This is a genomic window from Luteolibacter sp. (assembly GCF_039920825.1).
Taxonomy (GTDB): domain Bacteria; phylum Verrucomicrobiota; class Verrucomicrobiia; order Verrucomicrobiales; family Akkermansiaceae; genus Luteolibacter.
The window spans coordinates 1-57671 of the sequence record NZ_JBDSCX010000064.1 but is presented as its reverse complement, the minus strand read 5'-3'; the positions used below and the strand labels follow the sequence as shown (position 1 = coordinate 57671).

General features: G+C 58.6%; 35 protein-coding genes (1 of these 35 running past the window's edge). 22 read left to right on the top strand and 13 right to left on the bottom strand.

Annotation, left to right across the window (positions count from 1 at the left end; genetic code table 11):
- The 4 genes from ABIQ96_RS19020 to ABIQ96_RS19005 all read right to left on the bottom strand — a co-directional run.
- Positions 1-853 carry the 5' portion of a hypothetical protein gene (locus ABIQ96_RS19020; RefSeq protein WP_348216215.1) on the bottom strand. 350 nt of this gene lie to the left of the window's left edge, so the window shows 853 of its 1203 coding nt (coding positions 1-853); it begins with the start codon at positions 851-853; its stop codon lies beyond the left edge, outside the window.
- A 34-nt stretch (positions 854-887) separates the two neighbouring features.
- Entirely contained in the window at positions 888-1832 is a 945-nt protein-coding gene (locus ABIQ96_RS19015) for a glycosyltransferase family 2 protein (protein ID WP_348216214.1), read from the bottom strand.
- On the bottom strand, positions 1829-2368 hold the full coding sequence (locus tag ABIQ96_RS19010) for an acyltransferase (RefSeq protein ID WP_348216213.1): 540 nt from the start codon (positions 2366-2368) through the stop codon (positions 1829-1831). The genes ABIQ96_RS19015 and ABIQ96_RS19010 overlap by 4 nt, the downstream gene beginning before the upstream one ends.
- An 85-nt stretch (positions 2369-2453) precedes the next feature.
- Positions 2454-5186 carry a glucosidase gene (locus tag ABIQ96_RS19005; RefSeq protein WP_348216212.1) on the bottom strand — a complete coding sequence of 911 codons (2733 nt, stop codon included), beginning with the start codon at positions 5184-5186 and terminating at the stop codon, positions 2454-2456.
- 187 nt (positions 5187-5373) lie between these two features.
- Between ABIQ96_RS19005 and ABIQ96_RS19000 the strand changes: the two genes are divergently transcribed.
- From ABIQ96_RS19000 to ABIQ96_RS18990, 3 genes are all read left to right on the top strand, one after another.
- Positions 5374-7158 (top strand): GMC family oxidoreductase, encoded by a 1785-nt coding sequence (locus tag ABIQ96_RS19000; protein WP_348216211.1) that lies wholly within the window; start codon positions 5374-5376, stop codon positions 7156-7158.
- A gap of 14 nt (positions 7159-7172) precedes the next feature.
- Positions 7173-7817, top strand: coding sequence for a gluconate 2-dehydrogenase subunit 3 family protein (locus ABIQ96_RS18995; protein WP_348216210.1), 645 nt, complete (start codon positions 7173-7175; stop codon positions 7815-7817).
- Positions 7818-7928: 111 nt separating this feature from the next.
- A complete protein-coding gene (locus ABIQ96_RS18990; protein WP_348216209.1) occupies positions 7929-9365 on the top strand; it encodes a hypothetical protein in 1437 nt (478 codons plus the stop codon).
- Positions 9366-9569: 204 nt separating this feature from the next.
- Here the strand turns inward: ABIQ96_RS18990 and panC are convergent, their stop codons facing one another.
- The 3 genes from panC to ABIQ96_RS18975 form a co-directional block, all read right to left on the bottom strand.
- Positions 9570-10403, bottom strand: a complete 834-nt coding sequence (panC, locus tag ABIQ96_RS18985; RefSeq protein ID WP_348216208.1) for a pantoate--beta-alanine ligase — start codon at positions 10401-10403, stop codon at positions 9570-9572.
- Between the two features lie 505 nt (positions 10404-10908).
- Entirely contained in the window at positions 10909-11682 is a 774-nt protein-coding gene (locus ABIQ96_RS18980; protein ID WP_348216207.1) for a TlyA family RNA methyltransferase, read from the bottom strand.
- Positions 11683-11685: 3 nt separating this feature from the next.
- Positions 11686-12690 carry a DUF3500 domain-containing protein gene (locus ABIQ96_RS18975; RefSeq protein WP_348216206.1) on the bottom strand — a complete coding sequence of 335 codons (1005 nt, stop codon included), beginning with the start codon at positions 12688-12690 and terminating at the stop codon, positions 11686-11688.
- Positions 12691-12805: 115 nt separating this feature from the next.
- Between ABIQ96_RS18975 and ABIQ96_RS18970 the strand changes: the two genes are divergently transcribed.
- The 4 genes from ABIQ96_RS18970 (at position 12806) to ABIQ96_RS18955 (ending at position 19295) form a co-directional block, all read left to right on the top strand.
- Positions 12806-13870, top strand: coding sequence for a 3-deoxy-7-phosphoheptulonate synthase (locus ABIQ96_RS18970; protein WP_348216205.1), 1065 nt, complete (start codon positions 12806-12808; stop codon positions 13868-13870).
- A 332-nt stretch (positions 13871-14202) separates the two neighbouring features.
- The gene (locus ABIQ96_RS18965; RefSeq protein ID WP_348216204.1) at positions 14203-15468 is read left to right on the top strand and encodes a class I SAM-dependent methyltransferase; all 1266 of its coding nucleotides are present in this window, start codon (positions 14203-14205) and stop codon (positions 15466-15468) included.
- Positions 15461-18181, top strand: coding sequence for an ATP-binding protein (locus ABIQ96_RS18960; protein ID WP_348216203.1), 2721 nt, complete (start codon positions 15461-15463; stop codon positions 18179-18181). Before ABIQ96_RS18965 ends, ABIQ96_RS18960 begins: the two co-directional genes overlap by 8 nt.
- 52 nt (positions 18182-18233) lie before the next feature.
- Positions 18234-19295, top strand: a complete 1062-nt coding sequence (locus ABIQ96_RS18955) for a response regulator (RefSeq protein ID WP_348216202.1) — start codon at positions 18234-18236, stop codon at positions 19293-19295.
- A 149-nt stretch (positions 19296-19444) separates the two neighbouring features.
- On the opposite strand, the gene cdaA is transcribed toward ABIQ96_RS18955, so the two are convergent.
- Positions 19445-20284, bottom strand: coding sequence for a diadenylate cyclase CdaA (gene cdaA, locus ABIQ96_RS18950; protein WP_348216233.1), 840 nt, complete (start codon positions 20282-20284; stop codon positions 19445-19447).
- A 172-nt stretch (positions 20285-20456) separates the two neighbouring features.
- Between cdaA and ABIQ96_RS18945 the strand changes: the two genes are divergently transcribed.
- From ABIQ96_RS18945 to ABIQ96_RS18920, 6 genes are all read left to right on the top strand, one after another.
- Positions 20457-21005, top strand: coding sequence for a hypothetical protein (locus ABIQ96_RS18945; RefSeq protein ID WP_348216201.1), 549 nt, complete (start codon positions 20457-20459; stop codon positions 21003-21005).
- Between the two features lie 75 nt (positions 21006-21080).
- Positions 21081-22763, top strand: coding sequence for a ShlB/FhaC/HecB family hemolysin secretion/activation protein (locus ABIQ96_RS18940; protein ID WP_348216200.1), 1683 nt, complete (start codon positions 21081-21083; stop codon positions 22761-22763).
- An 842-nt stretch (positions 22764-23605) separates the two neighbouring features.
- Positions 23606-25648: a chitobiase/beta-hexosaminidase C-terminal domain-containing protein gene (locus ABIQ96_RS18935; RefSeq protein WP_348216199.1), complete on the top strand. Its 2043-nt coding sequence runs from the start codon at positions 23606-23608 to the stop codon at positions 25646-25648.
- Between the two features lie 638 nt (positions 25649-26286).
- Complete coding sequence (locus ABIQ96_RS18930) at positions 26287-32067, top strand: RHS repeat-associated core domain-containing protein (RefSeq protein ID WP_348216198.1); 5781 nt, start codon at positions 26287-26289, stop codon at positions 32065-32067.
- Positions 32064-32576, top strand: coding sequence for a hypothetical protein (locus ABIQ96_RS18925; protein ID WP_348216197.1), 513 nt, complete (start codon positions 32064-32066; stop codon positions 32574-32576). The genes ABIQ96_RS18930 and ABIQ96_RS18925 overlap by 4 nt, the downstream gene beginning before the upstream one ends.
- 116 nt (positions 32577-32692) lie before the next feature.
- The gene (locus ABIQ96_RS18920; protein WP_348216196.1) at positions 32693-34717 is read left to right on the top strand and encodes a glycoside hydrolase family 2 TIM barrel-domain containing protein; all 2025 of its coding nucleotides are present in this window, start codon (positions 32693-32695) and stop codon (positions 34715-34717) included.
- A 418-nt stretch (positions 34718-35135) separates the two neighbouring features.
- On the opposite strand, the gene ABIQ96_RS18915 is transcribed toward ABIQ96_RS18920, so the two are convergent.
- A complete protein-coding gene (locus tag ABIQ96_RS18915) occupies positions 35136-36224 on the bottom strand; it encodes a hypothetical protein (RefSeq protein ID WP_348216195.1) in 1089 nt (362 codons plus the stop codon).
- Positions 36214-36837: an RNA polymerase sigma factor gene (locus ABIQ96_RS18910; RefSeq protein WP_348216194.1), complete on the bottom strand. Its 624-nt coding sequence runs from the start codon at positions 36835-36837 to the stop codon at positions 36214-36216. The genes ABIQ96_RS18915 and ABIQ96_RS18910 overlap by 11 nt, the downstream gene beginning before the upstream one ends.
- 119 nt (positions 36838-36956) lie before the next feature.
- Here ABIQ96_RS18910 and sufT point away from each other — a divergent pair, with 119 nt between their 5' ends.
- Positions 36957-37502, top strand: a complete 546-nt coding sequence (sufT, locus tag ABIQ96_RS18905; RefSeq protein ID WP_348216193.1) for a putative Fe-S cluster assembly protein SufT — start codon at positions 36957-36959, stop codon at positions 37500-37502.
- Between the two features lie 4 nt (positions 37503-37506).
- On the opposite strand, the gene ABIQ96_RS18900 is transcribed toward sufT, so the two are convergent.
- A complete protein-coding gene (locus ABIQ96_RS18900) occupies positions 37507-37983 on the bottom strand; it encodes a low molecular weight protein arginine phosphatase (RefSeq protein WP_348216232.1) in 477 nt (158 codons plus the stop codon).
- Between the two features lie 87 nt (positions 37984-38070).
- Between ABIQ96_RS18900 and ABIQ96_RS18895 the strand changes: the two genes are divergently transcribed.
- Together ABIQ96_RS18895 and ABIQ96_RS18890 are read left to right on the top strand one after the other, a co-directional pair.
- Positions 38071-38685, top strand: a complete 615-nt coding sequence (locus tag ABIQ96_RS18895) for a helix-turn-helix domain-containing protein (RefSeq protein WP_348216192.1) — start codon at positions 38071-38073, stop codon at positions 38683-38685.
- Positions 38686-38741: 56 nt separating this feature from the next.
- The gene (locus ABIQ96_RS18890; protein ID WP_348216191.1) at positions 38742-39749 is read left to right on the top strand and encodes a ThuA domain-containing protein; all 1008 of its coding nucleotides are present in this window, start codon (positions 38742-38744) and stop codon (positions 39747-39749) included.
- 14 nt (positions 39750-39763) lie between these two features.
- Here the strand turns inward: ABIQ96_RS18890 and ABIQ96_RS18885 are convergent, their stop codons facing one another.
- Positions 39764-41116 (bottom strand): phosphoenolpyruvate kinase, encoded by a 1353-nt coding sequence (locus ABIQ96_RS18885; protein ID WP_348216190.1) that lies wholly within the window; start codon positions 41114-41116, stop codon positions 39764-39766.
- 161 nt (positions 41117-41277) lie between these two features.
- Between ABIQ96_RS18885 and ABIQ96_RS18880 the strand changes: the two genes are divergently transcribed.
- From ABIQ96_RS18880 to ABIQ96_RS18855, 6 genes are all read left to right on the top strand, one after another.
- Entirely contained in the window at positions 41278-44928 is a 3651-nt protein-coding gene (locus tag ABIQ96_RS18880; protein ID WP_348216189.1) for a hypothetical protein, read from the top strand.
- A gap of 260 nt (positions 44929-45188) precedes the next feature.
- Entirely contained in the window at positions 45189-50642 is a 5454-nt protein-coding gene (locus ABIQ96_RS18875; RefSeq protein WP_348216188.1) for a cadherin-like beta sandwich domain-containing protein, read from the top strand.
- Positions 50643-50876: 234 nt separating this feature from the next.
- Positions 50877-52115: a prepilin peptidase gene (locus ABIQ96_RS18870; protein WP_348216187.1), complete on the top strand. Its 1239-nt coding sequence runs from the start codon at positions 50877-50879 to the stop codon at positions 52113-52115.
- A gap of 12 nt (positions 52116-52127) precedes the next feature.
- Complete coding sequence (locus ABIQ96_RS18865) at positions 52128-52427, top strand: hypothetical protein (RefSeq protein WP_348216186.1); 300 nt, start codon at positions 52128-52130, stop codon at positions 52425-52427.
- Positions 52428-52540: 113 nt separating this feature from the next.
- Entirely contained in the window at positions 52541-53851 is a 1311-nt protein-coding gene (locus tag ABIQ96_RS18860) for an MFS transporter (RefSeq protein ID WP_348216185.1), read from the top strand.
- A 3-nt stretch (positions 53852-53854) separates the two neighbouring features.
- Positions 53855-55714, top strand: coding sequence for an alpha-amylase family glycosyl hydrolase (locus ABIQ96_RS18855; RefSeq protein WP_348216184.1), 1860 nt, complete (start codon positions 53855-53857; stop codon positions 55712-55714).
- An 81-nt stretch (positions 55715-55795) separates the two neighbouring features.
- Here the strand turns inward: ABIQ96_RS18855 and ABIQ96_RS18850 are convergent, their stop codons facing one another.
- The gene (locus ABIQ96_RS18850; protein WP_348216183.1) at positions 55796-56335 is read right to left on the bottom strand and encodes a YbaK/EbsC family protein; all 540 of its coding nucleotides are present in this window, start codon (positions 56333-56335) and stop codon (positions 55796-55798) included.
- Positions 56336-57671 lie beyond the last annotated feature (1336 nt).

Sequence of the window (57671 nt, the reverse complement as noted above, 5' to 3'; positions counted from 1 at the left end):
GGATTTTCTCGTAGGGCTGGAAGCCTAACAGATGAATGTTCGAATGGGCCTTGAGACGGTCGAGCGAGAGAGTGGCGTCGCCGATCAGCACGAGGTTGTAGTTCGGCCGCTCTTTGGCGACGTGTTCCAACAGATCGAAATCCACGACGTAATGTTCCAGTCCGCCGAAGAAGCCGATGATCGGGCGGGCGTGGCCGAGGCTCGTCACCGCGCCGGTCGGCGGACGTGCGGCGAAGTGTTTGATGTCAACGCCGTGATCGAGGAACCGCGCCCGGTCGCCTGCCATTTCGCGTTCGCTCTCCATCAGATTCCGGCAGCAGTAGAGGACGGCGTCGGCGTTTTTGATCAGTTCGTTTTCGAGCCGGACGATCAACGAATTGTCCACCTCGGAGAAACCGGAATGCTTGTCGCTGCGGTTATAGACCAGCGAGCTGCGTTGCATTTTCTTTGCGACATCCCAAGCGGTCGGCAGGGTGACGATGATGTGTGGATTTTTGATCCCGAGCTTGCGCGCCTGGCGCTGCACTTGGAAGCGGATGAACCAGGCGTTGAACGCACGTGCCTTGGCGCTGCCGTAAAACGGAAACAGGATCGGCGTCATCAGATTGTAGTCCGGTCGATCCTCAAGAGGCTTGCATGCGGGGCGGAGCATACTTTTCGCCTTCCTCCACAAGCGGCGGAATAACATCGGGCTTTTTCCCGGTGACGGCATCCGCATGCCGATGCTATTTACCAATAAAACTTTGCGGTGTTTCGCCGCGCGGGTCATCAGTTGGAAATCACTGTGGGCGCGGTTGTGATACCACCAGTCCTGGCCGCAGAAGATGAGGATGTCGGGAGGGGCGGGGGTCATTGGAAATCGTTCGGCAGTTGGAAAACGTGAGAAGTTAGTTAGCAGCTCGGCCGCCATAGCCTTGCAGCCAGTCCTTGCGCTCCCGCCATAGAGTCTGCCAGCGGCCGGCGCTGCCGTTCTCGTTTGGCGAACTTTTGAACTGGCTGAGGGCCGCCCGCAGGCCGGCTCCAGCGGCGAGGAAAAACAGGCCGAGAGATTGGGCCGGGCCATTCCAGTGCATCCTAACCAAGCTCGCCTTGCCTTTGAAGAGCAGCAGCATCTTGTGTACCGGAGTGTCCGAACAGCCGCCGTCTTCGTGAACCAGTCTGGCATCCGGGCAAATCACAGGTCGATAGCCCGCACGATGGGCGCGCATGGCGAGATCGGCATCCTCTCCATACATGAAATAGCGTTCGTCCAGTCCGCCGAGTTCGTTCCAGACAGCAGTCGTCGCTAACAGAAAGCAGCCGGTGATCACTCCGACCTCGCGCACGGTATCGCGTTGCCATTTTCCGAGTGACTCGGGATCCAGCCATGGATTTCCCGAAGCGAATGTCGTTAGGCCGCAGGCGAACATGCCGAGGCTCCACAGCGAAGGCAGCCCCCAACAGGAGGATGGGTCAAGGTCACCTTCCGGAGTCTGGGTGCGACCGCCATACAGTCCGTGGCCGGGATTTTTGCGGGCGAAGTCCACAATGACGTCCACCGCGTTTTCCAACAAAATCGTGTCGGGATTCAATAATAGAACGAACTCCGCGTCCGAGTGCTTGACGCCGAGATTGACGCCCTTGGCGAATCCCAAGTTCGCTCCGGGGACCACGAGTTCGACTTCGGGGAAATTCGCACGGATGAAATCCACCGTGCGCTCGTTGGGGCTGTTATCCACGACGATGACCTGCTGGCTAACGAATTTTCGCTGGGCAAAAACACTCTCCAGACAGGGTGCGATGTGCCCCTCGGAGTTGTAAGTCACGATAACGATGGCGACGTCTGCTTTCATGGGTGAGTTTCTCGGGTTCCGATGACTTTGGCTGGCACTCCGCCGGCGATCGAACCGGCGGGCAGATCTTTTGTCACCACCGCTCCGGCTCCGACGATGCAGCCGTCGCCGATTGTCACTCCGGCAGTGACCACGACGCCGGTGCCGAGCCAGACGTCATTGCCGATGCGGATGTCACGCTCGACTTTCGGTTGGTCGTGAATGGGTTTACCGTCCTCCAGCTTGTAGTTGGAGGCGGTGATGAAAACGCCCGGCGCGAGCGCGACGTGATCTCCTAGAATGATTTTTCCGGAGGAATCGCCGGCCCAGAGAAAGCACCGCTCGCCGAGGTGGCAACCGCGGCCGAGGATGATGCGCTCGCCGTTGCGAAATGAAACATTCGGAGCGATGGAGGTTCCCTCACCGCAGGTCAGCTTGCGGCGCTCGCGGACGTGGCTGTATCCGTAAAAATGAACGAGCCGGAGCACGTGGACGTAACTTCGCGGGTCAAGAAATGATCCCAAGGCGTTCAGGATCTTTGATGGGGGGGAACTCATCACCGAGGGGGTGCGTGATACATGAAGAGGGGGGAGAGGCGGTCCTAGGCTATTGGTCGGGTGGGCGATGTCAATTCCACGGAACCTACGTGATCGCGTTAGAAAGATCGCTAACATAAGGATCGACGGTGGAGGCCGCTCCGGCGATCAACGAGTGGTGGAGTTTTTCCCGGCGTTCGCGGACGAGCCGGACGATGAGCGAGGTCCACCCCGTTTGGTGGGACGCGCCGAGGCCTTCGCCGGTTTCACCGTGGAAGTATTCGTGGAACAACAAGAGATCCTTCCAGTGCGATACGTCGCTGTAGCGCTTGGCGTCACCGAAGCAGGGGCGGTAGCCGTCTTTGTCAGGAAGCAGCAGCGAAATCAGGCGGTCGCACAGATCGATCGCCACCTCGCGGAGAGTGAGCATTTTGCCCGATCCGGTGGGATATTCGATTTTGAAGGTGTCGCCGTAGAAATAATCGTATCGTTCCAGAGCCTCGATGATCAGGAAATTGATCGGAAACCAGATCGGTCCGCGCCAGTTGGAGTTTCCGCCGAACATATCGGTGGTCGCCTCGCCGGGCGTGTAGGGCACCTCGTGGCGCTGGCCGTCGTGATCGAAAACGAAGGGTTTCTCGCCGTGGGCTTTGCTGAGTGAGCGGATGCCAAAATTCGATAGAAACTCCTTCGGGTCGAGCATGTAGGCCAGGCTCTTGCGCAGACGGGCTTCCGAAGGAATGGCTAACAGACAACGGCCGGGATTTTTGTCGCCCTTGACCCGGCGGGTCGTGATGTATTTCAGAAGGTCCGGGCGGTTGACGAGGAACCAGTCCATTCGTTTCCGGAAACTTGGCAGGGCGTCGATGGTTTTCTGTTTGAGAACCGTCACGGCGCACATCGGTAGCAGACCGACGAGCGAGCGGATGCGCAACGGGATCGGATCCTGGTGATCGATGATGAGTTGGTCGTAGTAAAATCCGTCGGTGCTGTCCCAAAGACCCGTGCCGCCGAGCGAGTTGATGGCGTCGCAGATGTTGACGAAGTGCTCGAAAAATTTCGACGCGATGTCCTCGTAAGCCGGCTTTTCCAAAGCCAGTTCAAGCGCCATCGATAGCATTGTTAGGCAGAACGACGCCATCCACGCGGTGCCGTCGGCTTGGTTGAGATGCCCGCCACCGGGAAGCGCGTGGGAGCGGTCGAACACCCCGATGTTATCCAGTCCGAGGAAGCCGCCGCCGAAGACGTGGCGGCCTTCGACGTCCTTGCGGTTGACCCACCAGGTGAAATTGAGCAGCAGTTTCTGGAAGGCGCGTTCGAGGAATAGCAGATCGCGTTCGCCCTTCTTGTCGGCGATTTTATAAACCCGCCAGACCGCCCACGCGTGGACCGGCGGATTCACGTCCGAGAAGTTCCACTCGTAGGCGGGAAGCTGACCGTTAGGGTGCATGTACCACTCGCGCAGCAACAGCAGCAACTGGTGTTTCGTGAACTCCGGATCGATCGCGGAAAACGGGATCATGTGGAACGCGGTGTCCCACGCGGCGAACCAAGGGTATTCCCATTTGTCCGGCATCGAGAGGATGTCGCGGGCGAAGAAGTTAGACCAATCGGAGTTGCGTCCGTGCATTCTGGCATCGGATGGCGGCGCGCCGTTGTCGCCTTTCAGCCAGTCTTCTACGACGTAATGGAAAAACTGTTTGGTCCACAGCAGACCGGCGTAGCCTTGGCGGCAGATCAATCGCTCGTTGCCGGAAATGCTTTTCGGAATGACCTCGTCATAAAACGTATCACTCTCGGCGATGCGTTCCCTGAATACTTCATTGAAGCCTTGGAAGCCGTCGATGCCGTTCGACTCGGAAATCAAGTGCAGCCGGCAGCGGACCGTGATCGATTTTCCGGCCGGGATCATGAATTGCAAATGCGGCGCTGCCTTCGTTCCGGACGGGGTGGGGGAAACGGCTCCTTTTTCGCCTTGGATCAGGTAGCGGTGGAACGCGTCCTTGACGTAGGGCTGCGGGTTTTCGGTGCCTGCTACGGTTTGAAAATTGGTGTCGTTTTCGGTGAACAGCCAGGGAATTGACTTCTTGGTGTTAGGGGAATCGACGATGAACCGATAGTCGCCGAGGGATTCATGGGAAGCAACGACTCCGGTTCCGTCGGAAACGATGTCGGGCTTTTTCGTCGGCGATTCACGGTTTTCAGGACCCCAACTCCAAACATTCCGGAACCAGAGGGTCGGCAAAATGTGGATCGGTGCGGCTTTCTTGCCGTGGTTCGTCACCGTGATCCGCCAGAGGATGTCTTCGGGGGTGCGCTTGGCGACCTCCTGCATCACGTCGAAGTATTTCCCGTCGTCGAAAAGCCCCATATCGGCGAGTTCCAGCTCAGGCCCGGTGCGCCCGAGTTCCTGGTTTTTCTCGCGGATGGCCGTATAGGGATACATGGCCTGTGGGTATTTGTAGAGTGCCTTGGTGTAGGAATGGGTCGGCGTGGAATCGAGGTAGTAGTAGCATTCCTTCACGTCTTCACCGTGATTTCCCTCGTTTCCGCCGAGGCCGAACAGGCGTTCCTTGAGAATAGTGTCCTGCCCGTTCCAGAGCGCCGGAGCGAAGCACATGCGGCACTGGCGGTCGGTCCAACCCTGCAATCCATCTTCGCCCCAGCGGTATGCGCGGCGGCGGGAATGATCGTGCGGAAAACTCGCCCAACTGTTCCCGTGGTCCGAGTAATCCTCCCGGACGGTGCCCCATTGACGCTCGCTGAGGAAGGGTCCCCAACGCCGCCATTTTTTCTCACCCGCCTTATCTTCAGCGAGTCGCTCGTTTTCCCGATGCATCTGCGACGACTAAAGCAGGAACCGTGCACAGCCGCCAGCCAACAAGCCGGATACCCGAAAATCTCCGGAAATATCGAGGTTTTCTCAGCCGTCCTTGATCCGATCCGACACACGGGGTTGGAATTTTTGCTGTCCCCGGAAATGTTTGTTTTTAACTGAAAATTACTCGTTACGATGGAGGAAACCCATGGCTATTCTCACCGACCGGAAGTCCCTTCGCGAATATGATGTGATCGTTGTCGGCTCCGGCGCGGGCGGCGGAATGATGGCGATGTTGCTCAGCCTCGGCGGCGCGAAAGTCCTCATGCTCGAAGCGGGCAGAAACTACGATCCCATCAAGGAAACGCCGATGTTCAACACGCCGGAGCAAGCCCCTCTCCGCGGAAAAGGCACGCCCGACCGCTTCTTCGGCCACTACGATGCGACCGTCGGTGGCGGCTGGCAGGTCCCCGGCGAGCCCTACGGCGACAAGCAGGGGACCGAGGAGGAATTTTGGTGGTGGCGGCCGCGGATGCTGGGCGGTCGGACGAACCACTGGGGCCGCATCTCGCTGCGCTTCGGTGAATACGATTTCAAGCCGAAATCCCGCGACGGACTCGGCTACGATTGGCCGATTTCCTACGCCGACCTCGCGCCTTTCTACGACAAGACCGAGCTGATGGTTGGCATTTACGGCTCGAACGAAGGCTTGGAAAACACTCCGGACTCGCCCGCCGGAATTCTCCAGCCGCCGCCGAAAGCACGGGCTGGCGAACTGCTGGCCAAGAAACATTGCCGCGGGCTCAACATCCCGGTCATCCCGATCCACCGCGCCGTCCTCAGCGAGCCTCTCAACGGTCCGGAACGTGCCGCGAAATTGTTCCCTGACAACCCGCTCGCCCGCAAGCTCGTCGGCGACGATATGACCGCCCGTGCCGCGTGTTTCTGGGCGACTCCCTGTGGCCGCGGTTGCTCGATCCGCGCGAATTTCCAAAGCACCACCGTCCTGCTGCCGCCCGCGCTTGCTAGTGGAAATCTCGACATCATCACCGATGCCATGGTCCGCGAGGTCCTCGTCGATGCGTCCGGCAAGGCGACCGGCGTGCACTACGTGGACAAGTTCACCCGCGTCGATTCCATCGCCAAGGCGAAGATCGTCATTATCAGCGCCAGCACCTGCGAGACGGCCCGCATTCTTCTCAACTCGAAGAGCGCGAAGTTCCCCAACGGCCTCGCCAACAGCAGCGGCCACGTCGGACGAAACCTAACGGACAGCGTCGGTTCTTCCCTGTCCGGCCATATTCCCGCGATGGAGAGCCTGCCGCCTTACAACGAGGACGGTGCCGGCGGCGGACACGTCTACACGCCGTGGTGGAACTACAAGAACCAGGAAAAGCTCGGCTTCGCCCGCGGCTATCACATCGAGATCGGCGGCGGCCGCGGCATGCCCGGTATCGGATCACTCGGCCTCCTCGACACCACCTCGCCCGGCATCTACGGCAGGAAACTCAAGGACGAGGCCCGCCGCTATTACGGCGCGTCCATGGGCTTCGCCGGTCGTGGTGAAATGATCCCCAACGAAAACTGTTACTGCGAGATCGACCCCGACCGAGTCGATCAATGGGGCATCCCGATCCTACGCTTCCACTGGAAATGGTCCGACCACGAGATCAACCAGGCCACCCACATGCAGAACACGTTTGCGGAAATTATTTCCTCCATGGGCGGCAAGGCCACGCCGCGCCCGGGCCGCGAGGCGCTCAACAAACCGGGTGAAATCATCCACGAAGCCGGCACCGCGATCATGGGCGCCGACGCGAAAAGCTCGGTCGTCAATTCCTTCGGCCAGACATGGGATGTGAAAAACCTCTTCCTGATGGACGCCTCCATCCTGCCGTCAAATCCCGACAAAAACCTAACACTAACCGTCCTTGCCCTCGCCTGGCGCTCGTCCGACTACATCCTCGGCGAAATGAAACGCGGCAACATTTGAAAACCCACGCCACCATGCACGAATCCCATATTTCCCGCCGCAGCGTTTTCAAACTCATTGCCGCCGCCAGCGCCGCCGGAACGGTGATGCCCCGCCTCGCGGAAGCCAAATCGCCGCTGCCGCTGACCGTCGGTTACAAAACCGCCCTCAGCGATCCCGACTTCGCCCATCCTTCCATCCCGTGGGAAAAGCCGCTTGATGCGACCGAACTCGCCACCCTCGGCGTGCTTGTCGACCTCATCCTTCCCGCCGACGAGCAATCGCCCGCCGCTTCCGCTATTGGTGTTCCGGACTTCCTCAACGAATGGGTCGGCGCTCCCTATCAGGAAAACAAGGAGGACTGCGAAATCATCCGCGGTGGCGTGGCATGGATCAACACCCACGCCTGGCAACTTCACGGCAAGCCGTTCAACGATCTAGCGAGCGATCAGCAGACATCCATCCTCGACAGCATTTGCGATTGGTCAAAGTCGGCTCCCGAACTCAGCTACGGCGCGCGGTTCTTTCAAAAACTCCGCATGCTCACGCTCGGTGGCTACTACACCCATCCCGCCACTTGGAAAAGCCTCGGCTACGTCGGCAACTCCCCGATCGCCGGACCCTATCCCGGCGTGCCGAATGAAATCATCAAGCAGCTGGGGTTGGAAGGGGAGATCTGAGCCGATTCGCCTGAAAATGGCGGATTCTTTAATTCTAACTGGTTATGATTTCGTAGTCTGGTTTTAAATGCCTTGTTGTCCCAACACTCTTTCGATAGGGCATGGGACCTCATGAAAACCTCATATCTTCCTGCATTGCTTTGTCTCACCTTGGGTAGCCAGGCTCCAGGAAAAGGCGTCCCGTCGAATGCCAGCGCCAACCTGGTGCTCGGTCAGTCGGACTTCGTCACCGGCACCATCCGGCCTCAGAGCTCTTTTTCATCCAACCGGCCTGAAGGAGTCGTCATCGATCCGATCACCGGCAAGGTTTTTGTTAGTGAAAACAATGCCAATCGAGTTCTGCGCTATGCCAATGCGGACGCGCTGGCGAACGGTGCCGGTGCGGAAGCGGTGTTCGGCCAGCAGAATTTCGGAGGCCCTGGCGCTGTTATTCCGCTTGCCAACAGCATGAGCGGCCCGATCGGAATGCATTTCGATCACAAAGGCCGGCTGTGGGTGTGCGATGCGTATAACAACCGCGTGCTCATGTTTGAAGCGGCAAGCTACGCAAGCAACCAACCCTATCCGGACCGTGTTTTCGGTCAACAGGACTTCGACACCAACGGGGCGGGGAGCACCTCACAAAAAATGTCCACACCCATCGGAGTGCATCTGGACAATGATGATCGCCTCTGGGTTGCGGATACGGGGAACAATCGGGTTCTGTATTTCAATCAAATCAGTAGCAAGACCAACGGAGCGGCGGCTGACGGCGTCCTCGGACAGCCAGGGTTCGGCACCTCAAACTTCGGCAACACGAATGCCACGATGAGCGGTCCTTATAGCGTGACAGTTTCATCGAACGGTGCCGTTTTCGTCGCCGATTCAAGTAATAACCGCGTCCTCCGATTCGACAATGCCGTGGGTATTGGCAACGGTGGCGCGGCATCCGGCGTATTGGGGCAGGCGAATTTCGTTGCGAATGCCTCGGCCCTTACCGCCAGCGGGATGTCACGCCCCACCGGCGTCGCACTGGATGCAAACGGAGCGCTCTGGGTTACGGACTATTACAACGAGCGTTTAATCCGCTTCGACAAGGCCGCCTCTGCCGTCTTCGGAGCTGCTGCCAAGGCGGTTGTCGGCCAGCCTGACTTCGTCACCAATACTCCGGCCGTCACGGAGTCGGGCTCTATCTTCTCGTTCTGCAAGCCCTGCTTCGATCCGAAGGGCAATCTATGGATTGCCGACACTGAACACTTTCGCGTGCTCGGTTTCCCGGTGGATGCCACGAAGCCCACTCTCACCGTAACCTCCCTTGGGCCCGTCACCACCACAACGAGCAGTTCCACCAAGATCCGTGGAACTGCCGCCGATGCGAATGGGATTTTCATAGTCTCCTATTCCATCAACGGCGGATCCAAAAAGACCGCGACCGGCACAACGAAATGGAATTTCACGGTCGGTCTATCCAAGGGGCTCAATACGATCAAAATCTATTCCGTGGATTCCGTGAATAACGCCAGCACAACCAAAACGCTCAAGGTGACCCGTTCCGGCGCAGTGAAATAAGCAAGGCTTCAGATCGTCCGTTCTGGTTGGAGAAGTCCGATCTCTCGAAGTTCCGGGGACGGCAAATGGCAATGCTCACACGAAGAGGGGATGGTGGTCAGGTCCGTCCCGTTTCATGCCGGCCGCAACAGAGGTCGAGGAGCCCGCAGGCTGCGGATGAGCAGTCAAGGAACTGGCTGACTGCAGGTCGGTGAAATCGAGAATCTAACGAGCCTTCACCGCGATGTGGTCGATGAGCCGGACCTCCCCATAAAACACGGCGGCGGCGAGGACGGCCGGACGTTCCAGCGCAATCACCGGTTGCAGCGTTTCCGCATCGACCAGGGAAAGATAGTCGATGCGGGTGAGGGGGGAGGCTTCGATCAAAGTCCGCGCCGATCGGAGGATTTCGTCCGCCGTTTCTAACGAGGCGGCTTCCAGCAATGCCTTGCGGATGCGCGGGGCGTCCTCCCGCTGCTCCGGTGTCAGGCGGGTGTTGCGCGACGACATCGCGAGTCCGTCCGGCTCGCGAACGGTGGGACAAGAAATGATTTCCACCGGCACATCGAGATCGCGGACCATGCGGCGGATGATGGCGAGCTGTTGGAAATCCTTCTCGCCGAAGATGGCGGCATCGCATCCTGTTAGCAGGAAGAGCTTGAGCACCACCGTGCAGACGCCGTCGAAATGGCCGGGCCGCGTCGCCCCGCAAAGACCGCGCGACAGCAGGGTTTCCGTCACGGTCACCGAGCGATCCGGAAAATACATCGATCCCGCGTCCGGCGTGAAAACCACATCCACGCCTGCCCCCTCGCATTCGGCGATATCGCTTTCCATCGGCCGCGGATAGGCTGCTAGATCCGATGCGCGGTCGAACTGGATCGGATTGACGAAAATGGAAACGATCATTGTCCCGTTCGGCCCGGCGATTTCACGGGCCCGGTGCATCAGCGAAATGTGCCCCGGATGAAAAGCGCCCATTGTCGGCACCAGCACCCGCGGACCGGGAACGGTCTTCAGGATTTCCCGCAGGGCGCTTCCGCTATCGGCGACTTTCATGCGGGGATGTAGTCCGGGGACCGCCGACGGAGCAAGATTTAGTGTGCGGCTGTAGGGCCGGCGTCTTGAGATGCCGAGGAGGGATCTCGGAGCGTTTCCCCGAGGTGAAAACGTCCATGGGGTTTTCTTTGAAAACGAAGCGGGCGCGGACCGTTTAACCGATCCGCGCCCGAGATTGCACAATTTCCCCCCAAAGTTGCCGGTTGGCTTGGCTCGGTTGTGTGATCGACTTCCCCCCGGAGACCGATCTGAACCAAAAGCTGAGTTGCCCGGAACAGGATATGTTGGAAAGGTTTTCAGTTCACCGTGGTGCGCTGTCGCCTTTCGTTGGATGTAAGATGATCCAAAAATTTAGGTTTTGGAAGGTAATTGGGGTCCCGGATCCGGCCAGGTGGTCCCATTTCCGGCCATAGCAGGCTGATTGAGAGAGGATGGCCGCAAAAAGGCGGAAGGGTTCGCAAAAAAGAAGAGGAGGGAACCACGAATCTGGCGAATCGAGCGAATCCTAAGAAGGCTGAGGCGCGGAGATCTGGGCGATTCCTGCTTCGGGGATGGTGATCCAGGCGAGGAATTCCTGATTTCCGTCCATGCCGGTGATGGGCGAGGGGATGACGCCGTGCCAGTCGCAACTGAATTCCGTGGTGACGAATTCGCGGATTTTCTGGACGGCTCGCTCGTGGAGGAGGGGATCCCGGACGATGCCGCCTTTGGTGATGTCCTCGCGGCGAAGTTCGAACTGCGGCTTGATGAGGCAAACGACGGAGCCGCCGCCTTCGAGCACGGAGAAGATGGCGGGAAGAACTTTAGTTAGAGAAATGAAGGAAAGGTCGGTGACGGCGAGGCGGCACTTTTCGCCGATGTCGGCGGGGACCATGTGGCGGGCGTTGAATTGCTCCTTCACGATGACGCGGGGATCGTTGCGGAGTTTCCATACGAGCTGGTTGGTTCCGACATCTACGGCGTGGACTCTAACTGCACCGCGCTGGAGAAGGCAGTCGGTGAAGCCGCCGGTGGAAGCGCCGACGTCGATGCAGACCCAGCCGTTGGGATCGATCCCGAACGCGTCGAGCGCGCCTTCGAGTTTCAGCCCGCCGCGGCCGACGTAGCGTTGCTTCTCCTTGACTTCTAACGGCGCGTCTTCGGCGAGTTTGGTGGAAGGCTTGTCGATGATGCGGTCGCCGCTGCGGACTTCTCCGGCGAGGATGAGGCGCTTGGCCTGTTCGCGGGAATCGCAAAGGCCGCGAATGACTAACAGCGCGTCGATTCGGTCTTTTTTCATGCGTCAGTTGGAGCCGCCCTTGAAGTGCTCGCCAAGGATGTCGCGGCCGAAGTCTCCGGTGAAATCGCGCCAGGAGGCGTGGACGTGGTTGGCTTCATTCTGGACGTTGCAGGACTCCATCAGGAAGGTGGGGCCCTGAATGCGGTAGTAGTAGGCTTCGCCGGGCTTGGTGCCGCCGGCCCAGCCGAAGCGGATTTTGTCGATGCCGGCTTTTTCGATTTTCGCCATGTCGGCGGCGGCGATTTCGGAGCGGTAGCGGCCGGTGTATTGGGAGATGAGTTTGAGGAGGGCCGCGCGTTGGGTGTCGCTCATGTCGGCGGCGGTGATGCCAACGGCTTCGAGGACGGTGGCGGTGCGGTTTTCGGCTGAGAGGATTTCGGCGGGTGGTTTTTCGCTGAAGACGGCGGCGGATTTTCCGGCGGTGAGGAGCGTGGTGATCAAGGCGCGGGCAAGGTCTTCTTCTTCGGCAAGGACACGGAGGCCCTTGTGCGGACCTTCGCGGACTTCGGCGGGATTGGTGCCAAGGAAAGACGGGGTAACGGAGATGTCTTTGCCTTCGACGAGAGTGATGTTGAACGAGAGGTGGTGTCCTTCAAAACGCCAGCCCCAGCCCTTCGCTGTGCCGGGAGTGCCGAAGATGGTGACGTAGTATTTTCCGGAGTCGCGGTAGGTCGGATTTTTCTCGATTTCGGCCAGCACACCTTCGAGCGTCATGATCTGGGTGATCTTGAGTTTGCCCTTCTCGCTCAACGCGGTATCGAGGAGTTTCATCGCGGCGTCGCGCTGGGCGTCGTTCATTTCCTTGAGGGGAAGTCCGGCGCGTTCGTGCGGGGTGTAATGGAAATTTTCGCGTTCGTCGCCGGTGAAGGGAAGCTCGGCTTTGGTCTTCTGCTCTGGAGTCAGAGTGGCGAGAAATTTCTCCGCGGCTGCGGCCGAGACGACCTCGGCCGGGAGTTCCTTGGCGACAAGGGGGAGGGTGAAAAACGCGCAGATCAGTAGATTTTTCATCGGAAGAACAAGCAATCAGGAACGGCGGGGACCCGCAAGGAGAGTCTCTTCAAAGAACGGACGGGTGAAACTTGTGCCTTGCCTAGCTTGCAATTTGCCGTCCACGATCCGCGCCGTGACGCGCCACCGCACCGACGACCTCAGAATCACAGGCTTGAATCCGCTTATTTCACCAGCGGTTCTGGCCTATTATCTTCCTCTCACCGAGCAGGCTTCCGAGCTCGTTGCCAACACCCGCGCCCAAGCCGATGCGATCCTGCGTGGTGAGGATGACCGCTTGCTGGCGATCGTCGGGCCGTGCTCGATTCACGATCCGGAAGCCGCGTTGGAGTATGCTGGAAAACTAAAGGAAGAGGCGAAGCGCGTGGAGAAGGACGTGCTGGTGATCATGCGCGTTTATTTTGAAAAACCGCGGACAACGGTCGGCTGGAAAGGGTTGATCAACGACCCGAATCTTGATGATTCCTTCGACATCAACCACGGACTCCGCATCGCCCGCGGGCTGCTGCTAGATCTGGCGAACATGGGCGTGCCTGCCGGGACCGAGTTCCTGGATACCATTTCTCCGCAATACATCGCCGATTTGATCGCGTGGGGCGCCATCGGTGCCCGGACCACGGAGTCGCAGATTCATCGAGAACTGGCGTCCGGCCTTTCGATGCCGGTCGGATTCAAAAATGGAACGGGCGGATCGATCCAGATCGCATTGGATGCGATCCAGTCGTCCTCGCGCCCTCATCATTTTCTATCAGTTACGAAGCAGGGTGTTTCGGCGATTGTTTCGACGGCTGGAAACGAGTCGTGCCATCTCATTTTGCGCGGTGGAAAATCCGGACCGAACTATGACAAGGCTGCCGTCGATGAGGCGGCGGCGATGCTCCGTGAACAGGGACTGATCGAGACGGTGATGATCGATTGCTCCCATGGAAATTCGATGAAGGACTTCCGCAATCAACCGTTGGTCGCCCGTGACATCGCCCGCCAGCTTGCCGAGGGATCCAAGGTGATTACTTCGGTGATGATCGAATCCAACCTCGTCGAAGGGAATCAAAAGCTCGTGAAGGATCTTTCCACACTCACCCGTGGCCAATCGGTGACTGATGCCTGCATCGGGTGGGACGACACGGTTACGACGTTGGATTGCCTTGCTGAAGCGGTGCGCAAGCGGCGGGATTTCTGAGCGATTTCCAAGGGAATCACGTAATCTCCCGGGAAATTACAGGGATGGAGCATCGACTTAGCATGCAAATTTTGCCGGATAATTAAGTCATCTGAAAAAATTGTGATGGGTGCTTGCGGACTGAAAAATATCCGGTCAATCTCAGGCGTCGTCGAACTTCGATAATGGATTTAACAAGCGAATCATCCCAGAGCGTCATCACCTGCCGGAATAGCCAAGGCACGGAATTGACGGCTAACCTCCTCAGAATCAAGCGGTATTCCGTGGTGTTCGAGGTCTATAATCCATACAGTATCCTACAGCTGTCGGAGGTGTTGTCGGACTTCCGGATCATGGCGTCCAGACGTCTTCTTTACCACGGCAAGGCCGTGGTTAGCAATCTGCTCAACACCGGTATCGTGCTCGTTTGCGAAGCGATGCTGGACGAGGGGTGGGTGGAAGTCGATTTTCTATCAAGCGTTGCGGGTGGCTCCTCCCCGAGTGGCAGCGGCGATCTGGCCGGCCAGTTCGGGAACTTCATGGGCGAGTGGAAATCCGCCAACAAGGTGCAGGATCCGTTCAAACTGGTGGTGGCCGATCTCTCGAGCATGCTTTCCGGCGTCCAGCACTGGCTGACGGGAGTCGATGTCGGCATCCGGACCACGGTGACCCGCCGGCGGGACGAATTGGAAAACGAGATTTTCTCCGGAATCGAAAACCGGGTTGTCGAAGAGGTCCTGCCTTCGATGGAAAAATTCGAGGAGGTGTCCTTGGAAATCAGCGAGGCGGAAGTCGCGGTCCACAAGGCCTACGTCCGGCGCGAACTGCACCCGATCGTTCTTTGCTCGCCGTTTCTCTATCGGACTTATACCAAGCCGTTAGGTTATGCCGGCGACTATGAAATGGTGAACATGATGCTGCGCAATCCCTACGAGGGATCCTCCGCGTTCGCCAAGCTTTTGAATTTCGCGCTGCTCAATACCGAACCCGTCGTGGCGCACCGCAACCGGATCGATTTCCTCATCGAGAAACTCCGCTCCGAGTGTGCCCGCCGTGTTGGCCGCGGCAGGACCCGGGTATTCAACCTCGCTTGCGGACCGGCGATGGAGGTCCAGCGTTTCCTCCGGGAATGCGAGGAAAGCGATCTCGCGGAAATCGATCTGTTGGACTTCAATCCGGAGACTTTGGAATACACCCGGGAGCGGATGCAGGAGGCAAAGATGGCCGGCGGCCGCGAGACCCAGGTCCGTTATTTCCAACGCTCGGTGCATCAACTTCTGCGGGCCGCCACCCAGGGGGGCGACGACGAGTTTTCCAACTACGACATCGTTTACTGCGCGGGGCTGTTTGATTATCTATCACAACGGGTCTGCAAGCGTCTGGTGGAATTGTTCTGCACCATGATCCGTCCGGGCGGTATCGTCATTGTCACCAACGTCGCGGCCAGCAATCCGCGGAAAGCCTGGATGGAATACGTCATGGAATGGAACCTCATCTATCGTGACGAATCGGAAATGAATGATCTCATTCCCGATGGCTTGAATTTGAAAGGTACCACGGTGAAAGCCGATTCCACGGGAGTGAACCTGTTCCTTGAAATCGAACTCGCCAATGGCTGAAGCCAGCGTCAGCAATTTGCGGGAGAGCGACGCGGAACTTCTGAAGTCCTTCCGTGAATATGAGAATGGCATTGCCCTTGAAAATTCGCGGCGCGCCGCGGTGCTGGCCGCGGTGTTCATGCTGGCCGGGCTGTCGCTGGACTGGGTGATCATTGCCCAGAGTGGCGTGAAGTTTTTCCTGATCCGTGCGACGTGCGCGATTTTGTTAGCAACAATCTTTTGGTATCTTGGGACGGCCGCGAGGTCGAACCTGGTTTCACGGATCGTTTCTCAGGGAATCGCACTTCTGCCTCTCATTTCGATCTGCGCGATGATCGCGATGACCGAGGGCGGGAACTCCGTTTACTACGCCGGATTGAATCTGGTTCTAGTGGGCCTGTCACTGCTGCTGAGATGGACGTTCTGGAACTCGCTGGGGATGATCCTCGCGACGTTTGTCTGTTACACACTGAGTGTGTTGATTTCATCGGTGAAACCCGAGTTCACCACGCTCTTCGGAAACTCGTATTTCCTTTTTGTCACGTCCGTGTTCGTCCTCGCGGGGAGTTATTTTTATGAAAAGCTCCGGTTCAGTGAATTTTCCCTGCGCCGGGAGGTTGAGAAATCGCGCGAAGTGGTGGAGGCGCAGAACCGTCAGCTGAGCGAGCTTGATGAAGCGAAGACCCGCTTTTTCGCCAACATCAGCCACGAACTCCGGACTCCCCTGACCATCATGCTCGGCATTACCGAGCGTTTGCGAACATTGCTCAGCGGTCATTCCGGGGATCCGATCATCCAGGAAATGACGATCATGCTTGAGCAGAATGGACTGCGTCTGCTCAAACTCATCGACGATCTGCTGGATCTCGTGCGGTTCGATACTGGTCATGCCGACGTCAATCGCCAGCCTACTCCGATCGCCGCACACATCGACGGACTTCTCCGATCGCTGCGCCATCTCGCCGAGCAGGACCGGGTGGCGCTCCTCTGGGACTGCGACACGGATAGCGAAGCCATCCAACTCGACCGCGACAAGTTCGATAAAATCCTCCTCAACCTCGTCATCAACGCGATCAAGTTCACCCCTTCGAGCGGAACGATCGAGGTGAAGGTTTTGGCGCATAACGGGGAACTAGCCCTAACAGTTGAAGACTCCGGCGTCGGAATTCCTCCCGACGTGTTGCCGAGAATTTTCGAACGATTCTGGCAGGTGGACACCTCGTCCACCCGCAAATTCCAAGGGGCGGGGATAGGATTGGCACTGGTCAGGAGTTTGACCGAAGCGATGGGCGGTGCCGTGAAAGTTGACAGCCAGCTCGGCCACGGCACCACGTTTACCGTCAATCTTCCGGCCGAAGCGGCGACGATGGCGATTTCCACTGATCCGGTCGTCGAGGATCCGTTGAAGGACGGCGGAAACATCGCAAATCTCCACCGCCGCGCCGCGATGTCCATTCCCGGGAAAATGGCGCCTAAAGCGGCGGCATCCATTCATCCGCCGGTAGCCGTCGCCGGGCCGATGATCGGCACCCGGCCGAGTGGCGCCCGCCCGCTCGTCCTGATCGCGGACGACGAGCCTGACATCCGCCGCTTTCTGCGGATGCAACTTGAGAACGTGGATGTGATCGAAGCGTCGGACGGTGCCGAAGCGCTCGAACTCGCTCGCCTCCGCAGGCCGCAGCTCGCCCTGCTCGACCACATGATGCCCGAGATGGACGGTGTCGAGGTTTGCAAACGCATCCGCGAAAACCACAGCACCCGCGGAATGGCGGTGATTATTCTAACGGCCCGCGCCGACGAACAAACCAAGTTGGGTGCGCTCCAGGCCGGTGCCAATGATTTTCTCACCAAACCGTTTTCCACGGCTGAGCTGGCACTGCGGCTGGAAAACCAGATCGCCATGGCACGGGTCCGTCGTGAAATGGTGGACCTCAATACCGAGCTTCACTCCGCGCTCGAACAGATCAAGGAGAACGAGGTCATGATGGTGCGCAATGAAAAGCTTTCGGCGCTCGGCCGGATGAGCGCCGGCATCATCCACGAGATCAACAATCCGCTGAACTATGCCAGCGCCGGATTGCACGCGCTGGAAACATTCACCCGGTCGATTCCGGAAAAGGATCAGGCGGACTATGTCGATATCCTCACCGACATCCGCGAGGGCGTGGAGCGGGTTTCCCAAATCGTCATCGACCTCCGAAAGTTTACGCGTGACGACAAGGCGACCTCGGGCGACGCCGATCTGGCGGAAATCGTCGGCCGTTCGCGGCGCATGGTAAGCCATCAGGTGGGCAAGGAAATCGAGTTCAATTTGAAGTCCCCGGACAACGCCCTGATCAGCGGCAATCCGAACCAACTGGTGCAGGTTTTCATCAATTTCTTCCAGAACAGCATCGATGCCATCCATCAGCGGATCGAGGTGATCGGCGGCGATCCGGGCAGGATCGATGTCTCCATCGATCCCTCCGGCGAGGGCTGGCAGGTGACCATCCGTGACAACGGAATCGGCATTCCGCCGGAGAATCTGCAGAAAATCTTCGACCCGTTTTTCACCTCGAAGGACGTGGGCAAGGGAATGGGCCTCGGCTTGTCGATCACTCACCAGATTCTTCAGGCACACAAGGCGATCATCGAGGTGGACAGCCGGCCGACCGAGTTCACCCGTTTCCGGATCGCATTCCCGGCCCCTTCTTTCAGCTCGGATTCGGAATCCGTTCTCGACCAACCGGCCTGATTCTATCACTGTCCCGCCATTAGATATCAACCTTCACTTTCCATCGACCACCATGAGCAACGAGATCGACGCCTATGACTACCAACGCTACGCCATCCTTTTCGTGGATGACGAGGCAAACACCCGCAAGTATTTCAAGCGCTTGTTCGGGGAAAAATTCCGGATTCTTGAAGCCGAGGATGGTATCCAGGCGCTTGCCGTTTTCCGCCAGCATGCCAACGAAATCGGCATCATCGTGACCGACCAACGGATGCCGAATGAAACCGGTGTCGGGTTCCTCTCGAAAATCGCGGACGACTATCCGGACATCATCAAGATCCTTTCGACCGCCTATTCGGACATCGACGCCGCCATTGGATCGGTCAACCAAGGTGGAATTTTCCGCTACATGACCAAGCCGTGGGACATTCCGCAACTGGAAGTTACCCTGCGCCGTGCCATGGAGTTTTTCACCGTGAAACGCGAACGGGACGCGCTACTCGGCGCGAAAATGCAAGCCATGGGCAACGTGTTGCTTTCCAGCAGGCTCGCCGCATTCGCCCTCGCTCCGGTGTGTGCCGGGATCAAATGCAACCGCGCCGCCGAGGCCATCGCCGCGTTTGTACAAACCGGCGTTGCGGGCCGCCGCACCGGTTCGGACGGCGACTCCGCCCTTCGTTCTCCGGATTGGGCCCGTCTCCACGCCCGTCAGGTTTCGCTGGCGTCGGCTTTGGAAAAGCAAATCCCAGTCGCCTTGAGTCAAGCCGATCTGGCGGCCCGGACTGCCGCGCTCGCCAAGGCCCTCGAAACTGCTGGATCGATCGGCATCACCTCCATCGTCAATGGGGCCGCCACCCGTCTGGCGGGAACCACTGACCCGATGCCAACACTGCTGGATGCGCTTCTCGGCCGCAACGACGAGGCGGCCGTCGCTGAAAAATCCGTCGCTGTGCTTGCCGCGTTCATGGCCGTCTACGATGCCGGCGGCATCGTCCGGCGGATCCGTGGCGAAGGGCTCACCCTCGATGTTACGGAATCGACTGCTCCCGCTAAAGAGAGCAATCCCGGTGCGGAAGCTGCCAAGTGGTTGATTGACGACGATCTCCTGATCTCGGCAGCGCTCGGATTGTTATAAATCTCCCAATCTACACGGAAAGCGCCGGGACAAACCGTTCCGGCGCTTTTTCGTTTTATCGGCCCTGCTTTTCGGGCCATGGCTCGGGGACGATCCGCGCGCGCGGCGGCTTGCCGGACGGTCCGTCGATGGTTGTGGCGAGATGTTCCTTAATCAGAAACCAGATCGCTATCGCCAGCAGGAGTGAGAGGATCTTTGCGATCCAGTTGTGTGCCAGATTCAGTTTCATTGTTTGGTTTGCCCGAGAAGAAAATCTCCGCGATCTTCTCCCGGAACTGCTTCTCTGTTAGATTGCGCTGGAGGTGTCCGTTTTCAGAAATGGAGATGCCGCCGGTTTCCTCGCTCACCGCAACGGCGATGGCGTCGGTGCGCTCCGTTAGGCCGATCGCCGCGCGATGGCGGAGTCCGGTCGAGCGGTCCTGCATTTCCTTTTCCGTGACAGGAAATACACACGCCGCACCGGCGACCCGGTCATCGGCGATGATCATCCCGCCATCGTGAAGCGGAGCTTTGGGATGGAAGACGGCCATTGCCAGCTCCGGGGAAAACTGCGCGTCCAGTACTACGCCGCTATCGAGGTAATCCTTGAGGCTGATACCCCGCTGGATTGCGAAGAGGGCCCCAACGCGCTTTTTGGAAAGGTTGATCACCGCATCCGCGAAACGTTCGAGGAAGGCAAGGCGGCGCTTGCTGGAGAATGAGAACAGGCGGTTGCTGCCCAGCCGGGCCAGGCCGTTTCGCAACTCGGGTTGGAAAATCACGATCAGCGCGAATGCCAGAACGGTCGCCGCGCTTTTGATGATCCAGGCGATGACCTCGAATTTGAAAACCGTCGAAACGAGCGTCAAAACGACCAGAATGGTTCCCAACCCGACCAGAATCTGGGCACCGCGGGTGGCGCGGAAGGCCCGGTAGATCTGGTAGACACAGGTCGCCAGCAGCAGGATTTCAATGCCGTCGCGCCAGTGATCGTTGATGAATTTCCACATAGCCAAGATTCCGTTGCTCAGGATATACCCTCTCGGGCGAAAGTGGCAATCTTAGAAATCAACTTGGGTTTCGATTCGTCCGGAAATTTCTCAAAAAAGGTGATCCGGAATCGAGATGGGCGGCGGATCAATCAGGAATCCTGATACAACCTCCCCAATCAAAACATACCCTATGAAACTTCATTCGAAACTCACGACCATCAGCTCGGTAGCCGCACTCGCAATGAGTCCAATGGTTCTCCTCGCCGGACCTAAAGCCGATCCTGCCGTTTGCGTGGCTCCCGTGGATGCCGTCCCTGCGGGCGACGAAGTCACGATTGAGCCGGTGAAAGATGCCGGCGGCAAGGCGGATGACAACAAGGGCTCCGATGATGTCATCGTCACCGATGAAAAATCCGATGACGTGGTAGTCGACGACAAGCCGGGCGACGTCAAAGATGGCGACACTGCGGTCGAGGTCACTGAAACTGCCGAAGATGGAGGAACCGTCCCGATCGATTGGGTAAAGCGCGGCGGCGGCGACAATCCTGATGTGATGTTCTATAACATGGCAGGCGGCGAGGCCCCGGTTTTCAAAGGCGAAACCGCTGGCAAGGAACTCGGTCAGGACGAGAAGGCGACCGACATTGAGGCGCATGACGCTCCGGTCGTTCCCCAAATCAATCGCGAGAAAAAAGTGCCGGTGGCATTGATCAAGAAGGGCCGGGTTTTCCTCCGCTGAACTTCCTGATTTGACCATGTGATTTTATCGAAAGCCGCCGGGTGAATCCGGCGGCTTTCTCATGCCTTATTCCCGATGAAAGCCGCAGCTTCCTTGGTATCGTTGTGTACGCTCGCCCCCATCCCTTTGTTCGGTATCGGCGCGGATGAGGCGAGTCGTCCGAGCCCGCCGAGTGAATCCCACGCGCCGGATCGGGCGGTCCGTGAAACTCCGGATACTTCGGACGCCGTGAAAGCGGGCCAAGATCAGGTTCTGTTGCCGGCGTTGCGCGGATTGGCTATCGGCTCCACGGCGGCGACCGCGCTTGAACTTCAACGGCAGGACAAGGATCGGCTGGTGCTGGACGGATTTTCTGATAGGGAAGCCGATGCGATTCGGAAAATTTGCGAGCCGTCGCTGGGACAGCCGGTTTCCCTCCGTTCGCTGGATGAACTGACGAAGAAGCTGGAGATTGCGTTCCGTTCGTTCGGCCGGCCTTTCATGCAGGTATCGTTTCCCGAACAGGAAATCACTTCAGGCGTCATCGCCGTTTTGATCCAACCGGCCCGCGCGGGGCAGGTGCTTCTATCAGGCAAGCCGGCGTTCGGAATGAAATTCGCGGCCGATGCCTTCCGGACCCGTCCGGGCGATGAAATTTCCGGGGATGTCATTGTCGAGGATGTGGAATGGATGAACGAGAATCCGCTGCGGCGCGCATCGATTTCCTATGCCGACGGATCGACGCCCGATTCGCTGGATCTAACACTCAAGCTGGCGGCTCGGAAAGTGTGGCGGGTTTACGCCGGCGTCGATAACCAGCTCAGCAATGATCTCGGCGACGAGCGGCTGTTTCTCGGTTTCCAGTATGGCGATCTGTTCTCACTCGATCACCGGATCACCGCGCAGTACACCTCCGCGCTGAATCCCCGGGATTTGCAGGGTGTCAGCGGGATTTATGAATTGCCGCTGCCGTGGCGTCATCTCCTGCAGATTTCGTCAGGCTACACCGAGTCCGAATCCAACGGCACCGGACCGATCGACCAGAGTGGACAGTTTTCACGGCTTGCGGTTGGTTACCGGGTGCCGCTGCCGCGCTGGCACGCGGTCAGCCACGAGTGGCGGATGGGACTCGAATACAGGAACAACGATTACACCTTCTCCAACAGTCCGTCCGAGACGGTGAAATTCTTCAACATAGAAACCGGATGGAAAGGGCGTCTAACTGACCACTTCGGTATGTCGCGGGTCGATGCGTCGCTTTCCTACAATCCGGGGCAGGGGGTTCTCGGTTCGAATGATGAGGACTACATCGCGCTTGGAGGCTCGGGAGCCGAGTCGCTGGTCGCGCGCCTCGAATTCGAGCGGACTTTGAAACTCGGTGAGAACGCGACCTTGGTCGGCAGAGGCCGCGGTCAATGGGCGGATTCGTCGTTGCTTTCGTCGGACCAACTATCAGCGGGAGGCTACAACCGCGTTCGTGGTTTCGATGAAACCGTCGGTTATGCATCGACCGGAATCGTCGCCACGCTGGAATTGCAATCGCGCTTCTATCAAGTTCCCAGGGCCGGCTCGTTTCAAGGACTCACCTTCATTGATGCGGCCGCACTGCATCGCGATGAAGACACCGACACCGGACAACTCGCTTCGGTCGGCATCGGCGTCCGTTGGAGATTCGAGGAAATGCTGTCGTCACGGATCGACCTTGGAATTCCCATCGATCATCCGGACGACCTCGATGGCGATCCGCGCATCGAGTTCTCCATCAGCACCAGTTGGTGATCTCCAGTGCAATGCCTGCTAAGCCTCGGCAGGGTGCCCGTTCCGGCCGGACGCACATTCATGAACCCCGCGCCGCTGACCGGAGATGAGTCTTTGACAAGAATTCAGCCGGACCAGATTGACCGCTTTCCACCCTCGGATGGAGTTGGTGTCGGTCGCGAGACGGTTAAGGAAGGCCCGAACCCGGATGCGGTCAAGTGAGGCCTGGACTTGATTGCCTCTGTCCCGGACGTGGTTACGAAGTGCCCGTATCTAACTTCCAAAGTGCCGGAGGCGGTTAGGAGCAAGACGGACCCGGTTAAGGAAGAGCCGCGCTGAAACCCAATGAGGACCGGACAGGGTTGCTTCCGGTCTTCCCTTATCTTGTGAGACCCGGACTCGGTATCTTTCGGGTCGCACTGAGTTGAATGCGCCTCGGAGTTACCATCATCAACCTTCGGCTTAACCTCGGGCAACACGGAAATAACCACGTTGCGTCCGAAATTAACTCGGTGCGTCGCGGATATGGCCGGAAAACTGCGATGGGGCACCATCGTGTGAACGGATTTCTTCCGCTTCACAAGTGGAAACCCTTTGCTTGGATTTTACGCCAGAGCGTCCCTCTGAGCGAGGATTTACCATTTCGGCACTCACAGTGGCCTTTTTCGGGATTTAACCTTGATCATTTCGGCGCTGTTAGCGCGATTTTCGCGTGCGATCTCGGGACGATTTGTGACATCGGGAATTTCTCTCGACAATGGTCTATCCGGCGTCTATCCGATTGACCTTCGTATTTCCGCCGACGTTGCTCTCGTTCTGAATCAGCAGCCGATGAAAGAAATCCCAAGTCAAATCAAACCCTCATGAAAAGGAATCTCTCGATGAAGCACGGGCTTGAAGCATTGACACTCTCTTTCCTGGTGATGACCACGGGTGTCGGGTTCGCTGCCGTCGCCGCCCCCGCCTTGAGTCCTTCGGATGGCAATTCCAGCGTGAAATTCACCGTTAAGGTGGACTGCGCGACACCAGGAGCCCGCATCCGCTACACCCTCAATGGTGCCGAGCCAACTTTGTTCGACTTTTCGATCCCGTCGGGCGGGAGCATTCCCCTGGCCCGGAACCTCACCGTCAAGGCCAAGGCTTGGACGGATACTGAATCCAGTGCCACCACATCCGCTTCCTATGCCATTACAGGGGATATTGCCACTGGCGGAATCCATTCGTTGGGATTGAGTTCCGCCATTGGACTCAATGCTTGGGGAGGTCAGGATTTCGGGAAGTTGGGAAATGGCCAGACAAACACCGCTAACATCGCGGTTCCCTTGCAATCGCTCTATCCGGCGGCTCTTTCGATCAATGACGCCTGGTCGTTTGCCGCCGGAAAGGAACACAGCGTCTTCCTCAGGAATGATCGCACGGTTTGGGCCTTCGGACGGAACAGCTTCGGACAATTGGGTGATACAAGTAATGTGGACCAGCCAAACGCCGTGCAGGTGAGGAAGAGCGCCACACCGACGGATATGCTCACCGATTGTGTGGCGGTGGGGGCCGGGGCTAATTTTTCCGCGGCGGTGAGCAGCAGCGGGGCTGTTTACACCTGGGGGCTCAATGTCGCCAGCCGGTTAGGTGATGGAACGACCCCCACTACCCGGAAGTATGCCGGCAAGGTGCAGCGGGGCGATATTGGAAGCTTCCCTGATCTTGGCGGGATCAACCGCGTTGCCCTGTCCATTACAAGTTTAGCATCTCAAGGCTCGACTCTGGCCAAGGAACCCTCCGCACGTGAGCAGGCCGGGGGAGCAGGCAAGGTCTGGGCTTGGGGAACCAATTCCAGCGGCCAACTGGGCCAGGGCAATACGACGGGCCTCACGCGGGCTTGGCCGGTGAAGCTGGATGCCAGCAACTTGCTTACGGATGCCTGGGACATCGCGATTGGTTCGGCACATTCTGTGGTGGTTCGCTGGAAGGATGGTGATTCGGCTCTCCAAGGAAGTGTCTGGTGCTTCGGCGCACAAGCCAACGGCTGCTTGGGAAACAATCTGTTGTCTGCCGCGTCTGTCACCTATCCCGTGACCGTCGTGAAAAGCGGTGGTGCGGCGTTGGCCGGGATCGTCGCTGTCTCCGCAGGGACGGCCCACACCCTTGCTCTCGATGAAAATCGAAATGTCTGGGCCTGGGGAGCAAACACCAAGGGATCTTTGGGCGACAACTCCACCGCTGCCAAAGGATATGCCGTCAAGGTGAAGGACCCGTCAGGGACCGGCGACCTCGCCAATATTGTAAAGATCGCCGCCGGAGGTGACTCCAGTCTCGCGCTCGATGCTGACGGAAAGGTGTACGGTTGGGGAAACAATACCTACGCACAACTGGGCAAAACCGCATCGAGCACTTCCACCCTTCTGCCGGTTCAAATCGCCAGCTTCGATTTAACGCCGAGTCCGCCGGAGGTGACTCTGGCGTGCACCGTGACGGCGAATTCATATCCGGCAGGCACCACGCTCACGGCATCGCCAACGGATTCCGATTCCGGCATCAGCCGGGTGGATTTTTATTGTCAGGGGAATTTTGTCGGCCAGATATCATCCGCTCCTTGGGTGATGACGTTGAGCAATCTGGGAGAGGGCTCGTATCACGCGTTTGCCGTGGTCACCGATTCCACCGGTCTTCCGGGCTACTCGGCGCCCGTGGATTTCACCATCAGTTACGGCTCGGCTTTGGCGAGTCTCGATATGGACGGTGATGGTTGGACAGGAGCTCAGGAGACGGCGGCGGGAACATCGCCCGATGACGCCGATACCGATGGGGACGGCATCCCCGATAGCGTGGATCCCGATCCGACGCATCCGGCGACCATACCCACCGATGCCCTTACCAGCTCGATCATGGTTTGGAATCCAGCCGAGTGAATTCCCCTCTGCTGAAATCTCACATTCCCGTCCCCGAAAAGCTTATGAATCCATTTCCCTTCATTCACCCCACCTTGAAGTTAATGTCGCGCATTCGCGGTAGGACGTTGCCAGCCGTATTGTTGTTAGTCATTCAGGGGAGTGGCTCCGCAGTCGCTGCGGATTGCCTTTGTGGATCAAATCCCGAGCTACAATTTCGCGTCATCGCCGCCAAAATAAAGGGATATGAAGGTTCGGTCAAAATCACCGTGGACAAGGCCAAAATTCCGATAGGACCCCCGCTCTTGCAGCAGATTCAAGATCCCGTCAGCAACATTTCCAAAGACAACCATACGGATGAGACATGGGGCGCGATTGGCAGGGCTCTCACTCAACCGCTCGCCCCGGAGATGTGTAAACTTTCAATCGGGGAACATTGGGTGGTAGTGGATTTTGTCCCAGGTGGGACACAGGATGAATGGGGAGATATTGCGATGTGTGAGGGTTCGTATTTCAGGTGTGATTTCAAACTCTCCAAGGCTTGTGGATTACACCTCGAAATTCTCGAAACGTCAGGTAACACGGAGAATTGGGTCAAGGCCACGACGACAACAAGACATTACGACACGCATGGTAGTGGTTTGGGGCAGGGCTCTCCGATGATCCCCGATTCACGCTGGTTCAAAATCAAATTGGTGAAGGACGACGATAAGGATTCGGCCGACTCGAAAGGCGAATCCGGGGAATCGTCCAGCCAGAATGCGCCAACAATCCCACAAGGTGCGCTTTCAAGCGGACCTGCTTCCAATGGACTTCCATACCAATTCAATCCCGCATCCTTCGAGTCATCCGTCCCCATCGAAGGCATGGGTCCGGATGGGAGCAAAACGCAGGCGGGATCGGTCGGACTTGCGGGAATGATCACTCCGTCACTCGCCGACCTATACAATCTAAAGGTGGAGAACTTTGATGGGATCTTTTTCTCACCCTACAATTCCGGTGTGGATTCGGAGGATTTTGATGTGGTTTACGGTAACTACAACCGCATCAGTCAGATCAAGACCAAGGCAAATCTGCTGATTTTTCAACCCATTAGCGGTGACGGTTTCGAAATTCAATATTACGATGCCAGCCAGTTTAATCCTGTGATCAACGGCTCGGGCCTCTACGATCTCAATTCCGGTGTCACGCCTTTCAATGTGATCCGCTATACCCCGGTATTGGCGGCAGCAGATCACCAAGGCGGAGTCCGCATCACCCGTATCGGAGCGAATGGCACGACAAGGGTGCGCGACGTTCTTTCCACTTCAGCCCAAGGCCTTTCGTGGCGGGTGATCGAGGACAATGTGGAAACCACGGATTATGTCTCGGCATTCAGCTACAGCGGCGGTTCGTCCGAGTATATCTGGTCCAGAACGGATCAGACCACGGTAACCCGCGGCGGAAGTTTGTATTCCAAATCCGCGAAATATTACACTTACCTTGCCGATCATGGCCCCGACTCATCATCCGCACCGATCATCGGGTATAATTTTTTCCTCACCCAGGAGGTGGACTATTCCACTTCCACGGCTGCTCTAATCACCACCTACACGCCGGACTGGCCTCCAACGCGGGTGAAATCCATGACCCGGCCGGATGGCTCATGGGAAGTTTACAATTACTACACCGGTTCCGAGTCCGGGTGTGATCCATCGTGGATCGGGGCATTGAGGGAGACGCTTCGCCCGTGGAATGGTTCGTCAAAGACCGGAGCATCAGCGGCAAACTCCGAATCCACGATCACCACCTATCGCTATCCATCGGCGAGCGACCATGAGGCTTATGGAATTGCGAGCCAGGTAACCACCCTTCCGGGAGGAGGAACGGTAAGCAAATGGACCGATGCATCGAGTTCGGTTCCAACAGGCAGTTTCATCAGCCTGCTCAACGAGGCGGGTTTTGAGGGAAGCTGGTACAATATTCTGAGCGGGATCATACTGAAGGGACAGGCGCGGCACGAGTTCGCCTCCGCGGCGAAGTCGATGACCTCGATGTCGGTTTCCTATGATACCTCTTACACTCCTGGCTCTCTCTGGGACGGAGAATCCTTCGCTTCCCTCGATGAGGAGGGAAACGGGGAAATCACAGGCTACGAGCGTGGCACCTTTGTTGCGGGAGTCTTCACCGCCGACGAGACTCCCGCCACCTCGGATGGCGGGTTCATTCGCAAGACTTCGGTTGCTGTCAGAGGATACTTTTACCTTGCTGCCGTGTTGGAAGGCACCAAGGAAATCGAGATTCAAAATCTTCAAGGGCGGGTGCTCCAACGCGAATTGTGGATCCGTGACAGCACGACGACCTGGGCATTGGCCACGACCACCACCTTTGAGTATGTCAATTGGCCAGATGGATCGATCAAGGAAACCGTTGAGAAAAAAGATGGCCGCATCGTTTCCGAAACCAAGCAGATCTCCGGCGACGAAACCCGTAAGTGGGACGAGCAGGGGATTGAAACGCGCCGGATTTCGGATGCGCTGGGAGACACGCTTGCCTCCACCCGCAAGGGAGTGAGCACCGCTGGTTCCTATGAAGCCCAGCCCGACATCCTGACCACCCATTCCTACAATGTCCGTACCACGACCACCACGGTCTCCGGCGGTGGCCTATCGAGGCAATCCGTGAGCGTGGAGGATCTCATGGGGAGAACCATTTACAACTCCGATGCATCCGGAGCCGTCACCACCACTTCCTATCCAAATGGCGGGCGGGACACGCTCACCATTCTGCCCGGCGGGTTGACGCGACTGGAAACAAGAAATACCGACGGTAACATTGTTTCGGTGACCGGAACCGGAGTGTTGGATGAGATTTATGAATACAGCGTCAACTCATCTGGAAACAAAAGCACCACCCGGCGCTCCGGTGATCTGACCAATTCCCCGCGCTACGTCACCACCGTTTCGGATTGGGCGGGGCGCACAATTGCCGCGGTGTCTCCCAATCCCATGGGAACAGGAACAGTCACCGCCACCAACCTGTTCACGGAAGATCTGGATCCAGGCAACGCCGAGGACTGGAATGCCGGAAACGTCTCCAGTCGGGTTGTCCGCACGGTGTCGGATTCGGGAAATGTGGCTCCCTACGTGCGGGTCCATCCTTATACCGATTCCTCCCTCACCTATCAGGGAAGCGATTCGGACTATGCCAATGGCAATTCGGTTCTGGAGCCAAGCGGCACCGACCGGATCACGGAATCCGGCAGCACCTATTCTTTCGAAGGCGGCTACTGGTGGCAGGTTTCCACCAGCAAGACTTACGACGGTTCCGGATCGTCATCCGCCATCACCAGCATTTCCAAGCAATGCCTTTACGGCGCACCCAGCGGCTTTGCCTCCCAGTCCGTTTCCATCTCGCCCACCGGAGAAGCCACCACTGCCTCCACTTCCATCAACCGCGCAAGCAAGATCGTCACCCAAACTTTCACGAGCAACGCCTGGGCCATCAGCGCCGTGGCAGTGAACTTCAACGGCCTCCTGATGTCCCGATCCGGCCACGACACCGCCACTCCGACCACCTGGAACTACGATGGACTCGGCCAACCCCTGAAGGAAATTTCACCGCGCGGAGCCGTCACCCGGAAAGGCTATTACGCCGATGGAAAATTGGCCTCCGCCCTCGACAACGCCGGCAAAGTCACCTCTTACCTCTATTACGGCCCGGATCATCCCTCCGCCGGAATACTCTCCGTCGTCACCAATCCTCAGGGCAAGACCACCACTTACGCCTATTCCGCGCTTGGCCAAGTCACCGAGGAGGCGGGAACGGCGGCTTACAAGGTCACCTACGAATACGATGCCTATGGCGCGAAGACAAAGATGTTCACTTGGCGGACCGCTTCGGCGTCCGATTGCACCGAGTGGGTCTATCAGGCGGGTACCGGGCTGCTTTTATCCAAGATCGATGCCGGAGCTGAACACACCGACTATACCTACCACGCTTCCGGGAAAATGGCCACGCGGACCTGGGCGAGGGGAGCCGTCACCACCTGGTCCTACAACGCCTATGGAGACATCACCGGCATCGTCTATTCGGGCGGCACGACGGAGGACAATGCCACGCCGGATGTCACCTTCAGCGGTTTCGACCGCTTGGGGCGACCGACAGATGTCACTCAGGCCGGGGTGGGGAGCGAAACTCTGAGTTACCATCCCGGCACGGGCACTCTGAACGCCCGCTTCTACACCTCCGGCCACACGCTCATTCCCGCTCTGGGCATCCGCTCCCTTGCGCCGGATTCCGTCGGCCGTCCGGCGGGCTTCCAGGAAACCGCGAATTCCAATGCCACCACTCCGGTCCTCACTGTGGGATACGAGTATGACACCGCGGGCCGCTTGGAAAAAATCAAACAGGACTCCGTGGAGCGTCACCGCTACACCTACCATCCGGATTCCTCGCTGATCTCCTCCATCAACACCCTGGCCAGCAACGGCACTTCATGGTTCCGGGAATCCCGCTGGTACGACACGCCGGGCCGCCTCACCGGCATCCGGTCCGACAAGATGAACGGTACGACCGTGAGCGCCGCCATTTCTTCCCACGCCTACGATTACGACAATCTCGGCCGCCGCACGAAAAACACCTTCCAGGACGGTTCGTTCTGGGAATACGGCTACAACGACCGTTCCGAAGTAACCACCGCCACCCGTAAAACGGCAGCGGGGACGGCCATTCCGCCGCTCGCCTCCGCTTACAATTATGACGGCATCGGCAACCGCCTTGCAAGCAGCTCACCGGTCATGGGAGATCACACCTACACGCCGGATTCTCGTAACCGCTACGCTACTATCACCACCGCCAACAGCCGTACCGCTGTGGGACGTGCTCCCGCCGGTTGGTCGATCAAGGTGGCCGGAGCTGCCGCCGATGGTCGATACGGTGAGATCTACCACCGCGCCCTCACCGCCTCGAACACCGACGCACCGGTCTGGCAGAGCGTCATCACCAGCAAGGACGACGACACCCTGGCGACCACCCGGAACTTCTGGTATGCCAAGGCCTCCTTCGCCCCTTCCTACGATGTGGACGGGAACTTGACCAACGACGGCCGCTGGATCTATACTTGGAACGCGGAAAACCGCCTGATCCAAATGGAAACGACCTCCGAAGCGACCAGCGCCAACCATCCCTATACTAAACTCAAGTTCGTTTACGACTGGCAGGGCAAACGGATCGCAAGAACGGTCTGGAAAGGCGGCACATCAGGCACCCCGACCTTCTCCTCCAGCCGCCGCTGGCTCTATGATGGCTGGAATCCCATCGTCGAGTTCTCCGCGCCTGCGGAAACCTCCACCGATACAACTTCCGCCGACCTCACCCGTCTCAACACCTACACGTGGGGACTGGATCTTTCCGGCACCCTACAAGGCGCGGGAGGCGTCGGCGGTCTCCTCACTGTCTCCACTCAAATAACTTCTAACCCAATAACCAATAACCTCCACGCCCCTTCCTACGATGGCAATGGCAACATCGTAGCGTGGACCAAAAGCGATCAATCCGCTCCGACCTCGCGCCGTGAATACGATGCCTTCGGGAACACGCTCGTTAGCGAGGGCGCGGCCCCGTGCAGCTTCGGGTTCTCCACAAAGATACAGGATGGGGAGACGGGGTCGTATTACTATGGCTATAGGTATTATGAGACTCAAAATGGCAGATGGTTGTCCTCAGACCCGATTGAGGAAAAGGGGGGTATGAACATGTATTGTTTTGCAGGTAACAATGGTGTGAATAGTTACGATGTGTTGGGAATGGCTTGGAAAAAAGGATCGCTGGGAAAAGAGAAGAGCTCGTTTTCTACACCATCGACCGAAAAATTGACGATATTTGATTTTGTAATGAAAGATTATCTTATTCGGATAACAGGCCTGATGTCTATTAGGAGTAGTTTTGGTCAAGCGCTTGCTCGCCACTATCTTGGAAATACCGGAGATGAATATGATGCATCGAAAGAAATGGAGACAATGCTATCAGAAGAGACTGGCTGGAAAGCAACACTCAAAGCGACGTTAAAACAAGGGGCCGAATACGCTGATAAAAATGCAAGCTATCTTAATATCGTTGATATATTTGATACTCCAGATTGGAAGTTGCAGGGTCCTGAGTCTGACTACGTGCATTACGCGCTAAACAATTATTACTATGGAAACGAGGGTAAAATGTGGTGTGATTCGGTGAATGGAGAAACAATAATTCATTATATATATAAAACACGAATTGATGACGTTTATAATTTTGAGGACAAGGGTAACCTTTATAAGGATTTCGCGGGGCCGGGCGTTACCGATCGTACATGGTACCACATGAGTCGAGTTGGTTTAGCCAAAGAATTTAGAGTTAGCGGAAAACGGGTTGAACACATAAAGTGGGTAAAAGGAAATGCTCCAACTAAGATCGATCCATGAGAATAATATTAAAATTGTTTAAAAATTTAGCTCTTATTCTTATTCCGTTGATCTGTTGCGCTTCGTGCGAGCGGGGAAATGAAAATTTAGAAAATAGTTCTTTTGTCAAGTTTAAAGGAATTCTTGATAGCGCTGTAAGTAGTAATCAAAGGCGTGAAATTACGTGGGTTGCTCCCGGGGCGGATTTGACTGCAATTTGGGTTATTAGGTATTCCGGAGTTATCAATATAAATGCTTGGTCCGACGTGAAGAATAAGGTTTTGCCGGGCTTTGAAAAGTTGCCAGAAATTGATTCTGCGAGCACTTTGAGTAGGTGGTTGTCCGGGGGTGAGTGGAAGCGGATGGATAATTTAGAAATTCGAAATATATACAATATGATCCGCGATTCAGAGGAATCTACTTTATGGATTCGTCAGGTGAAAAGGGAGCATGGTGAAATCAGAGTAATCGTAAAAGTTTTTGAATCTGAGAAAGAGATAGTGGGTTTAGTCGAAGAGCTTGGAGATTAACACGAAAATCGGCAGGGCAGTTGCGACTAACATCGCCAGGTGCAGTCGGCAGGTCCCGACTAACATGCATTCAGGTCACTTTCTATTCAAAATTTCTTTGTAAGCCGTCATCCCCCATGAAACCGTATTCTCTCTTGCCTCTGCTCCTCTCCTTTCAACCTGCGATGGCGGAACGGACATCTGTTTCCGGTGAAATGCTGACGCCTTGGGGAACGAAACTGGATCCAGCAGCGGTTTTGGCGGAATACCCGCGTCCTCAGCTCCAGCGGAAGAATTGGACGAATTTGAATGGGCTTTGGAGTTATGCGGTGGGAGGAAAGGAAGAGGTAGATGCGACAGTAAGGTCGCGACTCCTGATGGAAAAAATCCTGGTGCCGTTTTGTCCGGAATCGTCGTTGTCGGGCGTCGGCAGGTTGATTGAGCCGGATCAGGCGTTGTGGTATCAGCGCAACCTGTCGGTGAAAGTCATCGCCGGAGAGCGGACCTTGCTGCACTTCGAGGCGGTCGATTACGAAACGACGGTTTGGGTGAATGACAAGGAGGTCGGCAGGCACATCGGCGGCAACACGCCGTTTTCCTTCGATATCACCCCGGCTCTAGCCGCCGCCGGGAACAAGCTGGTGGTCCGCGTGCATGACGCGACGGAAGCTTGGCAGCTCCGAGGCAAGCAGGCGCTCAAGCCGGGTGGCATCACCTACACCCGGGTGACGGGGATCTGGCAGACGGTGTGGCTGGAGCAGGTGCCGGAGCGGTTTGTTGAGGAATTGGATTTTGAGACAGTGGTCGTAGATGAGAAGCCAGAGGCCAGAGACCAGAATCAAGGAAGAGGAGAGACGCCGGATGGCGGTGGGGAAGAGAACAAAGAAGCCAGAGTCCAGAATCATGAGGGTGGAGGGGAGAGCATGAAGAACAGGCAGGATGCCTATGCCCCTGTCTTGAAGATTAGGGCGAGGCTTGGCGGGACGCCGGTGAGTGGAGAGAGTTTTCGGGTATCCGTTTCCTTCGGTGGCAAGGAAGTGGCTGTTGGAACTGGCGGCGACAAGCTGGCCATTGAAATCCCGGAACCGAGGTGGTGGACGCCGGAAACGCCGGATCTGTATGACCTGAAGGTGGAGCTGCTGGATGGCGGCGGAAAGGTTATCGATACTGTGCAATCCTACACCGCCCTTCGAGCCGTCGGCAAGGTGCGCGATGCCCAAGGCAACCTGCAAATCGCCCTGAACGGCAAGCCGATCTTCCTGCTAGGCCCGCTGGACCAAGGCTGGTGGCCGGATGGACTGCTTACTCCGCCTTCGGACGAGGCGATGCTATCCGATCTCAAGTTCATCAAAGCCGCCGGATTCAACATGGTCCGCAAGCACGTCAAGGTCGAGCCTGCCCGTTACTACTATCATTGCGACCGCCTCGGCCTCGCCGTCTGGCAAGATCAGGTCAGCGCCGGCATGTGGGAAAAGGACGCGCCGCAAGGCTCCAGCCCGCCATGGACTCGCCTCGCCTCGGACCCGAAAGATGCCATCTGGCCGGAGACCGCCAAACAGCAGTGGATCACCGAATACAAGGCGATGGTCGATCACCTGCGCGATCATCCTAGCGTTTTGATTTGGTCCCCCTTCAACGAAGCCTGGGGCCAGCACGACAGTATGGAGATCGGCAAGATGGCCAAGGAATACGATCCCACCCGCCTTGTCTGCCTCGCCTCCGGTGGAAATTTCTGGCCGGCCGGTGACATCGCCTCCGCCCACAACTATCCCGACCCCGATTTCCCGCTGCGGGACGAGCGGTTCAAGGACTTCATCAAGGTCTGCGGAGAAATGGGCGGCCACGGATTCGCCATGAAAGACCACTTGTGGGACGCGGATGCGAAGAACTGGGGATACGGCGGCCTGCCCGCATCGCTGGACGAATGGAAAAGCCGCTACCAGCGCACCATCAACCACATGCTGCAACTCCGGGAAGCCGGCCTCTCCGCCGCCGTTTACACCCAGACCAGCGACGTGGAACACGAAATCAACGGCCTCCTCACCTACGACCGCATCCCCAAGGTGGATGCCGCGTGGTTGAAACAAATCAACGACGGTCTCCGCAAGGAACGCGAGGTGATGGTCCTCGGCAAGAAGTCTCCCCGGCTGAAGCCGGAGTGAATTGGAGCGCGGATCCAGAGTCTAGCAGACCTGGTGAAAAATGGCGCAGCCCGGACTGGCTGGTCCGTAGGCAAATTCATTTCACGCGGAGTCAGCATAACCCCTCTGAGGAGCGGGGCCGCTACGGTACGAGCAGAGCGTCGCGCACTGCTGGGCAGACGACTCAAGCCCGATACCCAACCCCGCGTAGACCGTTGGCCAAAAGTTGGTTCCTTTGTCCAGATTGCAGGTTGGTGCCTAGGGGAACAGGAGAGCGGTGATTTGGCTCCGGCCGTGTCCGCGTTGCTCCCATTCCGAATCTCCGTGCCCGTGGAAAGCCGATGCATTGCGGCTGTCCCTCGAATCATTGGCTTTTCATAGGCTGGGGCGGATCGGAGTCCTCCCCTCCTCGGGGCTGAATCTTCAAAGGTATCGGACCTCAGTGCGGTCCTTGAAGAATCGTATTATCCACGGACGGAGTGACCGGCTCGCTTCCTGTGTCCTTGGTGAGGACGAAACCGGACGGCACGATCGCCGTGGAACCGAGACTGAAGTCAAAGGATTCCGTCTGCAGATTGCTGGATTCGGGAAGCCGTCCGACGTAAACGGGATTACCGCCTTCCTCGGTCCTGACCCATAAATTATAACTTTCCGACGCAGTCTTGGCTGGCAAATTGTTTACCACCAGCGTGCCGGTGTCGCGGGCCGCATCATAAATCGGAATCGCCGAGGGATCGACTTTGGGCTTGGCCAGTTCCCCGCCCCGCGTGACGTTCTGCGCGTAGTTGGGAACCGCCATGTTGGATGCGGTGAGAGCGTCGCCTAACATCGCGGTGATCGGAGGCTCTTCGGTGCTCAGCAGCGGGTTGCCGGTGATCTCGCCGTTAGTTCCCGGAGGAACCATCCGCATCACGATCGGCCAGGCCATCCCGTCCACGGCTTCGAATCGCTTGCGGTCCCGTTCTTGGAAATTCTCCAGCTTGTCGCGGAGTACTTCGATTTCCTGGATCAGCCGTTTCGTTTCCACCTTGGCGACGGCCTTGCCATCCACTTCGGAACCGGTGACCTGCGCCATGTCCTGCTGGGGATCTGTTTTCCGGGCGACGTCGGAGTCATTTTCCTCGGTGGGATTGGATTCCGCCGCCATGGTATGCTTCTCTACGGAGACGGCAGGAACAGAATCGCCTCGTTGGATTTCAGCCACGGTAGTAACTCGGGCCGGATGGCGGTCGAGTATGAGAATCATGGCAAGAGCGGCGGCGGCAGCCCAACCGGAAATGCCAAACCAGTTCGTGCGTTTCGAAGCATTGAGGCCGAGTCTTGCATGCAACCGTTCGAGCTGGCCCGCCCGCGGCGCGACGGGAACCGTGGCGGTGACCGCGATGGCGGTGGCGAGACAATCCATTTCCCGATAAGCATCTCTCAGCTCCGGATCATGGCGCATGGTCTCGTCGAAACCGGCGGCCTCGTCGGCGTCTAGCATGCCAAAGGTTCGCCAGGCGGCGCTCTCGTGTGGATCAGAATTCATGGCGTGATAGTTGGTTGCGCACTTTTTCCAAAGCGCGGCGGAGTCGGTTTTTCACCGTCCCCAGAGGAGTTCCCAAATGCGCGGAGATCTCCGAGTGGGTGTATTCCAGGAAAATTGCCAGCTCCAGGCATCGACGTTCTTCCTTTTCAAGAATGTTCAGGGCGGAGCGGACGCGCCGCCAATCGTCGAGTGCCATGACCCGCGGGTCCTCGAGTTCCTCAGGCACCGAGTGCAGATGGATCGGCACCACCCGCGAGGAATCCCGTTTGCCGCGATGGCGATAACGCAACCGGTCGATACAATAGCCGCGCATCACGGCGAAGGCCCAGACAAACGGCGGAGATTGCTTCGGATCGTAGTCCACGGACCGATGCCACATGCGGACGAATGTATCCTGCACCGCTTCTTCCGCCTCGCGTCGGTCGCCCAGCATCCGGCAGGCTGCTCCGAGTAAAATCGGACTCCACATTTCATGCAACTCGGTGAGGGCCGAGCCGTCCTCCTTGGCCATCCGTTCGATCAATGCCACCGCCTCGCCGCTCTGATCCTGTCCCAATCCGGTGGTGAATTGGGGAATCGTCGCGGTCTCGATCTTGGATCGTGGTTGGTTCATGGGCGGTTCCTGCCTGCCGGGATAATCCGCCATTTTTCCTTATCTGGCCCACACTTAATGATCATTTATCAAAAAACTCATCCCTTGCCGTCGGCGGGGTGCTGGTTTTAACTCCGCGCATGCACGAGGAAATCAAGCTCACCCGCGAAGTCGCCGCCATTCAGATCCCCAGCGGCGATACGCTTTCGCTCCCTGCCGGCACGGCGGTTTTCATCACCCAGCGCCTCGGTGGAACCTACACAGTCGCTACATCTCAAGGACTTGCGCGCATTTCTTCGCAGGATGCGGATGCGCTCGGAGTGAACCCTGAAGAGGAAGTCAAGAAGCAGGCGGAGGTCATCCGGCTCAAGGACGCGCCGCTTGAAGAGCAGGTCTGGAGTCAGCTCAAAGGCGTTTACGATCCGGAAATTCCGGTGGACATCGTGAACCTCGGCCTCGTTTACGACTGCATCATCGAAGAATCCGAAGGGAAAAAAATCGTTGCCGTGAAGATGACGTTGACCGCTCCTGGTTGCGGGATGGGCCCGGTGATCGCTGCAGACGCCCAGGCGAAGATCATGACCATCGATGGCATCGACGATGCCCGGGTCGAGCTCGTTTGGGACCCTGCTTGGAATCAGGAAATGATTTCCGAAGAAGGCCGGATGAAACTCGGCATGGTTTGAGACCTTACTCGGCCGGTTTCCACGTCTGGTCGATGTAGGCGATGATCGACGGGATCGCCGCATCAAACATTTCGGCGACTTCCTCGTAGGCCCGGCGTCCGAGACCGATCGGGTCGGGGACGTCGGTGCCGATTCCTTCGTTGGGGATTTCCACGAACTCGCAGACCAGATAGAATTTATCCGAGTGCTGCGGAAAGCGCGCTTCCAGAGTTTGCAAATGCCCTTGTGTCATCGCGAAAACGTGGGTCGCCTTGGCGAGGATTTCGTCCGATACCATCCGGCTGCTGAACCCTTCAAGGCCGGTGCCGCGCTTTTTCAAAAGAATCGCCGTTTCCGGATTGCACGGCGCACCCTTGGACGCGGCGATGCCGGCCGAACTCACTTCAAATCCTTCCAGCTCCTTCACCGCCAACCGGAAGAGGCCTTCAGCCATCGGGCTGCGACACGTATTCCCGGTGCAAACAAACAGCACATGCTTCATATCGGACATCGCGGCGGACTGTGAAGGCTCATCGCGACTTCGTCAAATCGCAATGGGCCGGTGCTTGCGGAAGCCGCTCGCTAAAGTATGATCGCCGAAGGAAGCGTGGACGAAATTTCGGATCAGATGGGGGAACGGCTGCGAGAGGCACGCGAAAACGCGGGCTTGGCGGTGGATGATGTGGTTTCCCAAACCCGTATTCCGCGTACGGTGGTCGAGGCCTTGGAAGACGGGGACTTCTCGGTTTTTTCCAGTCCCACCTATGCCAGGAGTTTCCTGTCGCAGTATAGCGGTTTTCTAAAAGTGGACGCGGGCGAGTGGCTGGATGCGCTGGAGCCCGTTTTGTTTCAACCGGGTGACACGGTGCAGTCATCATGGCAGGGCGGACGTTCCCAAAGCCAGGTGAGAAAGCCCACACACGAATCATCCCGCGGCTGGATGGCCGCCGTTAGCGCGTTGGCGCTTTCCGGCATCCTGATATACGCGGCCATTAAGGGCTACGAGCTTCTTGAAAAACGCTTCGGCGGCGATTCCGGTCCGATGGCCAGGCGAGAGTCCACGGACGTTTCTGCCAAATCCCAGCCGCTCGAAAAGGCACCTGTTGAAGATCATGTGCCGAAACCGGTTGCGCCTCCGGTGTTGGACGAGGAAATCCCACCTTCGCCACCGCCTCGCGCCACCATTGTTAGGGATCCTCCCTGACCGCCGGTTTTCCTTGCCGCGAAAGATCGGCCGTGGAGGATTGGTAAAACCACCTCATGAAAAAATCCATTGCCGCCCTCGGGCTGTCCCTTCTCGCCACCCTCATGCCTGCTCACTCGGAATCCGGAATCGGCTGGGTTTCCTACCCGGGAGGGAAGGGACCGGGAGCCGGGAAACACGTGGTGCTGTTAGCTGGCGACGAGGAATACCGCTCCGAGGAAGCCATGCCCATGCTGGCGAAAATCCTCAGCCAGCACCTCGGTTTCCAATGCACCGTTCTCTTCTCCACTGATCCCGATAGCACGATCAATCCCAACAACGGAGCCAGCCTCGGCAAGCCGGAAGCCCTCGATTCCGCCGATGCCATCGTCACCTCGCTGCGCTTCCGGAAATGGTCGGACGAGGCCATGAAGCACTTCGACGACGCGATCCAGCGTGGCGTGCCGGTCGTGGGAATCCGCACCAGCACCCACTCGTTCCAACTTCCCGACACCAGCGCCTTCAAGCAATATAACAGCTACGGCAAAAACGTCCTCGGCGAGGGCTGGGTCAACCACTGGGGCAAGCACAAGGTGGAGGCCACCCGTGCCATCGTCGAGCCCGGCGCGGTGAAGGATCCCATCCTTCGCGGCGTCAGCGACGTCTTCGTCGATTCCGATGTTTATGAAGCCTATCCGCCCGCCGACGCCGCGATCCTTTTCCGCGGCCAGGTGCTTAAAGGCATGAACCCGACCGACGAGCCCGCCGCCTATGAGAAGCAACGCGCCTCCGATAAACAGAAGCAGGACATCAACTCGCCGATGATGGCCATCGCATGGCATCGCGAGGTCAAAAATAGCGCGGGAAAAACCAACAAGATCCTCTGCACCACGATGGGAGCCGCCACCGATCTCGTGAATCCGGGCCTCCGCCGCATGGTGATCAATGGAGTCCTCTGGGGTGTCGGAATCGAGATTCCCAAGGAAACGGACGTCACGCTGGTCGGCGACTATCAGCCGAACCGCTACGAGTTCAACGGCTACAAGAAAGGCCTCAAGGCCGCTGATTTTGAACTCGCGAAATAATTTGAGCGCGGAATTTATTCCGCCCGCTCCCGCCGCCCGGTCAGGATCTGATAGAACGACCGCGACCGGATTTCTTCCAACGTCAGTCCCGTCTCCAGCGCCTCCGCCTCGGTGATCGCGCCGCAGGCGATGCCGCGCAGGAAAAAATTCAGCAGCCCTTGTCCGGTCGCAGCGTCGTCGAACACGTCGCCGAACAACGAGGCCAACGCGGCTTTTTCCACGAACGCCTTCAACCGCCCGGATGCCGCTTCCAGGCCTTGCAGGAAGAAGCTGTAAACCGCGGCGTAGCGCGCGATGAATTGCGCCGGGTGCAGGTCCCATCCCTGATAGATCCCGTTGACCAGCGAGTGCATGTTGTCGTCGAAGCCCATTTTCCAAGCTCCGTGGACGGCTGCGAAATTATGGGCGATTTGTTCCGCCGTCAGTCCCTCGCCGCGGTTCGGGGCGACCGGCAGGATGTTCGTCGCGCCGTCGGATAGATGGACGCCGGTTCCCGCCAAGGAGACGATCATGTGGGCCCGCGCGAAATCACAGGTCGGATGACCCATCGCCTGATAGGCCGCAGTGATCCCGCTGGACGCGGTGTAGTCGTAAACGCCGAAATGCACGCTATGGCAGCGGCCTTCCGCCGCTTTCACGATCGCCAGCAACGGACAATTTCCGTGCCGGTCGATGATCGACTGCGGCGTTTCGATCATCGGCTCGATCGGGATACTGCCATTGGCGAGGCCGAGTTTTTTCTCCAGCACCGAGAGTAGATTTGCCGCCGCGCTGACGTGGGCGGCGAGTTGCACCTTGGGCAGCGTGACCACGAAGTTTGGTGGCAGCATGCCGCCGGTTTCTCTTACCAGTGTGGTGATGAAAATATCCAGCGTCCGCATCGAACGCTCCCGCAGGTCTTCGTTGAACGGCTTGATCCGGATGCCGATGAACGGCGGCAAGGTCCCCGCCGCCAGTCCCGCCGCGACCTGCCGCGCGCCTTCCTCGGCGTGACCGTCTTCCTCGGCATCGACGCGGTTGCCGTAGCCGTCCTCGAAATCCAACCGGAAGTCCTCCACCGGCTCGCGGGTGAGTTTTTCGACAATCCGCGCATAAAGCTTTTCCGCAAACGCCGGCTCCCAATCCGCTCCCAACACCCGCGCCAGCTCCGCCGGATCCGGCGCGAAATCCTTCAGCGAGCGCAACGCCACGACGCCGAGTTTCCCGGTCGAATCCGCCTTGAAAAGATGCGCCCCGCCGTAAACCGTATGCACCGCCTGCCGCCGGTCCGACTCACCCGGGTAGGTCTCCATGAATGCACGGTTTTCCTCCGCGAGGGCGGCGACGATGGGGGACAGTTCGGCAGCAGTCAGCGAGGTTTGGCTCATGAGGGATTTGAAAATAGGATGGTGGCGGGCGTCAAGATTCCGCTCGCCCCCGGCATCTGCATTTTAAGGGCCAATTTTCCAACTTTGGACAGCCCTCCATCGCCTCACATCACCGGATATCGACCTTGCAAGTGCATCTATCCGCGACTAACTCCCCGCCGATGCCCACCCGCAGCCCTGTTTCATTTCACTCCGTTCCTTTGCCGGGAAGGTGCAATTTCCTGCGGAAGGCGCTGTCCGGCCTGCTCCCAGCGATGCTATGTGTCTCCGCGACCGCGGCCACGGTGACGGCGGCGTTCAAGACCGCAGCCTCCGTGCCGCTGAAGGTTTCCAGCTACGACGCGGCGGGGGACAAGCTGCAGGTCACACTCGGCTTCGCGCCATCCACCGGGGCAAGCCTGACGGTGATCGAAAACAAGGGAGCCGGGTTCATCGCAGGCCGTTTTTCCAATCTGGCGCAGGGCCGTGTAATGAAATTGACCTACGGCGGCATCACCTACCGATTTGTGGCGGACTACTACGGCGGGACTGGGAACGATCTCGTCCTGCACTGGGCCTATCAGGAACTGTGGGCCTGGGGATACAACGATCAAGGCCAGCTCGGCACTCAAACCATTCCCCAGAACTACAATACCGTGCCGGTTCCTGTTAGCCGGGCGGGAGTTCTTGCAGGGAAAACCATTTTGCACGCCGCTGCCTGCGGGGACCACAACCTAGCACTGTGTTCGGATGGCGTGGTGGCTGCATGGGGCTACGGCTTCCGTGGAGAGCTTGGCAATGGGAGTTGGGAAAATCAACCGCTGCCGGTGCGGGTGGATTCCAGTGGCGTGCTCGCGGGCAAGACGGTGGTGGCGGTGGCTGCGGGAGAAGCGCACGCCCTGGCGCTGTGCTCGGACGGAACCGTCGCCTCATGGGGCTCCAACGAGGGCGGGCAACTCGGCACCGACGTGGATGGCAGCAATGTACCGGTGAGGGTATCGCGGAGCGGGGTGCTGGCGGGAAAAACCGTGGTGGCAATCGCAGCAGGACATTCACACAGCCTCGCGCTTTGCTCGGATGGCAAGGTCGTGGCGTGGGGACTCAACAGCTCCGGCGAACTGGGCAACGGGAAAACGGTGAAGAGCGGAGTGCCGGTGCTGGTGAAGGCAGGCGGAGAACTGTTGGGCAAGACGGTAGTGGGCATCGCCGCCGGGTATTCCCACAGCCTCGCGTTGTGTTCGGACGGCACCATTGTGGCGTGGGGTGACAATTCATCCGGCCAACTGGGGAATGGCACCAAGGTGAACAGCAGCGTGCCGGTGCTCGTGATTCCCACCGAGGGAGCCGTGGAAGGCGAACCACCGGTGACGATCGGCGCGGGAGCGGCGCAGAGTTTCGCCGTTTGCACCAACGGCCAGGCGTTTGCATGGGGGGGAAATTTGAACGGCGAGTTGGGCAACAATCAAATGGGCGACAACCGCATTCCATCCGCGATCAGCACCTCCGGCCTGGTTGGCCGAAGGACCGTCGCCAGCGTGACGGGCGGTTATCACCACACCCTGTTGTTCAGCACGAACGGCACGGCCACCGCGTGTGGCTCGAATTCCTCCGGCGAACTTGGAAACGGCACCCAGGCGTCGAGTCTGGTGCCGGTGCCGATCGCGATGGACGGAGACTTCTCAGGAAGGAAATTTCTATCCGGCGCAGGCGGCCTATCCCATAGCCTGGCCGTGGTCGCCGTGCCGCTTTCCGGAGATTCCCAGCTCGCCGGACTGTCGATGAGCACCGGTGCACTGGGATACGGATTTTCGCCGGCGATGAGTCATTATGTCGCGAGTGTGTCGGTGAAATCGGAGATCCCTCTCAGGTTCACGCCAGTGGTGCGGGATCCCAAGGCACGGATCACGGTCAACGGCATGCCGGTCAGCTCCGGCTCGCCGAGCGGGATCATCGTAGCGGGCACTCCGCTTGTCAGCATCGTGGTCACCTCGGAGAGCTGCCTGTCGTCCGCCACCTGGAACGTCGCGCTGCAGTGGTCGCGGGATAAAGCCATCGTGCTCCATCAAGCTTCGGACGTCGGGCTGGCGAAGGTGGCGTTCGACGCCACCGGCCTGGGTCTAACCGTCTCGCTGGATTTCGCGCCGTCCGTGGGGACCAACCTGACGGTCATCGACATCACCGGCCTGTCCTTCATCACCGGCCGTTTCAAGAATCTGGCCCCGGGTCAGACGGTGGATCTCCCGTTCGGCGGCAAGACCTATCACTTTGTCGCCAACTATCACGGCGGGACGGGCAATGACCTCGTCCTCGAGTGGGCGCACCGGAGCATCGCGGGCTGGGGAGACAATGGCGCAGGGCAGCTCGGCGTCAGTCCGCAGCAGCTCATCGCGGCCCCCGTCGCCATGGCCGACATGGGGGTGTTGAGTGGCAGAACCATCACATCCATCGCCTCCGGCGCAGGCAGCAGCGCGGCATTGTGCGCGGACGGAACCGTAGCCGTATGGGGCTACATCCCAGGGGCTCTCGGCGCGGGTGGGACCAGCCAGAGTTCCGTTCCCATTTCCATCAAAACCACCGGCGTGCTCGCCGGAAAATCCGTCGCGGGCATTTCCGCCGCCTCGGGCAGCGGGCTGGCGGTTTGCACGGACGGCTCCGTGGTGGCGTGGGGAGCCAACGACCGTGGCCAGCTGGGAGACGGCACCACGAACACTCCCGCCGAGCCGGTGAAAGTTTCCCTCAAGGGGGCGCTGGCCTCCAAGTCGGTGGTTGCGGTCGCGGTGGGCGGCTACCACAGCCTCGCGATCTGTTCGGACGGCTCCGTGCTCTCGTGGGGCGGAAACCCCCGCGGCCAGCTTGGTGATGGGACGAATGTGGAGAGAGATGCGCCGGTCCTCGTTTCCACCGCCGGCGTGCTGGCCGGAAAAACCGTGGTGGCCGTCAGCGCCGGTTTGGAATACAGCCTCGCACTTTGCTCGGACGGCATGCTGGCCGTTTGGGGAAGAGCGGGGTTTAATGACGGCCATGAAAGCTGGGTTCCAAGGCACGTTGATCAGACTGGTATTCTCGCAGGCAAGACCGTGGTGGCGCTTTCACAAGCCGCCCATTCCACACCGACCGTGCTGTGCTCGGACGGCACGGTAGTGACGTGGGGAGAAAACAGCTACGGCCAGCGGGGAAACACCGGTTTTCAATATTCCGAGCCAGCTGTGGTTACCACGACTGGAGAGTTGACCGGGAAGACCGTGTCCAGCGTCGCGTCCGGCGGTAGCAGCTCGCTGGCCATCTGTTCGGACGGATCGGTAGTGACATGGGGAGACAACCAGCAGGGCCAGCTTGGAAACGAGGATTTTACCTATTCCTCCGCACCCGTCCCCGTGACGGACAACGGCGTCCTCACCGGTGGAAAACCGCTCTTCGCCACCTTGGCCTATCATGCCCTCCTCGTTTCGGCGGATCCGGATGACAGCGCTCCCGAACCATCCTTCAATCCAGCCGGTCCCTCCGCGAAAGCCGCTTCGGGCGCCTCCAACCTTCTCGAATACGTCCTGCGCTGTGATCCGGCCACGGCTTCGTCCGCCATTCATACCACCGCCTCCGCGGATGGAACGGGCATCGCTTTCGGTTTCAGCCGTCTGGCGGCGTCCGCAGCCGACACCTCGCAGGTCTTCGAATACTCATCCGACATGACTGCATGGACACCCATCGCCATTGTCTCCGGGCCGCGAGTCACCCTTGGGGATGTGGATACCGAAGGAAATCAGGAGGTCACTGTGACGATTCCGCGAGGAGATTCCGCGACACTCTTCGGCCGCCTGAGGATTTCGCGGCCATAACGACCGGTTGCCGGACGGGAGTGAGTCCCGGCGAGGGGTGTGTTAAGTTGGCTTCCGGCCGGGCTAACTCTCCTGCTTTGGACTGCGGCGGCATGACGCCCGTTTGGTTGCAGCAGGAGCGGGAAGGCATTTCCACTTTGCTCCGGAAGAATTCGAAACGGCGTAGCGCTGCCGCACTCCAAAGTTCCAGCCGTCCAGAGGCCCGATGCGTTCGTCAAATCGACCTTGCCAGTCACTCTATCAGCGACTAACTCCCTGCCATGCTCACCCGCACCCTTGTCCCTTTCTGCTCCGGAAATCCCCGCCCCGTTCCGATCCTGCGGAGGGGGCATTTCCTGTGGAAAGCGCTGTCCGCCTTGATCCCGGCGATGCTCTGCGTCTCCGCCACGGCGGCCACGGTCACGGCGGATTTTACCTCCGCGACCGTCGTGCCGGTGAAGGTTTCCGACTACACGGCTACGGGAAACAAGGTGAAGATCACTCTGGGTTTCGCGCCGCCTGCGGGCACAAACCTGATGCTCGTGAAGAACAAGGGGCTTGGCTTCATCTCCGGCCGGTTCTCCAATCTGGCGCAAGGCCAGACGCTGAAATTGACCTACGCGGGGCTTATCTATCGCTTTGTGGCCGACTATTACGGCGGGACTGGCAATGATCTGGTTTTGCAATGGGCCCATCAGGAAGCGTGGACGTGGGGATTTAACGACTATGGGCAACTTGGCACCCCATCTGTCTCTGGAGGCAAAAGCCTTGAGCCGGTTCCTGTCAGTCAGGCGGGAGTTCTTGCCGGGAAAACCATCCTGCACGTCGCTGCCGGTGTGGATCACAGCCTTGCTCTCTGTTCGGATGGGAAAGTGGTGGCATGGGGCAAAGGTAATAACGGAGAACTCGGCGACGGGAGCTGGGAAAACCACGGTCTGCCGGTGGCGGTGGATGCCAGTGGCGCCCTCTTGGGCAAAACGGTTGTGGCGGTGGCTGCGGGAAACTCGTATAGCCTCGCCTTGTGCTCGGATGGCACGGTCGTCTCATGGGGTGCCAACTCTGATGGCGAACTCGGCACCGGTGTGCTGGGTTACACCAATGTTCCGGTGGCGGTATCGGTGGCCGGAGCTCTTGCTGGCAAAACGGTGGTGGCAATTGCAGCCGGGTCTGGCCACAGCCTGGCCCTTTGCTCGGATGGCAAGGTGGTGGCGTGGGGCGTGAATTTTTTCGGCGAGCTTGGCAGTGGGACGACCTTGGGAAGCGGCGTTCCGGTGGCCGTGAAAACCGAAGGAGCGCTTTTGGGGAAGACCGTCGTCGGTATCGCCGCAGGTTATTCCCACAGTCTCGCGTTGTGCTCGGACGGTGTCGTTGTCGCGTGGGGAGAAAACTCGTATGGGCAGTTGGGGAACGGGTCTACGACGAACAGTAGTGTTCCTGTTGTCGTCACGGCCGACACCGGAGCGCTCGCAGGTAGGAAGCGGGTGGCCATTGGTGCGGGATCGGCGCACAGTTTCGTCGTTTGTGCCAACGGCACCGTGGCTGGATGGGGGAACGATGCCGATGGCGAGTTGGGAAATAACAGCACGGTCAACAGCAGCCTGCCTGTTGCGATGGATACCAGCGGCGCTCTGGCCGGGAAAATCGTCATCAGCGCGACCGGTGGCGCCAACCACAGTCTCATGTTTTGCAAGGATGGCACCGCTGCCGCATGTGGCGTGAATGAAGGCACGCTCGGGAACAGTACCGATGTGGCGAGCCTGGTTCCGGTGGCGATCTCGATGACCGGGGATTTCTCAGGCAGAAAATTCGTGTCCGGAGCCGGCGGTAGAGTTCATAGCGTGGCCGTGGCGGCGGCACCGCTGTCCGGCGATTCAAAATTGGCCGAGCTGAAGTTGGGCACCGGCACGCTGGACTACGGATTCTCGGCCGCATTGAGTCACTACGTGGCAAGTGTGTCGGAGAAGTCGGGAATCCCGCTCACGGTTACACCCGTGGCACGCAACTCCGCGGCACGGATCACGGTCAACGGCGTCGCCGTCAATTCCGGCGCGTCGAGCGCGGTGATTGCACCGGGAACCCCGCTCGTCACCATCGTGGCCACCTCGGAAGACGGTCAGTCGTCCGACACTTGGACCGTCGCGATCCAGTGGTCCCAGGATCTAACGACTGTTATCCACGGACCATCGGGCTCCGGCCTGACTTGTCCGGCGTTTGCCGCCGCCGGATTGCAGCTGAACGCGTCGCTGGACTTTGTTCCGTCCCCCGGAACAGGCCTCAAGATCATCAACAATACGGGTCTTAGCCCAATCTCAGGGGAATTCTCCGGGGTGGCACAAGGCCAGGTCATTTCCGTAGGAGGCCGCCTTTGGGTCGTGAACTACTATGGCGGCGATGGCAATGATCTGGTGCTGGAGTGGCATTTGCGTGACGTCATTTCATGGGGGGCGAGCTTGTTTGGAACTTTGCAAAAAGGCAGCCAGCAGCCTCCGTTTGACGCCAAAAATCTGGTAGCGACCGCCATGACGGATCGGGGCGTGTTGACCGGGAAAACCGTTCTCACCGTGTCCGCGGGAGGGAACCATTGCCTCGCCCTTTGTTCGGATGGCACCATCGCCGCCTGGGGTTACAATTCATTCGGCCAACTGGGAATAAACAGTGTTACCAACCAAGGAGTCCCGGTGGCCGTCGATACCTCCGGAGTTCTGGCCGGAAAAACCGTCGTGGCGGTGTCCGCGGGATACTCCCATAGTCTCGCCTTGTGCTCGGATGGCACCGTTGCGGCTTGGGGCTCGAACAGTTCCGGTCAGATCGGTAACGGCACAACCGGCGGCAGCAGCCGCATACCGGTCGCGGTGGATCTCTCGGGATTGCCGCCCGGCAGGATGGTGGTGGGTATTTCCGCCGGGGGCAGCCACAATCTCGCCCGGTGCTCCGACGGTAGCCTGCTCGGATGGGGCTCCAACTATCCGGGACAGCTTGGTTTGGGCGATACGGAGAATCGGTTGGTGCCCGTTGAAATAAGCGCGATGGCGGCGGCTTTCGCCGGCAAGCTTGTGGCTAGGATCGAAGCGGGCACCATCCACAATCTGGCGTTTTGCTCGGACGGTACGATGGTGGCCTGGGGAGGAAACTCCAACGGACAGATTGGTGATGGGACCACGGGGTTGGTGAGTCTGCCAGTTGACATCGCGTCTTCCGGTGTCTTGTCCGGCAAAACCATCGTCTCGGCAGTGGCTGGAAGCGGCTTGGAGTCTGGAAACGGCCATAGTCTGGCGCTGTGCTCGGACGGCACGATCGCGGTCTGGGGGACCAACACCTACGGCCAACTCGGGAACGGCAGCAATGTCCAGAGCGCCGTGCCGATAGCGGCGGTCACTTCCGGTGTTTTTGCAGGAAAATCGGTTTCATTCATCTGTGCGGGAAAATCCATCAGCATCGCCGGATGTTCGGATGGCACATTGGCAAGCTGGGGCACGAATACCTTAGGCCAGTTGGGCGACGGAACGACCAAACCCCGCAGCTCACCCGGAGCGATGAATCGCTTTGGAGTCCTTTCGGACAAAGTGCTGATTTCCGCATCGTCCAGATCATCCCATGTGGTTTCGATCGCTGCGTATTCTCCCAGTTCCGGATTGTCCGGCCTCGTCGCTAATGCCGCCGGTTCGTCATTGCCGCTGGTTTTGACAGGCAGCCGGGACTATTTCATCGGCACTCCGCCGTCCGTCACCTCCGTCACGCTCACGCCTGTGACGCGCGATCTCACCGCCACGGTGGAGGTCAACGGTACGGCCATCTCTTCCGGGACCACCACCGCTCTCATCCCCGTTTCGCCTGGCCAGGAAATCCTCGTAAAAGTCACTGCCGAGGACTCCACCTCCACCACTTACACGGTTCACGTCGGAGGGGACCTGAATCCTTTTTTTGCGTCGGCAGCGGATCCGGCGCGCGCCTACACACGTTTCGATGCTACCGGTTGGAATGCGGGGTTCTCATTGAGCTTTGCTCCGCCCGTCGGGACAAACCTGAAAGTCATTGAGGTGACTGGTCCCGAATTCATCAGCGGCCGTTTCGCGGGTCTAACGCAAGGGCAGCCGGTGGACCTGTCCTTTGGCGGCAGGATCTATCATTTCGTCTCCAACTACTACGGCGGAACGGGCAACGACCTCGTTCTGGAGTGGGCGCATCGGAGCATTGCCGGATGGGGGCTCAACGCTTCGGGGCAGCTCGGTGTGGGTCTGGTGCAGAAAGTCCCTGCTCCCGTCGCCATGGCCGACATGGGTGTGCTGACGGGGAAAACCATCACCGGCATCGCCTCCGGTGCGAGCAGCAGTGTGGCATTGTGCGCGGATGGAACCGTCGCCGTATGGGGCGGAGGGAAGGAAAATCTCGGCGCGGGTGGGATCAACCTGAGCACCGTCCCTATTTCCGTGAAAACCACCGGGGCGCTGGCTGGGAAATCAGTCGTCGGCATCTCCTCCGCCGCGGGGAATAGTCTGGCCGTTTGTGCCGACGGCTCTGTGGTGGCCTGGGGCAGCAACTACTATGGACAATTGGGGGATGGTACCACAACCTCCCCCACCGAGCCGGTGATGGTTTCCCTAACCGGCAGCCTGGCCTCCAAATCGGTGGTCGCGGTCGCCGCAGGCGGTTACCACAGCCTGGCGGTTTGTTCGGACGGCTCCGTCCTCGCCTGGGGCGGCAACATCCATGGTCAGCTCGGCGACGGAACAACCACTGCCCGGCTGTCCCCGGTCCTCGTTTCCACCGCAGGAGTGCTGGCGGGGAAAACGGTGGTGGCGGTCAGCGCGGGTTTCGAATATAGCCTCGCCCTCTGCTCGGACGGCACGCTCGCCGCTTGGGGACTGAATTCATCCTATCAGCTCGGCGTGCTGACATCCCCTTATCGGGAAAGCTCTGTTCCCGTTCCGGTGAATCAGACCGGCATTCTTGCGGGCAAGAAAGTGGTGGCGCTTTCACAAGCCGCCCATTCCACACCGACCGTGCTGTGCTCGGATGGCACGGTGGTGACCTGGGGAGCCAACGATGCCGGCCAGCGGGGGAATAACTCTTTGGAGGCCTACACGCCGGCTGAGGTAATTACTAGCGGGAATCTGTCCGGGAAAACTGTATCCAGCGTCGCGTCCGGAGGCAGCAGCTCGCTTGCCATTTGCTCGGACGGATCGATTGTGACGTGGGGTGCGAATTACTACGGCCAGCTCGGAAACGCGAATTTCACCACGGCATACTCACCCGTCTCCGTGACCGACAACGGCGTCTTCACCGGCGCAAAGCCACTCTTCGCCACCTTGGCCTATCACGCCCTCGTCGTTTCGGCGGAACCGGATGACGGATTCCGCGGCTGGTCATTCAATCAATCCGGCCTCGCTCAAAAAGGAGCGTCCGCCGATCCCGATGGCGATGGCATCTCCAACCTGCTCGAATATGTCCTCAGGGGAGATCCGAGCGCCACCTCGTCCGCTATTCTTCCCACCGCCTCGGCGAACGGAGCGAACCTCGTCTTCAGCTTCCTCCGTCTCGCGGCGTCCGCAGCCGACACCTCGCAGGTCTTCGAATACTCATCCGACATGACAGCATGGACACCCGTCGCCATCGTCTCCAGTCCGCGAGTCACCCTTGGGGAGGCGGATGCCGGAGGAAACCAGGAGGTCATCGTTACGATCCCGCGAGGGAATTCTCCGTCGCTCTTCGGCCGCCTTCGAGTGTCTCGGCCATAGTGCCCCGGGCGGAAATGCCGCGTCGTGAACGGGCCCGGCCTTCGCGGATGGGTGTGTTAGGTCGGATTCCGCCCGCTCCCGCAATGTGCATTTTAAGGGTTAATTCCATCCGTCATTCTAACCTTGTAAGAGTTTCAGCCGCAAAAAGGCGAAAAGGGGAGCAAGAAGGGGTTTGTTGGTGGAATTCAAAAAAGCACCCCCTCCGCATCTGGCGTCTTCTTTTCTTTCGGATTCTTGTCCCTTTTTGCGGCTGAAACTCTTCCGTTCGTCCACTTCCGGGAGTCGCTTTCTCCTTGGCAGGCCGTTCCTTGTGGCTTGAATGGCGGCACCTTGTTCACCTCACCCTTCAACCTGCCTTTCGAACCGTGGATTTGGTTTATCCCGGTGTTCCTCCTCGGTGCCTGCATCGGATCGTTTCTCAACGTGGTGATCTACCGGGTGCCGCTCGGCATGTCGGTCAACGAGCCTAAACGATCGTTCTGTCCGCTGTGCAAGAACCCGATCCCGATGTGGCTGAATTTTCCGCTCATCAGTTGGCTGTGGTTGCGGGGGAAATGCAAGGAATGTCATGCGCCCATCGCGTTCCGTTACTTCGGGGTCGAACTTCTAACGGCCGTGTTGTTCTGCGTCGTCTGGTGGTTGTTTGCCATACAATCCGTTCCGGTCGTGGCTTGCCTGTGGGTGCTCGTTGCGTTGTTGGTTTCCATCACTTTCATCGATGCAGAGCATCTCATCATCCCGAGCACGCTGACATGGGGCGGCACCGTGGTCGGTCTCGGAGCGTGCGCCTTGTGGCCGCAATTGCCGGTCCTCGGCAATGAAGCGGGAAACTGGCTTTCCGGACTCAAGCACGGCTTCATCGGCTGGACGTCCGGTTTCGTCGGGCTCTGGCTCGTCGTCGAACTCGGCAAACTCGCCTTCGGCAAAAAGGCGCTCAAGTTCGATAAGCCGGTTGCATTCTCGCTGAAGGAACCGGAAAACGACGTCGATCCCATGCTGTTTATCATCGATGGCGAGAGCATCGCGTGGTGGGATATCTTCTGCCGTAAGACCGATCGTCTGTTAGTGGAAGCCACGGACATACGCGTGAGCGGCGAGTCGGTGGGCGGCGGTTCCCTGATCATCCGCGAGATGGAAGTTCAGTTGCCCGACGGCACCATTCACCACCTTTCGAAAATCAAATCCCTCGACGGCATGGCGACCTCTGCCGTGATCCCGCGCGAGGCGATGGGCATGGGCGACGTCCATCTGTTGGGAATGATCGGCGCGTTCTTCGGTTGGACCGGAGTGTTTTTCTCGCTCTTTTCCGCATCGATCTTCGCGATCCTCGCCGCCTTGATCGGGCGCATCGGCTTTGGCAAACAACTGCCGTTCGGACCCTTCCTCGCCATGGGTGCCGTCACCTGGATGTTCGGGGCCTGGAGGATTTGGGAATGGTATATCAACGCGCTCGCTCCGTTGGGCACGCCGTGATTTTTTTGAACCATGGCCGGTAACAAGCCACGCCCCTGGAGCAGCAGCACCGGCCTCGCCCGGGCGATCCTCCACGACCGCATGGAACGCCGGAAGTGGCTCGTCTATCTGATGTTGGTCCCGCTCGGCATGCTCGCCGTCGGCCTGTGGATCATCGATGCCTGGATCTGGTCCAACCCGTGGCACGTCCTTCTCTGGTGGGGCGGATGCGCGGTGGCGACCTGCGTGGTGATGTTGTTCGCGCTCTATGACGTTCTCGCTGTCGTCCGTGAAGAGCGGGAGAAAATCGAGAGGGATGTCGATAAACGCTAGTGGTTTAAGGAAATCCGCCTGAAACCGGGAAAAGTTTCCAATCACATCCCGGAGCTTGCCGAGGGGGGATTCGCAGGTGCTATTCTGCAATTTCGAAAACCCATCAAACTCTCATGTCAGAAAAACCCCGTCTCTCGTTTTGGCAAATATGGAACATGTCGTTCGGCTTCTTCGGCATCCAGTTCGGCTGGGGGCTGCAGATGGGAAACATGTCCTCGATTTATGAATACCTCGGCGCGAAGGAGAGTTCGCTGCCGCTGCTCTGGCTCGCGGCTCCGCTAACAGGATTGATCGTCCAGCCCATCATCGGCTCGATGAGCGACCGGACGTGGCATCCCGTGTTGGGAAGGCGGCGTCCGTATTTCCTCGCCGGAGCGATCCTCGCCTCGCTGGCTCTGCTGATCATGCCGCACTCCAGCGCGCTCTGGATGGCGGCGGGCCTGTTATGGATTCTGGATGCTTCCGTGAATGTCAGCATGGAGCCGTTCCGCGCGTTCGTCGCGGATCTGCTTCCGGAACAACAGCGCACCGTGGGCTTCGCCATGCAGTCGGTCTTCATCGGCGCGGGCGCGGTGATCGCATCCAAGCTTCCCGGCTGGCTGCGCGACTACGGCAGCGTGAGTGCGGAAACCGGCGTCGGTCAGGCGATCCCGCAGACGGTCCATGTCGCGTTCGGCGTGGGGGCGGTCGTGTTCATTCTGGCGGTCCTGTGGACGGTGATTTCCACCAAGGAACATCCGCCTTCTCCGGATGAAAAACCGCATGAGATGAGCGGGCTTGCGGAAATCATCGATGCGCTCAAACAAATGCCGCCGCGCATGAAGCAACTCGCCTTCGTCCAGTTCTTCACCTGGATGGGTCTGTTCTGCATGTGGATTTTCTTCAGCGTGGCCGTTGCCCGCAACATCATGGGCGCGACCGATACCCACTCGAAACTTTACAAAGACGGCATCGACCTCGCGAACAACTGCTTCGCCGTTTACAACCTCGTCGCCTTTCTCGCCGCCATGGCGTTGCTTTGGATCGGACGCGTTGTCCCCGCCAAGTGGATCCACTTCTTCTCGCTGCTCGCCGGCGGACTCGGGCTGGCCGGGGTAGGGGTGGTAAGGAATCCTGCCATCCTTCAGTGGGTGTGCTTCAGTGGCATCGGTATCGCTTGGGCATCGATTCTATCCATGCCCTATGCCATGCTTTCCAACTCCCTGCCCGCCAACCGGATGGGTGTTTACATGGGGATCTTCAACTTCTTCATCGTCATCCCTCAGATCCTGGTGGCCATCGTGCTGAGCCGGGTGATGGAAAATTTCGAGGGAGTCAGCCGGCTCACCGCGGTGGTCATCGGCGGCGTCTGCATGCTCATCGCCGCCGGGTTCACCCTGCTCATCAAGGACGATTCCACCAAGTCCACGCCCGATCGGATCTGAACCATGACTTGGCAAAACCTCTCCCTCGGTGTTGTCTTGGCGGCGATGACTCTCAGCAGCCAGGCCCTCGCCGCGACCCGCCCCGTGATCTATCAGTTGATGGTCCGCACCTTTGGCAATACCAACGAGACCCGGAAAACCAACGGCACCCTCGCTGAAAACGGCTGCGGGAAATTCAATGACATCAACGACGCCGCGCTCACCTCGTTGAAAACCATGGGCTTCACCCACGTCTGGCTCACCGGCGTGCTCGAACAGGCCAGCGGCACCGCCTATCCGAACCGTCCCGCCGACGCGCCGGACATTCTCAAGGGTATCGCCGGCAGCCCCTACGCCATCAAGGACTACTTCGACGTCTGCCCCGACTACGCCGTCGATCCGGACAAGCGCCTTGAAGAATTCAAATCACTGCTCGACCGCTGCAAATCGCATGGCCTCAAGACCATCATCGACTTCGTGCCCAACCACGTCGCCCGCTCCTATCAGTCCGACGTGAAACCCGAACTCACCTTCGGCACCGGCGACAACCACGACGTCTTCTTCGACCGCGACAACCACTTCTACTACCTCGCCCAACACGATGCCGGTGGTGGTCCGCCGCTCAAGCTGCCCACCGCATCGATGCCCGGTTGCAACGGCCTCTTCGCTCCCGAAACCACCTTCGGCCGCGTCACCGGCAACAACGTCATTTCATGGTCTCCATCCATCAACGACTGGTATGAAACCGTGAAGCTGAACTACGGCCACGACTTCACCAAGGGCCGTGACACCTCCACGCTCCCCGGCCCCGATGCTGCCCTAACTGCCGTGCCGAAGACCTGGCGCACCATGGATGCGATCCTTGCTTACTGGCAGAAAATGGGCGTCAACGGTTTCCGCTGCGACATGGCCCACATGGTGCCCATGGAATTCTGGCGTTGGGCCGTTAGGCAGGCCCGCGCCCGTCAGTCCGACGTCTTTTTCTCCGCCGAAGCCTACGACAACGACCCCGCGAAACTCACCGACGGCCACGTCCTCGATGAGCTCATCAAAGCCGGATTCGATGCCGTCTATGACGATCCCAGCTACGATGTCCTCGAAGGCATCTACGACGGCGGGAAATGGACCAACGACCTCGATCCGCTGACCTTCACCGGCTCGCGTTTCCATCATTCCCTGCGCTATGCGGAAAATCACGATGAAGTCCGCATCGCCAGCCCGAAGGTATGGGGCGGAGTCGGTATGAAAGTCGGCAAGCCTGTTAGCGCCGTCCTTTTCGCCATGGGCCGCGGCGCGGTGATGTTATACAGCGGCCAGGAAGTCGGCGAGCCCGCCGCCGGCACCGAAGGCTTCGGTGGCGATGACGCCCGCACCACCATCTTCGACTACTGGTCGATGCCCGAGTTTACGAAGTGGGTGAACGGCGGCAAATACGACGGCGGTCGCCTCAGCGACGATCAGAAGTCCCTCCGCGATTGGTATGGCAAGCTCATCCGCGCCACCCAGTCCCCGGCATTTGTGAGCGGCGAGTTCTACGGTCTCAATCACGCCAACGCGGAGAACCCCAAGTTCGGCCGGGTAGGGGACGAGACCGCCTCCGGCCACTGGCTCTACGCCTTCCTCCGTCACGACTCTGTTAGCGGCCAGTCGTTCCTCATCGTCTCTAACTTCAGTCCGACCGAAACGCTGCGCGGCGCCCATGTCAGCCTCCTGCAGAACTCATGGGAATTCATGGGCCGCAGCGATCAGAGCGCTTGGAAATTCACCGACCGCCTCGATTCCACCTGGTCCACCACCGTCGCCCGCGAAGCGCTCTCCGTGAGCGGCGTCCCGCTTCCCGACATGCCGCCGTGCAGCGCGATGGTGATAGAGATCACGAAATAAGGAGCGGGGACCTTACTGTCCCCCTCTTCGTGCGGTACGGAAGAGACATTGAAGAAACGACAATAAGGTCGTTACTCCTTATCACGCGGCGAATGCCGCCATGCAGGGTTTCACCAGGGCCCGATAGTCCAGCCATCCCATTCGGATCAGCTCGGTGTGGGAGCCGGCGTTGAAGACCATCTCCGGTTCCTTTGCCAACTCCGGCGAGACGTAGACGGACATGTCATAGAGATTGCCGAAGGGCGGCATGGCTCCGGGTTCGCAATCCGGGAAGTAGTCTTTAAATTCTTCCTCGTGCGCCAGCCGGAGGTCGTCGCTGTGGGTCAACCGCTGCAGTTCTTCCAACCGCACCCGCCGGTTCGCCGGCACCACGGCCATCGCCAGTGCGCCGTCGATGATGATCATTACCGTTTTCGCCAATCCGCTTTCGGGAATGTGCGCCGAGTGGGCCACCTCCTGCGCCGTATAGGCCGGGGAATGAATGATGGTGATGTATCTCACTTTCCGTTCATCGAGATACTCTTTCAGTGATTTCGCAAGCATCGGATTTTCCTCGCTTTCAGTTTGGCCGGACGCGACGCCGCTCCAGGCAGTTAGATGATTCACAGCACGTATTCGCATGGGGATGTTTTCCTTCCCGGGCGGTCTGCGTCGCATGACTTCACTCCGGAAAGACGAAGGTTGGTAGGTTCTGTTTTTAGTCGCCAATTTCACCTCCAGTGCGAATGGGGGGCTTCTAATTAAATCTACGTCCGCAGCAGGTTCCTGTCAAACGGCAGCCCCGCCGTTCATCACCCTCCTGCGGAATCAATGCTCGCCGTACAAAAGCGAGCCGGGCGATTTTCCCGGATCTTCGCTTATCCCTTCAGGAATTCGCGGTTTTCATCTTACTGCATTTCAGATTCTGATCCGAGCTCATCCGGCTCTAATTACGGATCGCATCACACCGTCCGAGTGCAACGGATTTTTCAGGGAAATTTTTACGTCACGGTCAACAAGGAGAAGGTATCCTATCGTCCTCATATTCAAACAAGCGCCAGTAAGACTCTGCTGGAAAACCCGGATGGCGAAAACGGTCGTATTCAACTGCTCCGGAATTCCTGAAGATCGCCGGAATCTCCCTCAGTTCCCGCTTCACACTTCGGCTCCGAATCGTCGGATTTTGTTGACGGCCATGGTCTAAAGCGTTTGGCTCTATCCGATGACAGCGGATCGGATGTCGCCCTTCTGCGATATGCCAATCCGGGTAATAAAGACTGTTCTGCAAATAAATCGAAGACACATCAGATGATCTGCTTTCTATGGATTTGCGGCGTTTTTGTTTTTGCATTCGGCGCTGGTTGGCTACTTCCGATGGCGCACCAGCGATGCAAGGTAGCGGAGCGCTGGCAATGGGAATGGGCGAGCGGCTGGGAAGTTCTACAAGCGTTCAAGACAGTTCCCGATATATTCTGGATACTTCGATTTTCGGTCTCATCTGCGCCGCGACGTAACGTGACACCAGAGAAGGCGAAAGTTTTCAATCATCTCCAGGACTACTGGGGGAGACGACAAGAAATTCGGATCGCTTGCTATTTATTCTTAGTTTGCTCCGTTCTGTTCACGTTTGGCGCACTATTTACGATTATGACCGCACTGAATTCCTAAACTCTCCCAATGCCGATGACTGATCCAAAGAAGCAGAACAAGTCGGAGATGGCGACGCCGAGGAATCCGTCAGATTAAATTGAAGCTTCTCCCCGCCGCGCCATTCCTAATACGTTTTTCAAAAAATGAGAGGAACTCATAAAACCGTTGCCGAATTGGGGCCGCAAATCATGAAAAGACTGACCGGAATGGCACTGACTTAAGCGAAATTTCGGGGTTTACCGCGATGGGGGATTTCTTTGAAAATTGACCTGGCTGCGGTGAGGTAGCTGAAGTTCTTCGGCCGCTTTTTGATGGCCCGGGGTTCGTG

Excerpts from the sequence above, each read along its gene's own strand:
- ABIQ96_RS18945 (WP_348216201.1), top strand. The coding sequence starts at position 20,457 with ATGAAACTTCATTCGAAACTCACGACCATCAGCTCGGTAGCCGCACTC.
- panC (WP_348216208.1), bottom strand. The coding sequence starts at position 10,403 with ATGAAAGTCGCCGATAGCGGAAGCGCCCTGCGGGAAATCCTGAAGACC.
- ABIQ96_RS18940 (WP_348216200.1), top strand. The coding sequence starts at position 21,081 with ATGAAAGCCGCAGCTTCCTTGGTATCGTTGTGTACGCTCGCCCCCATC.
- ABIQ96_RS18910 (WP_348216194.1), bottom strand. The coding sequence starts at position 36,837 with ATGAACCAACCACGATCCAAGATCGAGACCGCGACGATTCCCCAATTC.
- ABIQ96_RS18900 (WP_348216232.1), bottom strand. The coding sequence starts at position 37,983 with ATGAAGCATGTGCTGTTTGTTTGCACCGGGAATACGTGTCGCAGCCCG.
- ABIQ96_RS18935 (WP_348216199.1), top strand. The coding sequence starts at position 23,606 with ATGAAAAGGAATCTCTCGATGAAGCACGGGCTTGAAGCATTGACACTC.
- ABIQ96_RS18895 (WP_348216192.1), top strand. The coding sequence starts at position 38,071 with ATGATCGCCGAAGGAAGCGTGGACGAAATTTCGGATCAGATGGGGGAA.
- ABIQ96_RS19000 (WP_348216211.1), top strand. The coding sequence starts at position 5,374 with ATGGCTATTCTCACCGACCGGAAGTCCCTTCGCGAATATGATGTGATC.
- ABIQ96_RS19010 (WP_348216213.1), bottom strand. The coding sequence starts at position 2,368 with ATGAGTTCCCCCCCATCAAAGATCCTGAACGCCTTGGGATCATTTCTT.
- sufT (WP_348216193.1), top strand. The coding sequence starts at position 36,957 with ATGCACGAGGAAATCAAGCTCACCCGCGAAGTCGCCGCCATTCAGATC.
- ABIQ96_RS18860 (WP_348216185.1), top strand. The coding sequence starts at position 52,541 with ATGTCAGAAAAACCCCGTCTCTCGTTTTGGCAAATATGGAACATGTCG.
- ABIQ96_RS18990 (WP_348216209.1), top strand. The coding sequence starts at position 7,929 with ATGAAAACCTCATATCTTCCTGCATTGCTTTGTCTCACCTTGGGTAGC.
- ABIQ96_RS18965 (WP_348216204.1), top strand. The coding sequence starts at position 14,203 with ATGGCGTCCAGACGTCTTCTTTACCACGGCAAGGCCGTGGTTAGCAAT.
- ABIQ96_RS18890 (WP_348216191.1), top strand. The coding sequence starts at position 38,742 with ATGAAAAAATCCATTGCCGCCCTCGGGCTGTCCCTTCTCGCCACCCTC.
- ABIQ96_RS18885 (WP_348216190.1), bottom strand. The coding sequence starts at position 41,116 with ATGAGCCAAACCTCGCTGACTGCTGCCGAACTGTCCCCCATCGTCGCC.
- ABIQ96_RS18915 (WP_348216195.1), bottom strand. The coding sequence starts at position 36,224 with ATGAATTCTGATCCACACGAGAGCGCCGCCTGGCGAACCTTTGGCATG.
- ABIQ96_RS18995 (WP_348216210.1), top strand. The coding sequence starts at position 7,173 with ATGCACGAATCCCATATTTCCCGCCGCAGCGTTTTCAAACTCATTGCC.
- ABIQ96_RS19005 (WP_348216212.1), bottom strand. The coding sequence starts at position 5,186 with ATGCATCGGGAAAACGAGCGACTCGCTGAAGATAAGGCGGGTGAGAAA.
- ABIQ96_RS18980 (WP_348216207.1), bottom strand. The coding sequence starts at position 11,682 with ATGAAAAAAGACCGAATCGACGCGCTGTTAGTCATTCGCGGCCTTTGC.
- ABIQ96_RS18880 (WP_348216189.1), top strand. The coding sequence starts at position 41,278 with ATGCCCACCCGCAGCCCTGTTTCATTTCACTCCGTTCCTTTGCCGGGA.
- ABIQ96_RS18930 (WP_348216198.1), top strand. The coding sequence starts at position 26,287 with ATGATCCCCGATTCACGCTGGTTCAAAATCAAATTGGTGAAGGACGAC.
- ABIQ96_RS18850 (WP_348216183.1), bottom strand. The coding sequence starts at position 56,335 with ATGCGAATACGTGCTGTGAATCATCTAACTGCCTGGAGCGGCGTCGCG.
- ABIQ96_RS19015 (WP_348216214.1), bottom strand. The coding sequence starts at position 1,832 with ATGAAAGCAGACGTCGCCATCGTTATCGTGACTTACAACTCCGAGGGG.
- ABIQ96_RS18960 (WP_348216203.1), top strand. The coding sequence starts at position 15,461 with ATGGCTGAAGCCAGCGTCAGCAATTTGCGGGAGAGCGACGCGGAACTT.
- ABIQ96_RS18925 (WP_348216197.1), top strand. The coding sequence starts at position 32,064 with ATGAGAATAATATTAAAATTGTTTAAAAATTTAGCTCTTATTCTTATT.
- ABIQ96_RS18975 (WP_348216206.1), bottom strand. The coding sequence starts at position 12,690 with ATGAAAAATCTACTGATCTGCGCGTTTTTCACCCTCCCCCTTGTCGCC.
- ABIQ96_RS18955 (WP_348216202.1), top strand. The coding sequence starts at position 18,234 with ATGAGCAACGAGATCGACGCCTATGACTACCAACGCTACGCCATCCTT.
- cdaA (WP_348216233.1), bottom strand. The coding sequence starts at position 20,284 with ATGTGGAAATTCATCAACGATCACTGGCGCGACGGCATTGAAATCCTG.
- ABIQ96_RS18865 (WP_348216186.1), top strand. The coding sequence starts at position 52,128 with ATGGCCGGTAACAAGCCACGCCCCTGGAGCAGCAGCACCGGCCTCGCC.
- ABIQ96_RS18855 (WP_348216184.1), top strand. The coding sequence starts at position 53,855 with ATGACTTGGCAAAACCTCTCCCTCGGTGTTGTCTTGGCGGCGATGACT.
- ABIQ96_RS18875 (WP_348216188.1), top strand. The coding sequence starts at position 45,189 with ATGCTCACCCGCACCCTTGTCCCTTTCTGCTCCGGAAATCCCCGCCCC.
- ABIQ96_RS18920 (WP_348216196.1), top strand. The coding sequence starts at position 32,693 with ATGAAACCGTATTCTCTCTTGCCTCTGCTCCTCTCCTTTCAACCTGCG.